The 54537-nt window shown below is 68.6% G+C and carries 63 protein-coding genes; 31 read left to right on the top strand and 32 right to left on the bottom strand.

Annotated features, from left to right (window positions below; translation table 11 throughout):
- Positions 1-157: 157 nt before the first annotated feature.
- On the bottom strand, positions 158-877 hold the full coding sequence (lepB, locus tag SZ60_RS10100) for a signal peptidase I (RefSeq protein ID WP_043595612.1): 720 nt from the start codon (positions 875-877) through the stop codon (positions 158-160).
- Positions 878-1860: 983 nt separating this feature from the next.
- A complete protein-coding gene (locus tag SZ60_RS10095) occupies positions 1861-2775 on the bottom strand; it encodes an SDR family NAD(P)-dependent oxidoreductase (protein WP_043595611.1) in 915 nt (304 codons plus the stop codon).
- A 151-nt stretch (positions 2776-2926) separates the two neighbouring features.
- Here SZ60_RS10095 and SZ60_RS10090 point away from each other — a divergent pair, with 151 nt between their 5' ends.
- The gene (locus SZ60_RS10090; RefSeq protein WP_043595609.1) at positions 2927-3478 is read left to right on the top strand and encodes a TetR family transcriptional regulator; all 552 of its coding nucleotides are present in this window, start codon (positions 2927-2929) and stop codon (positions 3476-3478) included.
- Here the strand turns inward: SZ60_RS10090 and SZ60_RS10085 are convergent.
- Genes SZ60_RS10085 through SZ60_RS10075 form a run of 3 tightly spaced genes read right to left on the bottom strand, consistent with a single transcriptional unit; the run spans position 3465 to position 5336 of the window.
- Entirely contained in the window at positions 3465-4106 is a 642-nt protein-coding gene (locus tag SZ60_RS10085; protein ID WP_255349709.1) for an MFS transporter, read from the bottom strand. The two genes, SZ60_RS10090 and SZ60_RS10085, sit on opposite strands and share 14 nt — an antisense overlap.
- A 34-nt stretch (positions 4107-4140) precedes the next feature.
- Complete coding sequence (locus SZ60_RS10080; protein WP_043595608.1) at positions 4141-4809, bottom strand: GAP family protein; 669 nt, start codon at positions 4807-4809, stop codon at positions 4141-4143.
- Entirely contained in the window at positions 4806-5336 is a 531-nt protein-coding gene (locus SZ60_RS10075; protein ID WP_157485535.1) for a TetR/AcrR family transcriptional regulator, read from the bottom strand. The genes SZ60_RS10080 and SZ60_RS10075 overlap by 4 nt, the downstream gene beginning before the upstream one ends.
- A 133-nt stretch (positions 5337-5469) precedes the next feature.
- On the opposite strand from SZ60_RS10075, the gene SZ60_RS10070 reads away from it, so the two are divergent.
- The gene (locus tag SZ60_RS10070; protein WP_052505308.1) at positions 5470-5877 is read left to right on the top strand and encodes an SRPBCC domain-containing protein; all 408 of its coding nucleotides are present in this window, start codon (positions 5470-5472) and stop codon (positions 5875-5877) included.
- Between the two features lie 8 nt (positions 5878-5885).
- Here SZ60_RS10070 and SZ60_RS10065 read toward each other — a convergent pair whose 3' ends face one another.
- Positions 5886-6239 (bottom strand): helix-turn-helix domain-containing protein, encoded by a 354-nt coding sequence (locus tag SZ60_RS10065; RefSeq protein WP_043595645.1) that lies wholly within the window; start codon positions 6237-6239, stop codon positions 5886-5888.
- Positions 6240-6304: 65 nt separating this feature from the next.
- On the opposite strand from SZ60_RS10065, the gene SZ60_RS10060 reads away from it, so the two are divergent.
- Positions 6305-7153 (top strand): SDR family oxidoreductase, encoded by an 849-nt coding sequence (locus SZ60_RS10060; protein WP_043595604.1) that lies wholly within the window; start codon positions 6305-6307, stop codon positions 7151-7153.
- Positions 7154-7430: 277 nt separating this feature from the next.
- On the opposite strand, the gene SZ60_RS10055 is transcribed toward SZ60_RS10060, so the two are convergent.
- The 10 genes from SZ60_RS10055 to SZ60_RS10010 form a co-directional block, all read right to left on the bottom strand.
- Complete coding sequence (locus SZ60_RS10055; RefSeq protein WP_043595602.1) at positions 7431-7877, bottom strand: hypothetical protein; 447 nt, start codon at positions 7875-7877, stop codon at positions 7431-7433.
- Between the two features lie 101 nt (positions 7878-7978).
- The gene (locus tag SZ60_RS10050; protein WP_043595601.1) at positions 7979-8320 is read right to left on the bottom strand and encodes a hypothetical protein; all 342 of its coding nucleotides are present in this window, start codon (positions 8318-8320) and stop codon (positions 7979-7981) included.
- A gap of 122 nt (positions 8321-8442) precedes the next feature.
- Positions 8443-8841 carry a hypothetical protein gene (locus tag SZ60_RS10045; protein WP_043595600.1) on the bottom strand — a complete coding sequence of 133 codons (399 nt, stop codon included), beginning with the start codon at positions 8839-8841 and terminating at the stop codon, positions 8443-8445.
- Positions 8842-8957: 116 nt separating this feature from the next.
- On the bottom strand, positions 8958-9620 hold the full coding sequence (locus SZ60_RS16925) for a DUF2625 family protein (RefSeq protein WP_162234625.1): 663 nt from the start codon (positions 9618-9620) through the stop codon (positions 8958-8960).
- Between the two features lie 372 nt (positions 9621-9992).
- The gene (locus SZ60_RS10035; protein WP_052505306.1) at positions 9993-10853 is read right to left on the bottom strand and encodes a carbohydrate ABC transporter permease; all 861 of its coding nucleotides are present in this window, start codon (positions 10851-10853) and stop codon (positions 9993-9995) included.
- On the bottom strand, positions 10853-11803 hold the full coding sequence (locus SZ60_RS10030; protein ID WP_197073540.1) for a carbohydrate ABC transporter permease: 951 nt from the start codon (positions 11801-11803) through the stop codon (positions 10853-10855). The genes SZ60_RS10035 and SZ60_RS10030 overlap by 1 nt, the downstream gene beginning before the upstream one ends.
- Positions 11804-11861: 58 nt before the next feature.
- Positions 11862-13130 (bottom strand): ABC transporter substrate-binding protein, encoded by a 1269-nt coding sequence (locus SZ60_RS10025; RefSeq protein ID WP_043595598.1) that lies wholly within the window; start codon positions 13128-13130, stop codon positions 11862-11864.
- Positions 13131-13185: 55 nt separating this feature from the next.
- Positions 13186-15360 carry a glycoside hydrolase family 36 protein gene (locus SZ60_RS10020; protein ID WP_082060033.1) on the bottom strand — a complete coding sequence of 725 codons (2175 nt, stop codon included), beginning with the start codon at positions 15358-15360 and terminating at the stop codon, positions 13186-13188.
- Positions 15361-15470: 110 nt separating this feature from the next.
- Positions 15471-16484 carry a LacI family DNA-binding transcriptional regulator gene (locus tag SZ60_RS10015; protein WP_043595596.1) on the bottom strand — a complete coding sequence of 338 codons (1014 nt, stop codon included), beginning with the start codon at positions 16482-16484 and terminating at the stop codon, positions 15471-15473.
- 79 nt (positions 16485-16563) lie between these two features.
- Positions 16564-17127, bottom strand: a complete 564-nt coding sequence (locus SZ60_RS10010) for a TetR/AcrR family transcriptional regulator (protein ID WP_043595595.1) — start codon at positions 17125-17127, stop codon at positions 16564-16566.
- Between the two features lie 126 nt (positions 17128-17253).
- Here SZ60_RS10010 and SZ60_RS10005 point away from each other — a divergent pair, with 126 nt between their 5' ends.
- Positions 17254-17910, top strand: coding sequence for an SDR family oxidoreductase (locus SZ60_RS10005; protein WP_231567113.1), 657 nt, complete (start codon positions 17254-17256; stop codon positions 17908-17910).
- 50 nt (positions 17911-17960) lie between these two features.
- Here SZ60_RS10005 and SZ60_RS16510 read toward each other — a convergent pair whose 3' ends face one another.
- Positions 17961-18620 carry a TetR/AcrR family transcriptional regulator gene (locus tag SZ60_RS16510; RefSeq protein ID WP_052505303.1) on the bottom strand — a complete coding sequence of 220 codons (660 nt, stop codon included), beginning with the start codon at positions 18618-18620 and terminating at the stop codon, positions 17961-17963.
- A gap of 126 nt (positions 18621-18746) precedes the next feature.
- On the opposite strand from SZ60_RS16510, the gene SZ60_RS09995 reads away from it, so the two are divergent.
- Complete coding sequence (locus SZ60_RS09995) at positions 18747-19862, top strand: hypothetical protein (RefSeq protein ID WP_052505302.1); 1116 nt, start codon at positions 18747-18749, stop codon at positions 19860-19862.
- A gap of 33 nt (positions 19863-19895) precedes the next feature.
- A complete protein-coding gene (locus SZ60_RS09990; protein WP_082060039.1) occupies positions 19896-20951 on the top strand; it encodes an amidohydrolase family protein in 1056 nt (351 codons plus the stop codon).
- A gap of 81 nt (positions 20952-21032) precedes the next feature.
- On the opposite strand, the gene SZ60_RS09985 is transcribed toward SZ60_RS09990, so the two are convergent.
- Positions 21033-21890, bottom strand: coding sequence for a helix-turn-helix transcriptional regulator (locus SZ60_RS09985; protein ID WP_043595591.1), 858 nt, complete (start codon positions 21888-21890; stop codon positions 21033-21035).
- Between the two features lie 85 nt (positions 21891-21975).
- Between SZ60_RS09985 and SZ60_RS09980 the strand changes: the two genes are divergently transcribed.
- Together SZ60_RS09980 and SZ60_RS09975 are read left to right on the top strand one after the other, a co-directional pair.
- A complete protein-coding gene (locus tag SZ60_RS09980) occupies positions 21976-22761 on the top strand; it encodes an SDR family NAD(P)-dependent oxidoreductase (protein ID WP_043595590.1) in 786 nt (261 codons plus the stop codon).
- A gap of 73 nt (positions 22762-22834) precedes the next feature.
- Positions 22835-23086: a hypothetical protein gene (locus SZ60_RS09975; RefSeq protein WP_043595588.1), complete on the top strand. Its 252-nt coding sequence runs from the start codon at positions 22835-22837 to the stop codon at positions 23084-23086.
- A gap of 65 nt (positions 23087-23151) precedes the next feature.
- Here SZ60_RS09975 and SZ60_RS09970 read toward each other — a convergent pair whose 3' ends face one another.
- Positions 23152-24027, bottom strand: coding sequence for a cyclase family protein (locus SZ60_RS09970; protein WP_043595587.1), 876 nt, complete (start codon positions 24025-24027; stop codon positions 23152-23154).
- Between the two features lie 139 nt (positions 24028-24166).
- Between SZ60_RS09970 and SZ60_RS16505 the strand changes: the two genes are divergently transcribed.
- On the top strand, positions 24167-24631 hold the full coding sequence (locus SZ60_RS16505; RefSeq protein WP_056230010.1) for a MarR family winged helix-turn-helix transcriptional regulator: 465 nt from the start codon (positions 24167-24169) through the stop codon (positions 24629-24631).
- Between the two features lie 186 nt (positions 24632-24817).
- On the opposite strand, the gene SZ60_RS09960 is transcribed toward SZ60_RS16505, so the two are convergent.
- Entirely contained in the window at positions 24818-25111 is a 294-nt protein-coding gene (locus tag SZ60_RS09960) for a hypothetical protein (protein ID WP_156155570.1), read from the bottom strand.
- A 99-nt stretch (positions 25112-25210) separates the two neighbouring features.
- Entirely contained in the window at positions 25211-25837 is a 627-nt protein-coding gene (locus SZ60_RS09955; RefSeq protein WP_043595584.1) for a TetR/AcrR family transcriptional regulator, read from the bottom strand.
- Positions 25838-25958: 121 nt separating this feature from the next.
- On the opposite strand from SZ60_RS09955, the gene SZ60_RS09950 reads away from it, so the two are divergent.
- The gene (locus SZ60_RS09950) at positions 25959-26903 is read left to right on the top strand and encodes an alpha/beta fold hydrolase (RefSeq protein WP_043595582.1); all 945 of its coding nucleotides are present in this window, start codon (positions 25959-25961) and stop codon (positions 26901-26903) included.
- 128 nt (positions 26904-27031) lie between these two features.
- Here SZ60_RS09950 and SZ60_RS09945 read toward each other — a convergent pair whose 3' ends face one another.
- Positions 27032-27733 (bottom strand): GH25 family lysozyme, encoded by a 702-nt coding sequence (locus SZ60_RS09945; RefSeq protein ID WP_231567112.1) that lies wholly within the window; start codon positions 27731-27733, stop codon positions 27032-27034.
- Between the two features lie 470 nt (positions 27734-28203).
- A complete protein-coding gene (locus SZ60_RS09940; RefSeq protein WP_231567111.1) occupies positions 28204-28560 on the bottom strand; it encodes a putative quinol monooxygenase in 357 nt (118 codons plus the stop codon).
- A 170-nt stretch (positions 28561-28730) separates the two neighbouring features.
- Here SZ60_RS09940 and SZ60_RS09935 point away from each other — a divergent pair, with 170 nt between their 5' ends.
- The 3 genes from SZ60_RS09935 to SZ60_RS09925 all read left to right on the top strand — a co-directional run bounded on the left by SZ60_RS09935 (position 28731) and on the right by SZ60_RS09925 (position 31376).
- The gene (locus SZ60_RS09935) at positions 28731-29672 is read left to right on the top strand and encodes an AraC family transcriptional regulator (protein ID WP_043595580.1); all 942 of its coding nucleotides are present in this window, start codon (positions 28731-28733) and stop codon (positions 29670-29672) included.
- Between the two features lie 528 nt (positions 29673-30200).
- A complete protein-coding gene (locus SZ60_RS09930; RefSeq protein ID WP_156155569.1) occupies positions 30201-30785 on the top strand; it encodes a hypothetical protein in 585 nt (194 codons plus the stop codon).
- Positions 30786-30818: 33 nt separating this feature from the next.
- On the top strand, positions 30819-31376 hold the full coding sequence (locus tag SZ60_RS09925) for a uridine kinase (RefSeq protein WP_231567110.1): 558 nt from the start codon (positions 30819-30821) through the stop codon (positions 31374-31376).
- A 110-nt stretch (positions 31377-31486) separates the two neighbouring features.
- Here the strand turns inward: SZ60_RS09925 and SZ60_RS17245 are convergent, their stop codons facing one another.
- Positions 31487-31711 carry a hypothetical protein gene (locus tag SZ60_RS17245; protein ID WP_156155568.1) on the bottom strand — a complete coding sequence of 75 codons (225 nt, stop codon included), beginning with the start codon at positions 31709-31711 and terminating at the stop codon, positions 31487-31489.
- Positions 31712-32113: 402 nt separating this feature from the next.
- Between SZ60_RS17245 and SZ60_RS09920 the strand changes: the two genes are divergently transcribed.
- Positions 32114-32935, top strand: coding sequence for an ornithine carbamoyltransferase (locus SZ60_RS09920; RefSeq protein WP_043595577.1), 822 nt, complete (start codon positions 32114-32116; stop codon positions 32933-32935).
- A gap of 47 nt (positions 32936-32982) precedes the next feature.
- On the opposite strand, the gene SZ60_RS09915 is transcribed toward SZ60_RS09920, so the two are convergent.
- Positions 32983-33582, bottom strand: a complete 600-nt coding sequence (locus SZ60_RS09915) for a TetR/AcrR family transcriptional regulator (RefSeq protein ID WP_043595576.1) — start codon at positions 33580-33582, stop codon at positions 32983-32985.
- 127 nt (positions 33583-33709) lie between these two features.
- On the opposite strand from SZ60_RS09915, the gene SZ60_RS09910 reads away from it, so the two are divergent.
- The gene (locus tag SZ60_RS09910; protein ID WP_197073539.1) at positions 33710-34579 is read left to right on the top strand and encodes an NAD-dependent epimerase/dehydratase family protein; all 870 of its coding nucleotides are present in this window, start codon (positions 33710-33712) and stop codon (positions 34577-34579) included.
- Here SZ60_RS09910 and SZ60_RS09905 read toward each other — a convergent pair.
- Positions 34567-35532, bottom strand: a complete 966-nt coding sequence (locus SZ60_RS09905; protein WP_043595573.1) for an arsenic resistance protein — start codon at positions 35530-35532, stop codon at positions 34567-34569. The two genes, SZ60_RS09910 and SZ60_RS09905, sit on opposite strands and share 13 nt — an antisense overlap.
- Before the next feature lie 95 nt (positions 35533-35627).
- Between SZ60_RS09905 and SZ60_RS09900 the strand changes: the two genes are divergently transcribed.
- The 8 genes from SZ60_RS09900 (at position 35628) to SZ60_RS09875 (ending at position 42639) form a co-directional block, all read left to right on the top strand.
- Complete coding sequence (locus SZ60_RS09900) at positions 35628-36050, top strand: MerR family transcriptional regulator (protein WP_043595572.1); 423 nt, start codon at positions 35628-35630, stop codon at positions 36048-36050.
- Positions 36051-36083: 33 nt separating this feature from the next.
- Positions 36084-36710, top strand: a complete 627-nt coding sequence (locus tag SZ60_RS09895; RefSeq protein ID WP_043595571.1) for a DUF1349 domain-containing protein — start codon at positions 36084-36086, stop codon at positions 36708-36710.
- A gap of 208 nt (positions 36711-36918) precedes the next feature.
- Positions 36919-37059: a hypothetical protein gene (locus tag SZ60_RS17240; RefSeq protein ID WP_156155567.1), complete on the top strand. Its 141-nt coding sequence runs from the start codon at positions 36919-36921 to the stop codon at positions 37057-37059.
- Positions 37056-37145 carry a K(+)-transporting ATPase subunit F gene (kdpF, locus tag SZ60_RS17235; RefSeq protein ID WP_071257733.1) on the top strand — a complete coding sequence of 30 codons (90 nt, stop codon included), beginning with the start codon at positions 37056-37058 and terminating at the stop codon, positions 37143-37145. Before SZ60_RS17240 ends, kdpF begins: the two co-directional genes overlap by 4 nt.
- The gene (gene kdpA, locus SZ60_RS09890; protein WP_043595570.1) at positions 37145-38818 is read left to right on the top strand and encodes a potassium-transporting ATPase subunit KdpA; all 1674 of its coding nucleotides are present in this window, start codon (positions 37145-37147) and stop codon (positions 38816-38818) included. Before kdpF ends, kdpA begins: the two co-directional genes overlap by 1 nt.
- Positions 38819-38820: 2 nt before the next feature.
- Positions 38821-40968 (top strand): potassium-transporting ATPase subunit KdpB, encoded by a 2148-nt coding sequence (kdpB, locus tag SZ60_RS09885; RefSeq protein WP_043595635.1) that lies wholly within the window; start codon positions 38821-38823, stop codon positions 40966-40968.
- Between the two features lie 31 nt (positions 40969-40999).
- Positions 41000-41605, top strand: coding sequence for a potassium-transporting ATPase subunit KdpC (kdpC, locus tag SZ60_RS09880; protein WP_043595568.1), 606 nt, complete (start codon positions 41000-41002; stop codon positions 41603-41605).
- Between the two features lie 134 nt (positions 41606-41739).
- The gene (locus SZ60_RS09875; RefSeq protein ID WP_043595567.1) at positions 41740-42639 is read left to right on the top strand and encodes a MerR family transcriptional regulator; all 900 of its coding nucleotides are present in this window, start codon (positions 41740-41742) and stop codon (positions 42637-42639) included.
- A gap of 63 nt (positions 42640-42702) precedes the next feature.
- On the opposite strand, the gene SZ60_RS09870 is transcribed toward SZ60_RS09875, so the two are convergent.
- Together SZ60_RS09870 and SZ60_RS09865 are read right to left on the bottom strand one after the other, a co-directional pair.
- Positions 42703-43131, bottom strand: a complete 429-nt coding sequence (locus SZ60_RS09870) for a hypothetical protein (RefSeq protein ID WP_043595565.1) — start codon at positions 43129-43131, stop codon at positions 42703-42705.
- Positions 43132-43167: 36 nt separating this feature from the next.
- A complete protein-coding gene (locus SZ60_RS09865; protein ID WP_043595633.1) occupies positions 43168-43440 on the bottom strand; it encodes a hypothetical protein in 273 nt (90 codons plus the stop codon).
- 180 nt (positions 43441-43620) lie between these two features.
- Here SZ60_RS09865 and SZ60_RS16500 point away from each other — a divergent pair, with 180 nt between their 5' ends.
- Positions 43621-44439, top strand: coding sequence for a septum formation family protein (locus SZ60_RS16500; protein WP_052505298.1), 819 nt, complete (start codon positions 43621-43623; stop codon positions 44437-44439).
- On the opposite strand, the gene SZ60_RS09855 is transcribed toward SZ60_RS16500, so the two are convergent.
- A complete protein-coding gene (locus tag SZ60_RS09855; protein WP_052505297.1) occupies positions 44436-45236 on the bottom strand; it encodes a GDSL-type esterase/lipase family protein in 801 nt (266 codons plus the stop codon). The genes SZ60_RS16500 and SZ60_RS09855 overlap by 4 nt on opposite strands.
- 356 nt (positions 45237-45592) lie before the next feature.
- On the opposite strand from SZ60_RS09855, the gene SZ60_RS17230 reads away from it, so the two are divergent.
- Both SZ60_RS17230 and SZ60_RS09850 read left to right on the top strand, forming a co-directional pair.
- Positions 45593-45763 (top strand): hypothetical protein, encoded by a 171-nt coding sequence (locus tag SZ60_RS17230; RefSeq protein WP_156155566.1) that lies wholly within the window; start codon positions 45593-45595, stop codon positions 45761-45763.
- 138 nt (positions 45764-45901) lie between these two features.
- The gene (locus SZ60_RS09850; RefSeq protein ID WP_043595564.1) at positions 45902-46327 is read left to right on the top strand and encodes a DUF4307 domain-containing protein; all 426 of its coding nucleotides are present in this window, start codon (positions 45902-45904) and stop codon (positions 46325-46327) included.
- 100 nt (positions 46328-46427) lie between these two features.
- On the opposite strand, the gene SZ60_RS09845 is transcribed toward SZ60_RS09850, so the two are convergent.
- Complete coding sequence (locus SZ60_RS09845; protein ID WP_043595629.1) at positions 46428-47078, bottom strand: NADPH-dependent F420 reductase; 651 nt, start codon at positions 47076-47078, stop codon at positions 46428-46430.
- Positions 47079-47279: 201 nt separating this feature from the next.
- Here SZ60_RS09845 and SZ60_RS16915 point away from each other — a divergent pair, with 201 nt between their 5' ends.
- The 3 genes from SZ60_RS16915 to SZ60_RS09830 are packed head-to-tail and all read left to right on the top strand — an operon-like array spanning position 47280 to position 50720.
- Positions 47280-48731 carry a GAF domain-containing serine/threonine-protein kinase gene (locus SZ60_RS16915; protein WP_043595563.1) on the top strand — a complete coding sequence of 484 codons (1452 nt, stop codon included), beginning with the start codon at positions 47280-47282 and terminating at the stop codon, positions 48729-48731.
- Between the two features lie 19 nt (positions 48732-48750).
- Complete coding sequence (locus SZ60_RS09835) at positions 48751-49878, top strand: DNA adenine methylase (RefSeq protein WP_231567109.1); 1128 nt, start codon at positions 48751-48753, stop codon at positions 49876-49878.
- A 2-nt stretch (positions 49879-49880) separates the two neighbouring features.
- A complete protein-coding gene (locus SZ60_RS09830) occupies positions 49881-50720 on the top strand; it encodes a hypothetical protein (protein WP_231567108.1) in 840 nt (279 codons plus the stop codon).
- 115 nt (positions 50721-50835) lie between these two features.
- Here SZ60_RS09830 and SZ60_RS17225 read toward each other — a convergent pair whose 3' ends face one another.
- Positions 50836-51384 carry a MarR family winged helix-turn-helix transcriptional regulator gene (locus tag SZ60_RS17225; RefSeq protein ID WP_052505296.1) on the bottom strand — a complete coding sequence of 183 codons (549 nt, stop codon included), beginning with the start codon at positions 51382-51384 and terminating at the stop codon, positions 50836-50838.
- A 187-nt stretch (positions 51385-51571) separates the two neighbouring features.
- Between SZ60_RS17225 and SZ60_RS09820 the strand changes: the two genes are divergently transcribed.
- Positions 51572-52261: a hypothetical protein gene (locus tag SZ60_RS09820; protein ID WP_231567107.1), complete on the top strand. Its 690-nt coding sequence runs from the start codon at positions 51572-51574 to the stop codon at positions 52259-52261.
- Between the two features lie 118 nt (positions 52262-52379).
- On the top strand, positions 52380-53867 hold the full coding sequence (locus tag SZ60_RS16485; protein WP_052505295.1) for a signal peptidase I: 1488 nt from the start codon (positions 52380-52382) through the stop codon (positions 53865-53867).
- Between the two features lie 18 nt (positions 53868-53885).
- On the opposite strand, the gene SZ60_RS09810 is transcribed toward SZ60_RS16485, so the two are convergent.
- Positions 53886-54368: a glutathione peroxidase gene (locus tag SZ60_RS09810; RefSeq protein ID WP_043595560.1), complete on the bottom strand. Its 483-nt coding sequence runs from the start codon at positions 54366-54368 to the stop codon at positions 53886-53888.
- Positions 54369-54537 lie beyond the last annotated feature (169 nt).

Raw genomic sequence — 54537 nt, 5'->3', positions numbered from 1 at the left:
CAGATACCGTCATCACCGGATGTGGAGAGCAAGAGCGTGCAGTCGATCGCAGTGGCGTCTGGATCAACCCGCCGCTCGACCTCCTCGGTGCCCGATAGACGATCCCTGGCCGCACCCTCTTTGTGCGCTTCCGTAGAACGTGCGTCGTCGCAATCCTTCAGTTGGTTATGGAGCGGGGATCGGTGCCGGCGAAGACGGTGGGGTAATTGTCGAGCCAGGTCCAGCGGCTCGAGGGCCAGCTGATGACGGCTGCTCGCCCAGCGACGTCGCTCAGGGGAACGAAGCCTTCCCCGGGTTTGTCACGGTTGTAGCGGGAATCTCTCGAGTTGTACCTGTTGTCGCCCATGACCCAGAGGGAGCCATCGGGGACCGTGACGGTGAAGTCATCACGGGAAGCGCGGGTTTCGTCGGGGAGAACGGTGATGTATGGCTCATCGAGGGGGACGCCGTTGACGCTCATGTGCCCGAAATCGTCGCAACAGGTCACGGTGTCTCCGGGCAGGCCAATGACGCGCTTGATGAGATATCCGGTGCCGTCATGGGGTGCCAACCCGATGGTGGAGAGCACTTTGTCAACTGGTCCCGTGGCAGGGGTTGCGGCTTCGAGAGGGCTGAGCCAGCCGCCGGGGTCTGCGAAGACGACGACGTCTCCGCGGTGCAGGGGCACAAGTCCTGGAACGAGTTCGTTGACAATCACGCGGTCGTTAATTTCGAGGGTGTGCTCCATCGACCCCGAGGGGATGTAGAAGGAGCGCACGAGGTAGGTCTTGACCAGGAAAGAGAGGACGAGGGCTGCGAGGAAGATGACGAGCACGTCACGCAGGAACCGCCAGATTGATCGCGGGCGTCGGCCGGCAGTGTTGAGGGCCGTTGGCATGGAGACAACGTACTGGGCGGAGCCCCCTCATTCGGTGCCCGATAGGCGATCGCCAACTTGTCTCGATGTGGCGGCACCGCAGGCCGCACGGCTGTAAGTCGTAGGCGCGCTACCGTGACCCCATGGCACGTCCATCTCGCCCCACTCGGTGGGCGTTAGTTCTCAGTGGCTTGACCGTCGCAGCACTCGTCGTCTGCGCTATCGCAACCGTCAGGGCCGGGTGGTTCACACCGGTCTTTCCCTGGCCAGTGCCTGAGGGGACGGAGATCGTCCAGACGAAGCAGCAGTTCGAGTCGGCGCTCAATGCGCAGCGTGTGGGACGGGTAGCCGCGGTTGCAGCGGTCGTCTCGGCTCTTGGCGTGGCTGTCGTTACGTTCGTTCGTCGAAAAGCCCGGCGCGCCCGATAGCTGATCGTCTGGCGGGCCCAGGGGGCCTCACCCAGAAGCTAAGAGAGGATGTTCCGAACAGACGCCAGGCTTTGTCCGCTCGCAATCGCGATGGCTCCTTCCGAGACTCCCGCGTTTGCCGCCTCGCGGATCAGGGCGACCCAGCTCGGCGGGAAGCTCGCCGCCGGATTCTTCCTGCGGCGTAAATCCTCTGTTGCTGAGGCCAGTCATGCCAAGGCGTCGTCGGCAGCGATATTTACAGCAGGAGCAGTGCCCTCGCCTCCAAAGGTGAAGGACCAGTCGGGTGACGCGGGTAGGTCGTGTGCGTCGATGGTTCGCTCCAATGCCAGAAATTGCGAGACGACTTCCAACCTCGAGTGTGTCAGGCGCGTGTCCCGAGAGGGGATCGCGCACTGAGACGGGGGGTCAGTGAGTAGTGGTGTCGGTCTCGGGAGAGCGGGCTAATCGCCCTATAGGCGGTTAGCTATCGGGCGGCGGTGGTCGATCGTCCACCTGGCTGTGTGCCAGGTGGAGTTCTGCAGGAACGAATGCTTATGGTCGTTGGATAGAGGGCGTCTCTTTTCCGGGGTTGAGTCGTTATGCGGGAAAGGTAACGCCGGTGAGTTCCTCGGACACGGACCACAGGTGGCGCTGTGTCGTCAGGTCGTATGAGGCGGCGCTGGATGTAACCAACTGCGGGTGTCCTCGGGTCTCGCGTATGCGGTCGGGGCCGTAGTACTGGCCGCCGAGCACGCTTGGATCAGTTGCGGCACGCAGTGTGGGGAGTGCGCCTCCAGCAGCGCTTTGGGCAAGCAAAGGCTTGACGGCGGCCGACGCGATCCGCGCGAGAGCAGGCAAGTTCTGGGTCAACTCGGTGGAAGCGTTGCCTGGGTGCGCGGCGACGGCCATAGTGCTGCCGTACGCCGTGAGGCGGCGCTGCAGCTCGTAGGTGAACATCAAGTTGGCCAGCTTGGCCTGGCCATAGGCGGCAACCCGGTCGTAGCTGCGGTCCCACTGCAGGTCGTCGAAGTAGATAGCCGCGCGAATGCGGTGACCGTAGCTGCTCACCGTCACGACTCGAGAGCCCGGCACAGGCAGGAGGTGATCGAGCAGCAGCCCGGTCAGCGCGAAGTGACCGAGGTGGTTCACGCCGAACTGCAGGTCGAAACCGTCGGCTGTCTTCTGCTGAGGCGTGTACATCACGCCGGCGTTGTTGATCAGCAGGTCAATCCGCGGGTGCGCCGACCTGAGATCTGTGGCCGCTGCGCGCACGGATTCCAGTGAACCCAGGTCCAGGTTCTGCACGGAGACTTTGGCATTGGGCACATGGGAGGCGATTCTCGACGCGGCCTCCTTGCCCTTGGTGGTGTCGCGGACAGCGAGCACCACGGCCGCGCCATGATCCGCGAGGGCGAGGGCGGTCTCAAAGCCGAGTCCACTACTGCCTCCGGTGATCACAGCGACGCGCCCGTCCTGGCGTGGGATGTCGTTCAAAGTCCATGGCGTGGTCATGTGGCAGCTCCAATGTTTCGTGGTCAACGTCTGGCAAATGCCACTGTAGGGCACATGTGCCACTGAGTGCCACCTATGCCCGTTGCCTTGTAAGCTGGCACATGTGAGCGAGTCCACTCCTATCCCGGTGCGTGAAAGAGCTCGACGAGCCATGCAAACCGAGTTGGCGATGCTGGCCCAGGATCTGTTCGCGGTTAGGGGATACGAGCAGACAACAATCGATGACCTGGTCTCGGCTGCCGGCATCTCCAGGCGAACGTTCTTTCGCTACTTCACCTCGAAAGAGGACGTCATGCTGGGCAAGTACGACGCGTGGTCGCAGATGCTCGCCCAGGCACTCGGTGCACGGCCCGTCGACGAGCCGGTGTGGGAATCGCTACGGCGGGCATTCGACGTCGTCGTCGAGCACTTCGAGGACGAGACACTCGCTGAACGCGCCCTCGCGATCGAAAAGATCATCCATGACAACCCGGCTCTGAGTGCGGGCGAGCTCGCGCGTATCTCGCGGGTCCAGGGCGATCTCGCCGAAATCGTACGGATGCGCCTGGGCCGTTTAGCGGTCACCGACCCGCGCCCGACGGTGATCGCCGGCGCGGCCCTGACCTGCGTGATCGCCGCGAAGGATGTATGGATCACCACGGACCGTGGCCGATCCTTTGGAAGGCTGCTCGACGAGGCCATGGGCGCAATTAAACCCGTCTGATCTCACCCATACGGGGCAGGACTAGTGAGTTCCCAGCGAGCTGGCTCTCGCGATGAGGGCCGAGATTCGCCGTACCCACGCAATCAAGCGCCACACCAAAACCCTGTCCCGCCCACTCGACTGCGAGCCGAGCGTGTTGGTTTGCCGGTTGCGAGGAACGCCCTTGAATGCCAATTGTCTGCGCGAGGGTTCCACCGATCAGAGGCCCTGCGATGGTGCCGGCCATGATGGCGGAGGAGAGGGTGCCCAGCGCCCAAGCGGAGCGGCCTTTAGGGGTCTGAGCGGCGACGAGGATGGTTGGTCCGGAGGCGTAGCCGCCGAGGAGGCCGACCAGCAGCCGCAGCAGTACGAGTTGAGTGACGTCTTGGGCGACCCCGATGAGCGACATCGCGATCGCCATGACGAGGCTCGCGCGGATCAGCATCGGTTTCCGGCCGAAGTGGTCCCCGAGATAACCCCACAGCGGTGCTGTCAAGGCCGCGGTCAGAAACGTCGCGGCGTAGGCGATGCCGGACCAGAGAGTTACCGCGGCCGGATCCCCAACGCCAAGGTCTCGGACGTAGAGAGGAAGGATCGGCAGAATCAGGGTCATGCCAATGATCGTCGTGAACGAGCCAAGCGCGCACACGAGGAGATTCCGCCGGACCACTGCTCGACGTCGGTCAGCGCAGGAGCCAGAACGGCAGCGACGCGACCAATGCGCCGAGCAGGATCAACACGACCGCGACGAAGGGGGACGCCTTCACCTCGCCGGTACCGAATCGGGCGGTGACACGCATGAGCAGCGCACGCGTCCGACGGCGCGCGAGGCTTCCCACCAAGAGCAATACGAGGCACGGGACGCAGTAGACCACCGCGTACCCGGCGAGGACGAGCAGGCCCTCCGCTGGCGTGACCTGCGCGTCTAGGAGGCGCTCGATCGCAATGAAGTACGGGAACGCATTCGGTAGGTCGGCCCCGGTTAGCAGCGCCCCGAACGGGAGCGCAGTCCAGGGTGTGAACCACGATGGCAACCCGATCGGCTTCCTGGGTCGCGTGTGGAAGCGTCGTATCCCGGAGCGGACCAGGACGACGCCCGCGGCGGCGAAGGCGACGTAGCGGATACCCTGCACAATCCCGTCGACGGCACCAGCTGCCGCGCCCGCGCCGAGGAAGAGCGCGGCGCCGACCGCGAACACGGTGAGTGCCGCCCCAAGCACCGTGACGAGTGCCATCAGCGCGGGACGCCGCGGGGCGGCGAGAAGGATCAAGGTCACCGCGACGATCGTGGCCGGGTTCAGCGAGTCAAGCGCAGCGAGGCCCGCGATCGCCAGCAGCAGCTGCGCGGTCACCGCCCGCCCCTCCCACCCGCGGGCAAGAGAGAACCGAGGAGAGCGTCGAGCTCCGCGGCCGTGGGTGCCGGCTCGATGCCGGCGATGACGTTGGCGAACAAGCCGTCGCCGACAAGCCGGATCACCCGTGCGCGGCCGGCGTCACCCACCTCGTCGCGGATCATCGCCTCCCATCGGGCTATGGCCTCCTGGGATGCAGTCGCCACCGCATCACCCGGCGCCTCGACCGCCCGGTGCGCAATGGCCATCGCTCGGAAGACCGCGACGTCCTCCCCCGTGGGGACCGACATGCGCAACCAGGTCTCCGCCGCACTCCCCTCGCCCGCCGCTGCGGTCATGGCCGTGTCGACCTCCTCGAGCGCTGCCATCGCCAGCCCCTGCACCAGCGCCGCACGCGTCGGGAAGTGGTGCACCAACCCGCCCTTGGATACGCCCGCCGCGGCGGCGGTCTCGTTTAACGACGGAATGACCCCGCGTGCGAGCGCGAGCTCGCGGGCGGCGGCAAGGACGAGTGCGCGGCGATCCATGACCACACCATAACAGGCAAACCGACCGGCCGGTCGGTTTGTGAACAGACAGAACGCGGCAGAAGCGTCTCGATAGCCGATCGCTGGCCGGCACATCGGCGCCGGTGCTGGGCAGACGCACTAGCGTCTGAGCATGTGCGCTGACTCGCTGTCGATCACCGTCGCATCGGTGTCCTCCGCGGAGGGACTGTGGTGCGCGCTTACGGACGAGCGCGACTCCTGGTGGCCTGAGCTGGTGCTGACTCCCGAGGTCGGCTCGGTCGTGCGCGAGACCTGGACCGAGGGCGGCCGCGAGCACTTCGCTGACGGTCGCGTGACGGAAGCAGTACCGCCGAGGCGGCTGGCCTTCGTGTGGCAGCAGCCGGAATGGCCGTCGCCACTTATGGTCCGCTTCGACATCCGTAGTGACGGCGAGCGGAGCACGGTCACGCTGACGGAACGAGGTTTTGGGCAGCTCGTAGATGGCGACGGACTTCGAGCCGCACACGAGGAGGGGTGGAACTACCATCTCGCAAACCTGCTCAGGGCGGCGTCCCGATAGACGATCCTCTACCGAGGAACCACCTCGATCTCTGCGTCGGGTGTCGGCGGGACGGACAGCGCCCAGGCGTTCATCGACTCAAGCACGGGCCGGAGCCCCTGCCCCGTCGGGGTGAGCTCGTAGACGACGCGCGGCGGGATCTCGGAGTACGCCGTCCTGGTGACGAGGCCCGACGTCTCGAACTTCCGGAGGCGGTTGGTGAGGGTGTGCGCACTGATGCCGGGCAGCGCCTCCTTTAGCTCGGTGAAACGAGCCGGGCCCTCGAGGAGCTCTCGCACGATGAGCGTTGCCCAGGGGCCGTCGAGCAGTGTCAGGAACTTCGCGATGCCGCACTCGGGCCAGATCTCCCCACAGAAAGCCATGAACATGGACAGTACGCCATTGGTGCAGTTGACGTAACTGGTGCACCAGATGCATTGATAGCTTCATGACCTATCTCATCCACGGCGCTACTGGCGCCCAGGGCTCCCCCGTCGTCGCATCCCTTCTCGCTTCCGGCGCCGCCGTCACCGCGGCGGTCCGCGACCCGTCCGCCTATGAGGGAGGCGGCGCGCCCGTCGCCGTCGACCTGATGTCGGTCGCGTCCCTCGCGGCGGCCTACGCGGGCGTCGACGGCGTCTTCGTGCACCTTCCGGTCGGCGACGCCGCCCAGCAGCTCGCGCATGCCCGGACGGTCGTCGCAGCCGTCGAGCAGGCACGGCCGGCCCGGGTGGTCGTCTCGACCAGCGGGTACCCGACGGAGGGCGACGGTGCGGCTGAGAGTCCCGTCGGCTTCCTCACTGCCGGTCTGCGGGCGACCGGGGTCTCCGTCGCCGTCGCGGCCCCGCGCCTCTTCCTCGAGAACCTGCTGCTGCCGCCGGTCGCCGCGGGCGTGGAGCAGGAGGGCGTCCTCCGCTACCCGATCCGTGACGACTACGCCGTGTCGTGGAGCTCGCACCTCGACGTGGCCGACGTCGTCGCGCGACTGCTGCAGGACGGCTCCGTGACCGGTGTCGTCGGGGTCGGTGCGCTGCCCGGCCTCGTGGGCTCCGACCTCGCGGCTGGCTTCGCCGCAGCCTCGGGCACGAGCGTGCGGTTCGAGGCGCAGGACGTCGACGACTTCGGCCGCGTCATCGAGCCCCTCTTCGGCTCAGCCGGAGCGGACCCTGTCGTGGCCTCGTACCGGTGGCGGGCCACCCTGCCCTCCGAGCTCATCGACCCTGCCACGAGCGCACAGCAGCAGCTCGGGCTGAGCCCGCGCACGGTCGAGCAGTGGCTCAAGGACCTCCGGGCCTGACCCGTTCGCTGTACGACAGCAAGGGCTGCTCCCCGACCAAGGCGGTCTTCAGTTGGGGAGCGGTTCTGATCTGGCCAGGGCCCGCTCGTGGTGTTCGTCGGCGCTAGTCACAAACGATCGTTTCTGCATGCCCGATAGGGGATCCATGACGGGGAACCCGGGCGAACCCAGGAACCCCGCCATTCACAGCGGGGGTCTGGGCTGCCCTCGCAACGTAGCCGTATGTCGGCCGAGCATCTAGTGCCCGGTGAAGGATCGGTCACAAGGACTAGTTTCTCTACTCGGCCGCCAGGGTGATCGGCAGCTCGGCTACCGCCCCTTCTTCGGTGGTGGATGTCACGGTGAGAATTCCATCTCCGGCGGGGATGTCGTCGGGAAGTGGAAACGTGCCAGCGGCAGTGAAGTGCGGGCCGGCCGCACTTTGGATCGTCCCGAGATGGCGGGACTCAGAACTCTCCATCGGGGTGATCGTGACGTCGATGTCCTCGGCGGGCCGGTTCGTTCCGCCGGTGTCTTCGCATCTCGCGGTCATCCAGTCCACGCTGAGCTGGATCTCGCCGCCAGGTCTCAGGTCTGAGTTGCCGAGGACGATCTCCTTGACGGCGCAGGAGCTTGCGGCGGTGCCTACCGGCACGGGTGCGCAGCCAGTGACGATGACGAGCAGCAGTGTCATCCCGCCCACGGATCGCAGCACGCTCGCCGTGCGGCCCTTCTTATCGCGCATGTCCGCAGCTAAACACGGCCGAGGTGCCGCCCGAAAGGGGATCGGTCAGCGGTCGAGGCCCGAGGGGCCCGTCCCACGGATCGTCCCTCCGGCTCAGGCCCCTAACAGAGAGACGGGCAGGGGAGGCTGGCTGTGAGCAGGAACATGCTCGCGTGGAAGGCCACAGCAGCAGCGCCAGTCAGCCAGAGCGCCGGAACAAGTGCGCGGTGGCCACGTAGCATGCGGCGCCCAGAAAGTGCGGACGCCAGGAGCCACAGCGACAACTGCACGCCTACCAGAATTGGCCTAGCCCACAGGAAGACGTCGCCCATGATGTCGCGCCAGAGAACTGCGACGACGATGACGACCAAGGTCGCTGCGAAGCCGACGATCAGGACCATGATCGCTCCCGCGTCGACCCTGGCTGAGATTCGCGGCGGCGCCAGCGGCTCGGCGGTGCTCATGACCCGAGACTAGACGGCTCGTCAATGTCGCCGACAGCCCCGTAGAGCCTCACAAGAAGGTGCCCGTTAGACGATCGGCTACCGGCCTGCCACCAAGCTGACTCGGCGCAAGCCGCAGCGGTCTACGTAAAAAGCGCCAGCGGAAGCGACACCACGAAACATACGGGCGGCACGATCGCGATGCCACCACAGACGCCGGCCCATCGGCCAGTGCGGCCGCCTAGAGCTCCGGCGATGAGTGCGAGCACGATCGAGGCGACCAGCAGGAATGGCACGGCGAGCCAGACCATCGAGGTCCACTCTGCGGCGGAGAACCAGAGCCAGGAACCCTCGGCGCAGGCCGTGACGAAGCAGACGATGAGGGTCAGCGGGGCGAGCAGCCGAGCCCGACCGGTCGGCTCGGTCTCGGGGGCGGGGCCGTCGCCCAAACGGGGTGACGGGTCGACGAGCGGGTCGCGGTGGGGCAGCGCCGCCACTTCGGCCTCGGCCCGGCGGAGCAATTCGCGGTCGGCCTCGTTCATGCCCTGACCCTAGCGCCGGCGTGGCCACCAACCGCCTTGGCACCCTTTGACCCGCCTCGCACCCTCGACGACTCGAGTCCGGAGCGTGTCCGGTAGGCCATGGCCTGTCGGAACGGTCACGTGGCCGCGGACCATGGGTCGGGGACGCCTTGACCGGATCCGAGCTGGTCCATGAAGGTGTTGTGTACGCCGATGAGTTCCCTCATCGGTACCGTCCCCTTACTGACGGTGGCGACGTCCTTTCCCTCTGTGGTGAAGGGGGGAGGGTAGAGATGCAAGCCGTCGGCCAGGTTCAAGGCGGCGAGGTCGTCTTGCCATCGTGGCCATCGGAGCGTCTCGTAGAACTTCGTGATAGCCCCTGCGAGCATTGTCGTCACGAACTGCGCGTGGCCGATTTCGAGGTCTTCCCAGGTCAGGTTGTCCACTGAGAAGTGGTGGACGGAGCCGTCGCCTTTGCCGAATGCGCCGCCGTCCAGGGCAAATGCTCCGCCGAGTACGTCGTAGGCAACGACGAGGAGTCCTGGTGTGCCGGCGCTGGCTTGATCCAGACCGGGTAGCCCTCCATTTGAGGAGCTGCCGCCGAGGATTCGTAACCAGCCGTGATCGATGAGCAGGCCCGATGTTTCTCGAGCGAGGGCGCCAAGGTATGAGCTCGGCCCAAGTTCCAGCGCTGACGCCGTACGCGCATTTGCGTCCCGTGGCAGAACGGCGACATCAAGGGGTGATGCTGAGATGAGGTCGCTAAGTTCTGCCCACGCATTGTCCCCAGTGTTCCCCATGGCCATAGTTTGAGCCATAGCCAGGGTTTACCGGATGCAGACCCAGAAGATCTGCCCGGTAGGGGATCGCGGGCCGGGCCGGGCCGGGCCGGGCTGTTCGTTGAGCCCTGCTCTCTCGCGAATTGCATGCCCCAGTTGCCAACTCGTCCCGAAACAGCTACGAGGGCGACCGGCGCAGGCGGGGCTCGTCTCAGGGGCGGAGAAGAAAGGGCCCGGACGTGACCAGGATGACCTGGGCTGTTCCGGTGCGAAGCCTGGGAAGTCATCGTCCCGGAAGTCAGATGGGTGTCATGACGTGCCGATGAGTAGACCAAGTGCTCCGGCGCCAATGGTCATCGAGTTACTAGCTGGGGCGCCCTCGCGGGCCGGGCCTCACTTATCTGCTCCTGCGAGGGCGCCCTTGACGAAGTACTTCTGCAGGAAGAGGTAGGCGATGAGGATGGGTGCGAGCCCGATCAGAGCGGCGGCCGCTGCCGCTCCGATGTTCGTCCCTTGGCTCGAGAAGAACACCGCTACTGCCGGTGCGAGTGTTCGCATGGGCGTGCTGCTGCTGATGTAGGAGCTCATCGCGAACTCGTTCCACACGTTCGTCGCCGTGAGGATCGTGACAGTTGCGAGCACGGGCTTCAGGGAGGGCAGGACGATCTGCATGAAGATGCGAAGTGTTCCTGCTCCGTCCATGGCAGCGGCTTCTTCGAGCGAGATGGGGAGACCGCGCATGAACTGGGTGAAGAGGAACACGGCGAGTGGGAGCTGAAGCGTCGTCAGGACGAGGATGAGTCCGCCGAACGTGTTGAGGAGGCCGAGACGCGACAGCATCGTGTACAGCGGCACGAGGATGCTGAGCGGTGGCACGATCAGCATGCCCAAGAGACCTAGTGAGACTGCCCGGTTGAGCCGCGTCAGCCGTCGAGCGAGGGGGTAGGCCGCCATAGCGCCGATGAGGCACACGAGGAACGTGCTCACCGTGGTGACGAGAAGGCTGTTCTCCAGCGCCCAGTCCAGGCGGCCGACGGTGAACGCCGTCGAGAAGTTCGCCAGGGTCGCTCCGGAGAACGGAGGCAGCCAGAGCGAGCTGTCGTCCGTGGCGGGTTTCAGCGCGGTCGTGACGGCGATGTAGAACGGCGTGATCTGCACGAGGGCGACGATCACCAGGAACGCGGTCTTTCCGATCTTCGCTGCGCTGCGGGTGCGACGCCGGGAGCCAGGCGAGGTGGTGGCGTGGGCGGTCATCAGGCGTTCACGTCCGTTCTGCTCATCCGGCGGACTAGGAACACGGAGACGATCGCGATGATCACGAACAGGGCGACGCCCATCGCTGACGCGTATCCGGCTGCTTGCTGACCGAAGTAGGTGCGTCCGATGAGGGTGGAGACGGAGTTCGATGCGTAGCCGGGTCCTCCGCCGGTGAGTACCTGGATGACGTCGAAGAGCTTGAGGCCCCCGATGAGGTTGATGATGACGCTCGAGATGAACGCCGGCTGCAGGAGCGGGATGGTGATGGAGCGGAGCAAGACCCAGCCGGAAGCGCCGTCGAGCGCGGCCGCTTCGTAGACTTCCAGGCTGATTCCTTGCAGGCCGGCGAGATAGATGACCATCGAGATCCCGACGAACTGGAGGGTGTTCACGGCGATGATGATGGCGATGGCACCGGGCCCGCTGCTCAGCCAGGCGACCTGACCGAGGCCGAGGCCTCCGAGGATGTCGTTCAAGGCTCCTCGGTCGTACTGGAACAGCAGGTAGTACATCAAGCCCATCACCACCGGGGAGACGAGAACCGGAAGGTAGACGATCGATCGCGTCACCGTGGACATGCGTCCCCGGCCGTCGAGCGCCACCGCGAGTGCAAGGCCGAGGACCTGCTGTAGCAGCGTGCACCCGAACCCGAAGAGGAGCGTGTTCAGCAGCGCCGTGTGGAAGGTCGCGTCGGTGAAGAGCTGTGCGAAGTTGGCGATCCCGACGAACGCCCTCGTCGGGGAGTAGCCGTCCCAGTTCGTGAAGGCCAGTCCGATGCCCTGGATGAGCGGGACGAAGACGAAGACGACGAGGAGAGCTGCCGCCGGGAGGTACATGAGGTTCATGGCCCACCCGCGCTTCGCGGGACGCTTGGTCCGTTCGCGGACCGCGGGGCTGCCGGCACGTCGGTGCAGTGGTGGTGCCGAGGCTTCGGTGATGTTTTGCACGATGATTCCTGAGGCTCGTGCACGGCGGGGACGGTGTCCGTCCCCGCCGTGCTGGCGATTACTGCTGGCCGTAGAGGGTCTTGTACTGGCGACCCATCTGGGTCGAAGCCGCTTCGACGGTGCTCTGTCCGGTGATGACCGAATCGGTCACGGCGATGAGCGTGTCCCACGCGCCGTTCGGCAGGTACACACGATCGAAGTACGGCTGCACGGGTGTCGTTCCCGGCGTGACGTACGTGTCGAAGCTGTCGGCGACCGTGCCGAAATCGACCTTGACCGATGTCAGACCCGGGGCGGACGCCGTGGCCTCAGCGAGGGCGGCGGCGTTGTCCTGCTTCGCGAGGAAGTCCAGGAACGCGAGGGCCTCTTCCTGGTGGGTGCTGGTCTTGGAGACGCCGAACGAGTCCACTCCTTCTCCGCCGACGAGGTAGGGCTTCTGGTCGCCGGTTGTCGGGAGCGGCATGAAGCCGAGGTTCGCCTCGGGGTTGAGTGTCAGTGCCTGACTCAGGAGGACCGTCTGGAAGAGCTCGAAACCGGTGGTCCCGTCTGCGAGGGCGCGGGCCATGTCATCGGTGGAGGCGGATGAGTAGTCCTTGTTGAACCATCCCGCTTCACGCCACTGCTGCACTCGGTCCAGCATCTGCTCGAACGGGGCCTGGACGAATGTTCCGTCTTTCATCTGCTCGCCTTCAGCTGTGCTGTAGGTCTGCGCGGCGAGGTAGTCGCCCATGTGGCCAGCGGGTCCTTGGTCCTTGCCGCTGGAGTAGATCGCGGTCTTGCCCGTGGCGGTGACCTGCGCTGCGGCGGCATCGAAGGCGTCCCAGGTGGTGAGGGTCTTCGGGTCGATGCCCGCTTCGGTGAGGACGTCCTTGTTGTACAAGATGCCCGCGGTGTCCGTCTCTCCGGGGAAGGCGAAGATCTGACCGTCGCTGTCCCGCATGGCTGAGTCGAGTGCGGGGTTGACGTCCTCGGCCCAAGCCTGGTCGGTGAGGGGCACGAGGAAATCGCTGTACCGCAACAGCGACCAGCCGTGGGTCGAGAAGAGGTCGGGCACGTTGTTCGCCGCGAGCTTGACCTTCATGTCGTTCTCGTAGTTCGTTGACTGGGCTGTGACCTGGATCTTGTCCCCGGTCTGTTCCTCGAAGTCGTCGACGATCTTGGCCATGACCTTGTACTGCGGGGTGTCAGCACCCATGTTGAAGAAGAACTGCATGGTGTCGCTGTCCGTACCGGCGCCGGCACGGCTGCAGCCACTCGCTGCGAGGACGAGGACGACTGCGCCGAGCGACGCGGCGATCGTTCGACGTGTGGAGAGTTGAAGCTTCATTGCTTGCCTTCCTTCGGGTGTGCTTGATCACGTTCGTGATCAGGGTTCTGATGGATCAGTCGGAGGTGACGTCGTAGACCCGTGCAGAGAAACCGGGCATCGGTGGGGTCAGTGCGATCCGATCGTCGTTGGAGCCAGAGACGGCCCAGGCCGCCGCGGACTCGGGGTAGATCTGCCGAAGCGAGGTCGGTGTGACTTCACCGCCCAGGTCGAGCTCGATCGTCTCGGTGGTCGACTCGCTCCGGTGCCAGACGTACAGGAGCGATCGATCAGGAGTTCGCAGCTGCAGCGAGAGCGTCTGAGCGTCCCAATCCGGGTAGCCGCCCGGCCACTCGGGCACGGCTTCGGCGATGTCGGAACGCATCGACTTGAACACCCGGACCGCTTCTTCGACGAGGGCGAACTGTTCCTCGTTCATCTTGTTCAAGAAACCCGACAGGTAGAGACGGCCGGACAGTCCCGTGACCAAGGTGAAGGCGATCTCCTCATCACTCATGGAGGTTTGGGGGTAGGCCCAGCTGGCCGCTTGTTCCGGGAGCATCTGCATCGGGGCGGCGGCCGCGATGGGCGGATAGAGGCGGAAGTCCTGCTGGTCCGATGTGGACTGCACGTCGAAGACCTCCAACATGCCGAAGTCCGAGCGCATGGCACCCGAGCTGCAGTTCTCGAAAACCACGTCCGGGTGCTTGGAGCGGAGCGCCGCGAACCAGCTCAGGTGTGCGCGGTTGTGTGCGAGCAGCCCCGCCCCGACGGAGAATGCGTCGAGGTCCGTTCCCGCGCCGGGCGTGACGTTGTAGTCCAGCTTGAAGAACCCCACACCGAAGTCGGCGATGAGACGATCGAAGGTCTGGTCGAGGTGTTCCCGGGCTGCGGGGTTCCGGAGATCGAGGAAGTAGCGGTCGTGCTCCCGGACACGGATTCCGTGCCGTTGCATGAAGGCCTCTGCGGGGAGAGTCTCGGCGAGGGGACTGCGTACGCCGATGACCTCGGGCTCGACCCAGATCCCGACCTTCATCCCGTGAGATCGGATCGTGTCGGCGACTCGTGCGAGTCCGCCGTCGGGGAACCGTCGTGTCGACGGAAGCCACTCGCCGACGCTCGGCCACCAGTCGCCTTCCTCGCTGTCGTCGTACCAGCCCGCATCGATGCAGAAGCACTCGGCGCCGGCCGCGGCGGCAGCCCTGATAAGCGGAAGCAACCGCTCCGTCGTCGGGTCGCCGAGGATCGTGTTCATGAAGTCGTTGAAGACCAAGAGCGATGAGCTGTCCGCTCGCTGAGCACGCCGGAGCCAGCGACGATGCCGGGTCAATTCGGCAACGGCGCTCTCTGCGCCAGCACTGCCGACGGTGAACGATGCTGGGACTGATTCGAACGACGCGCCGGGCACCAGTTCCTCAGCCCACTGATGGTGGAGATCCGTCGGGCCGAGCAGGACGAGGGCAAGTGCGTCCTCGCCTTCGCGTTGGTTCACGAGCTCCCACCGCCAACCGCCGTTGTGCTCCACCTGCCAGGCGATCGCTCGACCGGAGACGGGGTGTTCGAGCACCCCCGTGGGCAGCGCACGAGCGGTCGTCCAGGTCGATGTCCCTGACGCTGCCGTGTAGCCCCGACCCGGCTGGTGGTTCACCCCGGAGTGGAAGTCGCCGAGGCCAGCCTGTGACCAGGCCTTCGTCACCACCCAGCGGTTCTCGGCGAGCTGCTCGCCGGAGCCTGTGTGCAACAGCGCCTCGTGCGGGTCGTCTCCGTGGCTGACGAGCGCACCGATCGCGATCGTGGACAGCGCCTCGAGCACGACCGGCATCGGCCCGTCGTTCCGGACCGATGTCCTGACGCGGGCTCCCGCGACGTCCGGAGACGCCGTGAAGGTGACCGTCACGACGAGACCCGTCTGAGCATCCCGCTGTTCGATCTCGAGACGCGCAACGCCGTCACTCTCAGTTCGGCGCACATCGGCCAGACGAAGACGAGCTCCGACGCCCGTGTGTGTGAAACGAGTCGTGTTCCGAGCGCGGCCGTCACCCGTGATGATGGCCTCGACCAGTGGCTGCGTCGCCTCAGTGACCACGTTCTGGGCCCCGGCCTCCACGCCGACGATGCGCACCGGGTGCTCCCCAGAACCGAAGGACAGCGTGAGAGCACCTGCCTGCCAGACGAAGACTCGCTCGGTCGGTGTGACCACATCCGCCACCGACGATGGTTCCTGTGTGGCCTGAACGGCTTCCGCACTCACGCGAGGCTCCTTTGCGCTCTCAACTGACTTGTACGTCCCATGAAAGCGTTGATCATGAAAGCGTTGATCATGACCATAAACGTCTCTTACGCATCGTGCAAGTAGACGGATCAGACCAGCGGTGCAGACGTGCTCTCTCGAGGGAGCAGCATGTTCGCCGGTCGGGCGTCGGCAGTCGACGCGACGTCTGCGTCGATCAGGAGCTCGAGAGCTGACCTGCCGGCCCAGCCCCAGTCGAGGCGGTAGGTCGTCAGGCTGGGGACCCAGCTCGCCGCGAGCGGGTGGTCGTCGAGCCCGGCGACGCTGACGTCCTGGGGCACGCGCCGTCCTGCGTCGTGCATGCTGCGCATGACCGAGAAGGCGATCTCGTCGTTCGGGCAGAAGACCGCTGTGACCTCAGCATCCGCGGCGAGGACAGCCCCTGCCATCAGAGCAGAATCCACCGTCCAGTCAGACGCGACGGGACCGGGTGGAACGATTCCGCGCGCGTCGAGTGCCTCGCGCCAACCGAGCTCGCGAGGGTGTGAACGACCGCCGTAGTAGGGGACGGAGACGTAGTGCACCGTGCGGTGACCGAGATCGAGCAGATGGTCCACGACTGCACGAGCTGCCGCACGGTCGTCTACCAGGACGTGAGCGACGTCGGCGTCGGCGTCAGCACCGTTCGTCACCGTCGCGATCGGTATCGCACCGAGCTTCGAGTGCAGCCTGACGGTGTCGTACGAGTTGTAGTCGAGGACCACGACCCCGACGATCGGCTGGGAGAGCAGGACCTCGACTGCAGCTGACACTCCGTCCGCGTCTGCGGGGTCGAGTATGGCGATGGCGACGACGTAGCCGCTCGCTCGGGCCCTGTCCTCTATCTCGGTCAGCATGCGAGAGCGGCCGTACGCGGCGGTATCTGGTGCGATGACGCCCACGATCGGCTGCTGACCGTGCACCAACGCCCGAGCTGCACCGTTGGGTCGGTAGCCCAACTCGTCCATGGCCGCTCTGACCTTCGCCGTCGTCCCGTCGCTCACCGGCGTGGATCCGGTCATGACGCGAGAGACCGTCGGCAAGGAGACGCCGGCTGCCCGGGCTACGTCGGTGATCGTCGGGGGTCGTCGGCGATCTGCGGGCACAGTTGAGAACCGTAGGCGATCGAGCCGAGCCCGGCAATGCGAAGCCCCTGGTCGTCGCTCCAGACGGGGCTGGCCGAAGTCAGGCGACCCAAGCGGCAGAGACGCTGCGGTCCACGATGCGGCGCCAGCCCTCCGGGGCGGCGGGATCACGGCTGGCCGTTCCTGCCATCCAGAGCACGGTCATCAAGTCATCGGGGGTGAATTCGCGGGAGAGAACGCCGTCGGCATGGGCGGCCTCCACGAGTTGCGCCCCCAAGGCCATCGACCGCTCGCACGCGTTGATGAGGAGAACTGCGTCGGGGTACCGCCGCAGCATCGCGTCGTTCATGGCTGGATCACTGAGCTGCAGATCGATCATCCCCGAGATGAAGGTCTCCAACTGGGAGCGAGGAGAGACCTCGTCCAGCACGAGCGCCCTGAGCACTTTGAGCTTCTCGCCAGCGATGTCGTCCACCACGGCGTCGATGAGCTCCTCACGGGACCCCACCCGGTTGTAGAGCGTCCCGATGCTCACGCCCGCTTCTCGGGCGATGTCCTCCAAGGGCGCGGACAGCCCTCGCCTCGAGAACACCGCGACGGCGGCCGCGCGCAGCTTCTCGCGGTTCGCCTGGGCGTCTCGACGCAGGCCTGGCACAGCAGTCACGGCAACTCCACGGGAAATTGAGGGCGGCCTCAATCTAAGCTGATCGCCAGTTGAGGACTATCTCAACTTACCGCTTCAGCACGCGAGGGCCCAGCGGTAGGCCCGAAAGGACGAACCATGCCCCTCATGACCATCATCGGAGCAGGCCCCGGCCTGGGCCTGGAGATCGCTCGCGCCTTCGGCCGGAAAGGGTTCGACGTGGCCCTCGTTGCGCGCGATCAGACCCGGCTCGATGCACTCGCCCAGACCCTGGCCGCTGAGGGCATCACCGCGCGGGGCTTCACCGCCGACGTCGGTCAGCCCGCCACGATCACGAGCGCTCTCCGCTCGATCCGTGAGTCACTCGGGCCGATCGACATCCTTGAGTTCTCGCCGGCCGATCCGACGTTGGAGTCCGTCGATGCCCTGGAGGTGACGATGGAGAACCTCCAGCCGCAGATCGACTTCTATCTCGGTGGCGCGATCACCGCCGTCGGCGCCGTCCTGCCCGACATGATCGCCGCCGGCGCCGGGACCATCCTGGTCACCACCGGCGGCGGCCCGATGGCCCCGACACCTGCGCGCGGCAACATCAACATCGCCGCTGCGGGCCTTCGGAACTGGACCTTGAACCTGCACAGCGCCCTCGAGGGCACGGGGGTCTACATCGCCCACGTAGCGATCACAGCGCTCATCGGAGGTGGCCGTCCCGACGCGGAGCCGGACGTCATCGCCCAGTCCTACGTCAAGCTCCACGACGAACGACGGGACGATCAACTGCACTACGTCGCATACGACCACTGACGCCAGCCCGTCCCGTCCGGAGTGAACACTCCGGACGGGACGCGGGGCGTCTAGGAGGGTCGCACCGTGACCTCGGCTGCGGCAGCGCTGGTCGCGAACGCCCGGAGCGTGACGACCTGCTGGGCCGTGCTCGGCGGAGCATCGGCCATCTGCCAACGAGAGACCAGCGCCACCATCCCCCCTATGGCGAAGGCCCGCGCCTCGCCTGTTAGAGAGATCCCCGGGCGGCTTGCGTCGCCGTCCGAGTCCGTCAGCCACGTGGTGACAGCGGCAGCGAGGACCTCGGTGACTCGCTCACCTCGGGGAATCGCCCGCAATTTGTCGAAGAACTCACGATCGGCTCGCCCTGCGGCGAGCAGCGGTTCGATGCCGGCCTCCCGAACGGCGTCGGTCAGGGCCTGGGGAAGGTTCGCGGCACCCTCGTCGAGAGACAGGCGGGTGCCGTCCAGCAATCGGCTGATCCACACATCCGTGGCGAGGTCGCCGATGTTGCCGTAGTGGTTGTGCAGCGCCTGCCGGCTGAGACCTGCTCGCTGCGCGACCGAGCTCATCGAGATCGTCTCGCCCTTCGGCGATTCAGCGACCAGGGCGGTCAACGCCCTGACGAGAGCTGCGCGAGTCCTGGTGACGCGCGGATCCACCCGCTGCACCACGGCCGCCTGCGCGCTCGTTGCTTCGGACATGTATCCATCTTGCCAGAACTCGATCACTGATGTACGTTCGTCATCTACTAGACAACTGTAAAGGAAATGATGACGCACGCGACAGGATCGACGCCACGGCACGGAGACGCTCCGCAGCATCCCGAATTCGAAGCGGCGGTCGCCGGAGGTTCCTTGACGTCGGAGGGACCGGGTTCCGCGCACCGCTACCGCAACCTGATCCTCGGAGCAGTGGCGATCCTCCTGCTCGCGATGGCGATGCTGACGAGCTACTCGAGCGCCTTCGGCCACCCGCGACCCAACGACGTCGAACTCGCCGTCACTGGCGACGCGACCACGATCGTCGCGCTCGAGCAGCAGGACGCCTTGGAGCTCACCGTCGTGGGATCCCCAGAGGAGGCCCGGGCGGCGGTCCGTGATCGAGACGTCGACGGCGCAGTCGTTCTTCCCTCCCCGGCTGAGTCCTCCGCCGTCACGACGTACATCGCCAGCGGTGGGGGCCGAGCAGTCGGTCAGGCCGTATCCGGCATCGGAGACTCGATCGCGGCGAACATCGGCACCACCAACGAGACCACTGATCTCGCCCCCTTGCCGGGCAACGATCCCGTCGGATCGATCGAGTTCTACGCGATCCTGTTCGCCGGGCTGGGCGCAGCGCTCGGTGCGACGATCTTCGGACGCATCCTCGGCACCGTCGACACGTCGTCCAAGTTTGTCGAACGCAGCGTCGTCCTCGTCGTCTACACGGCCGCGCTGGCGGGACTGATCACCCTGTGGATCGACGCCGGCCTCGAAGCCGTCACCGTGAACCCGGGGGCTGTGTTCGCAGTCCTGTGGCTGACAGGAGCGGCCATCGGAGGAGCCGTGACCGGCGTCGCAGCTCTGGGCGGAACGATCGCAGCACTGGCCATGACACTGGCCCTGGTTATCCTCGGCAACACCTCCTCCGGTGGCCCCCTCGGTATCCACGTCCTCAACGACTTCTTCCAGACGCTCTACTACGTGTTCCCCCAAGGCGACGCTCTCGACCTCCTGCGTTCCCTCCAGTACTTCGACGGCGCTGCCATGTCGGCCCCGATCATGCGGCTGGGCATCTGGGCCGTCGGCGGCATCTTGCTCACGTTGATCGCGATGCTGATCCGGAACCGGCGAGAGGCTGCGGCCCGACAACAGGGTGGCCCTCGTCCGGGCTCCGGCGCTGCCACTGCGACCGCCCCGTCGAGTTCTGGCCCCGAGCTCACCGCAGTCACCGCGAGCCCGACACCTCACGCGACGACCTCGGCACCCTGAACGGCAGTGATGAAGCAATCGGAAGGAAGCGACATGCCAGGCAAGATCGATGTCCACCAGCACCTGCTCCCGTCCCGCTACTTCGAGGCGTTGGCCTCAGCGGGACACCGGGCGATGGCAAGCGGCGCAGGGGCAGGTACGCAGGCGAGTCCGCCGGCTGTCGCCGGTGGGACGGCGCAGTGGGACCCGTGGGCACCAAGCGCGGGAACCGCCGCTCGGCACGGTTCGCGGACAGTCGGCGGGTGGCTCATGCCGGACTGGGACCCGGAGGCGGCGATCGCGATGATGGACGACGCGGGCATCGAGACAGGCATGCTGTCGATCAGCGCACCGGGCGTGCACTTCGGTGACGACGCCGCGGCCCGCGACCTCGCCCGCGAACTGAACGACTACCAGGCCGAACTCGTCAGAGAACGACCAGACCGCTTCGGACACTTTGCCGTACTCCCGCTCCCGGACTTCGACGGCGCCGTCACCGAAGCTGTCCGAGCACTCGACGAACTCCACGCCGACGGCGTCCTGCTGATGTCGAACGCGCACGGCCGCTACCTCGGCGATCCCGCCTACGAACCACTCTGGGTCGAACTCGCTGCACGCTCAGCCGTTGTCTTCGTGCACCCCACCGCACCCCTGATGGCAGAACTGCCAGGCATGCCCACAGCGCTCCTGGACTTCCCCTTCGACACCACCCGAACCGCCGTCGACCTCGTCGCACACGGGGTCTTCGACCGGCACCCAGAACTCCGTGTGATCCTCTCGCACGCCGGAGGATTCCTGCCCTACGCCGCCGACCGATTCAGCGCCGCCGCCATGTTCAACCCCGGAATCACCCCCGAGAGCATCCAAGCGGGCCTCCGCAAGTTCTACTTCGACACGGCCTTGTCTGCGACACCCACCTCGCTACCGTCGCTCCTGGCGTTCGCGGAGCCGGGGCACGTGCTCTACGGCAGCGATTTCCCCTACGCCCACCCGGAATGGCGAGCCCGCTTCGACCACAGCCTGGCCACCTACGATGGCCCCGATGCGGAACGACTGGGCGAAGTGCACCGATCCGCCGCCGAAGTACTCTTCCCCCGTCTGGCTCGATGAGGCGTCCCACTAGACGATCGGCCACCGAGACTCGGCCGCGATGTTGGTCGATCTCTCGGAGCCAAAGCTTGGATGGGCCGTTCAGGTGCCCCGCGGTCCGATGAGGGGTTCGGAGCCGATCACTTGCAATAGGGCGAGGTTCTCAGCGTCTCGGGAGCCCGCTGGTGCGGTGTAGAGCACGAGGTGTTGGTCCCGCTCGGTGATGGCTAGGGAGTCGCAGTTGACGGTGATCGGTCCGGCCGGTGTGTGGCGGAAGGTCTTCTGCAGGGGCGGTGGTGTCTGGACGTCGTGTCGCTCCCAGAGCTGTGCGAACTCGGCGCTGCCGGAACGGAGGTCGTCGATGAGATCGCGGACGCTCGGGTCAGATGGGTAGACAGCCTGGGCGCTACGGAGTTGGGTCACGACACCTTCCCGGAATGCGGCCTCGTCGGAGATCCCGTAGATCGCCTCTGACTGCTGCCCACCGTTGAGGAAGGTCTTCCTCGCGAGGTTGCGATCGCGGGGAACGAGCAGGGAGAAGTCCTCCATGAGAGCTGCCGCCAGGTCGTTCCAGGCGAGCACTTCGAAGGTGGCCGAGAGGACGATTCCGGCGGTGTGGGGGAGTCGTTCGAGCAGGGTAAGGATGCTCGGCCGTACATCGCGACTGTGCAGTCCCGTCGGAGTGGGGGCGGTGCCGGCCAGCCGGTGCAGGTGATCGGACTCTTCGGGGGTGAGACGCAGTGCGCCCGCGATGCCTGCGAGTACGACGTCTGAGGGCCGAGGCGCGCGGCCCTGTTCGAGTCGGGCGTAGTACTCGGCCGAGAGGTGAGCGAGGACGGCGACCTCCTCTCGCCGAAGACCTGGAGTCCTTCGCCGAGACCCAGACGAGAGGCCGACGTCTTCGGGGTGGAGACGCTCGCGGCGACTCCGGAGAAAAGCTGCGAGCTCACCTTTGTCCATGCCGCCATTCTCCGCCCGGTCAGGCCGCGGACCCTCGTACCGTTTGTGCCTGGATGCGAGTTCCCGGGGCGAAGACGCTCATCACATGACGAACAACAACGAGAACATGCCGGTCGGCCTTCTGACCGGGAAGGTCATCTTCATCACCGGAGCCAGCCGCGGTATCGGCGCCGCAGCGGGCCGTCTCTTCGCGAGAGAGGGAGCATCTGTCGTGCTGGCAGCCCGCAGCATCGGGGCGCTCGACGCCCTCGTCCGCGAGATCCGCACCCAGGGTGGCACGGCTGACACCGTCGTGATGGACCTCGCCGACCGAGCCAGCGTCCGCGCGGCCATCGATCGCGTCGAGGAGCTCCACGGGCGCCTCGACGGGGCATTCAACAACGGCGGCGTGAACCAGCAAGAGACGGGTCCGCTCGACACCACGTCTGACGCCGACATCGACGAGCAATTCGCCGTCAACTTCCGCGCACACTGGGTCGCGATGGTCGCCGAGGCGGCCCTCATGCGGAAGTCAGGCGGCGGCGCGATCGTGAACACCTCGAGCATCGGCAGTCGACGTGCTGTGCCGCCGTTGCCGGCGTACGGGGCAATGAAGCGGGCACTGAACAGCATCACGGAGACCGCGGCGGTCACCTGGGCTGCCGAAGGAATTCGGGTGAACGGCCTGATGCCCGGTGGAACGGCGACCGAGATGATGGACGAATGGGAGAGGAAAAGCCCAGGGATCATCGAGGCGAACAACGCAGCCAGCCCCATCGGCCGCATGGCAACCGCTCTCGAAGTCGCCGAGGTCGCGGGGTTCTTCCTCAGCGATCGCGCCTCGGCGGTGACAGGTGCCATCGTGCCCGTCGACGGCGGCGCCGGCGCCTGAGACGGGGACGCGCACCCGTCCTGCGGCCGCACCTATGTGGACCTGTGGCCGTTCTCGCGGACAGGATGAGGCGATGACAGAGCTGCAGGGCGCCGCCGTGGTCTTTGCGCCCCTGTTCGCGATCTTCGGGGTCTGCTTCATCGTGTTCCACCAGCACATCTCCGATGCCGCTCGCAGGGCCTACAAGGATCAGGGGCGCCGGATCGGCCCGCAGACCCAGTCGCCAGGGCTGATGATCGTCGGCGGGATCGGCATGCTGATCATCTCGACGGTCATCGTGCTCTACGCCTTCACCAACGTTTTTCCGCCGCCTCCTCCGCAGTAGCTCTCGACGGGAGCGCTGCCCGATAGCCGATCGGTCATTGCGGCGCGCACGGCCGTGGTGTCGGTCTAGAAGATGGCTTGGGGGTTCACGGGCACGCCGGTGAGGCCGTGGAGGCGGGGTGGGGCGATGCTGAGCAGGAAGGCGTGTCGGCCGACTTCGGCGCAGGTCGCGGCGAGGTCGTCGGTGGCGACGCTGTCGATCAGGGGCATGCCCAGGCGGGCCAGCCCGACCATGTGCATCGGCATGGGCATCTCCGGGTCGCTCGGCGGGAAGGAGTCGCTGATGTCGCCGGCGTAGAGCGAGACGCCACGGTGTTTCATCCACGTGACCGCATCGACGGTCATGCCCGGCGCCTGGGTCTCGGCGTCCCAGCTGAAGCCCCAGCCGCTGCGGACCACCACGGCGTCGCCGGGCAGCACCTCGACCCCCGCTCGCGCCTCGGCAGCGTCGAGGTCCGCCGAGGTGATGGGGTGCGCGGACGGCAGCCGTCCCTCCGGTGCCAGGTCGAGCAGGATTCCTCGCGTCGTGACCCCGGCGGCGAAGGCGGTCGTGGAACCGTGAGCGACGCCTCCGGCCGTGACGGTCTCCTCGAGTGGCCGGCCCGGGTACACGGTGCCGTTGACGGGCATGTGGGCGAAAGCGTCGATGTGCGTCAGCGCCGGGTGATGCGGTGTCACGACGAGGACCTCGGACATCCCCATGGGCGGCGTGCCCGTGTAGAGCAGCGCCTGCTGAACGGGGGGCGACGGCGGTGCTGGGGGAGCGAACGGTCCGCCGAGCATCGAGGCGGGTTCGACCGGGTACGCGAGCGACACGCTCCGGCCGATCCGCACCTCCTCAGCGGCGCGGGCCCTGGCGGCGTCGTCGATCAGGTTCAGCGTGCCGAGTTCGTCGTCGGCGCCCCAGCGGCCTCGGTCGTCTGGGAGTGCGGGTGTTGTCATGGTGGCTGTCCTGTCATGTCGGTTCGGTCTCGCGCGGGTGGGTGGTGCACACTGCAAGGAGGTCCCTGAAGCAGGTTCCTGCACCATAGCCTCAAAAACAGGTTCCTGTTTTATCGAGGTGAGCGACGAGGAGGCACGCATGAGTGACGACGGAGGTCGCGGGCTCGAGTCCGTGCTGGGCTGGAACGCGGTGAAGGTCGCCCGCATCATCGGCTCCCAGATCACCGCGGGGATGGCGGAGCACGACGTGAGCCTCGTGCAGTTCGGCGTGCTGTCGTGCCTGGCGGACGGTGCTGAGCTCACGTCGGCGGAGATCGCTCGGGCCGTCTTCGTTCGCCCGCAGAGCATGTCGGACGTGCTCGACGGGATGGAACGTCGCGGTCTCGTCCGCCGGGTGGGCATCCGCGCCCGCGGCCGGAGGAACCCCGCCGCGAGCACGCCAGCCGGCCAGGCCGTGCTCGACGCGGTGCAGCAGGTGGCCCTGGCGACGAACGACCTCAGCATGTTCGGGCTGGACGCGTCGCGGAGCGCACAGCTCAACGCACTGCTGCTCGCTGTCATCGAGGGCGCGGAGAAATCACCGGGCATCGGCGACGCTTACTGATACACGCCGGATAGGGGATCGATCATCGGACTGGATCTTCTGCCAGAGGCTGCGTCGGGTAGAGGTGACGATCGCCACTACCCGCCGTGAGCTCATCCGTCGCGGGGGTGTTGAGTGCCTGTCGGGTCGGTGCCGTGGATCCTGGAAGGGGCGCGATTGTTGAGCTCGCTGCGAAGGAGGGGCTGCCTAGTTGAGACCATTGATCGCCGATGGAATGAACCGGATGATCGAGCTGAGCGTCAGGCCGTACGCAAGTGTCAGGCCCACCGAGGCCAGGGCGATGTCGCGGGATCTCGTTCGCTTGATGTCCTGCAATGCCAGGTGTCCCAGCCCGGCACCAAATGCGGTCACAAGGGTTGGCGCACCAAACGCCCAGAGCAAGACCAGCGCCAGGACACCTACAGCGACGAATGCCACCGCATAACGGCTGAGGCGGTCGGAAGTTTCTTGGGGCAAACCACTCACCTCTTCGATAGGCAACGCATGTCGTCGAGTCTCACAGCCTATTCAGTTTCGTTCCAGGGCAGGTTGCGAAATGTGGGTCTGTCGCCACGGCCGGGCGTCGCACTAGTGGATGGGTTACCGGGGGCCTTCGAGCCGTGATGACTCTGGGGTGAGTGCGCCGGATATCAGGGCTTGGACGAGCCGATCGGCGTCGTAGTCAGAGTCGCTCGCGGCGCCGATGCAGAGGTTGCCGACGCCCTTCAGGAGGCTGTACCCGTCCAGGGCCGCCTCGTCGTCCGTGGGGCCGAGATCGGCGCGGGCCGCGGCGAGGAGTGACCCGCAGACCGGTACGAGGCGGCCCACGAAGTACGCGTGGAGTGCGTGGGAGCCAGCGGCGTCACCGTGGAGGGCGGTGGCGAGGCCGTGCTTCGTCACGAGGAAGTCCACGAAGAGCGCCACCCACGTACGCAGGGCTCCTTCAGGGGTCGCGCTCTCGGCGAGCAGTCGCGGCCCGGCCTCGGCGCAGGCCTCGACCTGGTGTCGGTAGACCGCGACGACCAGCTCAGGCCGGGTCGGGAAATGCCGGTAGACGGTGCCGACCCCCACGCCGGCCTTCGTCGCGATCTCGCGGACGGGAGCGTCGACGCCGGACTCCACGAACACCGCCGCAGCCGCGTCCAGGAGAGCCTGCTGGCTCCTGCGGGGTCGGCCCACCGGCCGTGGCTGTGCGGCTGGGGCGTCACCGTCCTGCGTGTCGGGCATGGCGCCTCCTCGATCGGGTCGAACCGGTGCTTGCTTAACGGAGCGACGTTCCGTAATGTTGCGGAGCGGCGCTCCGATAAGCAGTATCGCAGAGCGTGACTCCCGACGAAAGGCACCCTCCATGTCCTCATCACTCGTCACCGCACTGGACGAGATCGGCGGCGGCGGCGGCCCGGTCGTCTCCGTCGCGCCGGTCACCTTGTCGGCCCCGGGGCGCGCCGTCCCGCTCGAGGTCCGCGTGTCGGCACCCGCCACGGGAGGCGACCTGCCGGTCGTCGTGTTCTCGCACGGCAACGGCTGGAACCTCGACGGGTACGCGCCCCTGGCCGCGTTCTGGGCCTCGCGCGGCTTCGTCGTCGTCCAGCCCACGCACCTCGACTCGAGGCGGAACGGGTTCGGGTTCGACCACCCGGTCTTCCCGACGATCTGGACCGAACGCATCGCCGACCTGACCCGCGTCCTCGACCAGCTCGACACCGTCGAAGGGGCCGTCCCGGGTCTCGCCGGCCGCGTCGACCGCGACCGGATCGCCGCGACAGGTCACTCCTGGGGCGGCCAGACAGCGCAGACACTCCTCGGTGCACGCATCGTCGACGAGGAGGGCCACGTCGGAGACGACATGTCCGACAGCCGCGTCACCGCGGGCATCCTCTTCGCCGCCACCGGTCTCGGCGGCGACGACCTGCACCCCTTCGCGCAGGCGAACTTCCCCTTCATGCGCCCGTCGTTCCGTGAGCTCACCACCCCGACCCTCGTCGTCGCCGGCGACCACGACCAATCCACGATGTCCAGCCGCGGACCGGACTGGTTCACCGACGCCTACACGCACAGCCCCGGCGCCACCGACCTCCTCGCCCTGCACGGCGGAGAACATTCCCTGGGCGGGATCGTCGGCTACGAAGTGGCCGAGACCGCCGACGAGAACCCCGAACTGGTCGCCGTCATCCAGCGCATGAGCACCGCCTACCTCCGCACCGCTCTCCGCGTCGACGGGGGCGCCTGGCCCGCGGCCCGGGACGCTCTCCGCCGAGCCGGCGACCCGATCGGGCACGTCGACACCCAGTAGCGTCACGGTCTCTCGCGATCATGGCCGCTGTCCCCGTGGTTGCAAGGGACCTCATGCGTCGCAGGCCCCGGCGCTGTCTCGGTAGGGGATGCTGCTGCGGGCATCAGCGCGGCCGCGACGGCGGGGCATCAAGGCAGCAGCAACGACTCCAGGTCTTCTCGGGTGCCTCGAAAGGCGTTCATGTCGATGAACTCTTCGTCCCCGTCGTACCCGTCGAGCTGCTCGCGCGCGGACCACTGCCAGAAAGTCCAGTCGCGATCATCGGTGAGACGCGGGGAGGTGGCGACCGAGCGGAACCAGATGGGGTTGGCGGGGTAGCTCCCGGCGAGGTATCGCTCGTACCAGTCGCGGGTCGCGTAGAGCACAGCTGGTCGGCCGTAATGCTGTTCGATCGCGAGGAGGAGCGGGTCCAGCACCGCCCGGACCGTGGCTGCCGAGGGAGGGGCATCGCAGTACTCGGCGTAGCACTCGACGTCGACCACGACGGGCAGGTCGCCCCTGTTCCGGGAGACGGTGGCGATGACGTTGGCTGCTTGGTCCGTCCCCGGGCTGTCGACACTGAGGAAGTGGTAGGCGCCGACGAATAGGTCGGTGTCGTGTGCGTCGGCCCAGTTGTCCTCGAACCGGGGATCTCGGTAGCTCGAGCCTTCCGTCGCCTTGATCCACGCGAAGTCGATGTCCTCCTCCGCCAGGACGCCCCAGTCGATCGTGCCCTGGTAGGCGGATACGTCGACGCCCTGCACCGGGTACCTGAGGGCCGCCGTGCGGGTGGGCCAGAGCGTTCCCGTGAAGAGCAACGCGGCGACGGCGAGCGATGCGAGGGCGACCACGGCGGCCGAAAGGACGATGCGGCGCCGCCGCCGTCCTCGAGGGACCGCGCCTGTTCGGGCCGAGGCGTCGTCTCTGTCCTCGTCATGTCCGTTCGCCTCAGGCCCCATGGGACGAAAGGCTACGGGGCCGTGCGAACGAGCACATTCTCCGATCTGCCACCAGCCCCGCTAGACGATGGTCTTCTGCGGCTCCGCTGCTGCGCGCGCGATGACTACTTCGGGCTGATGTGCCGGTCGATCAGTCGCGAGATGATCGCGTGTGAACTCTTCCCGCTCTGAGAGCGGCCGCTACTGGCTTCAGGGTTGTCTTCTTGTCCACGGTAGAAGAGTTCCACGGTCTGCCCGATGACTGATCATGGTCCGGTTTTCGCTACTCTCGAGCGCCTCTGGCTGAAGAACGGGTGGACAATCGCTCCGGATGCCCAGCGCCGCGAGTCGGCGGGGGCGACTCGCGGTGCGGACTCGCCGGGTCAGTCGCTCAGGGGTCGGAGCCACTCGGCTTCGAGGTCGCCTTCGACCAGGTCGCCGAGCTTGCCGAAGTAGTCCTGCATATGGGGCTGCTGAACGTGGCGGGCGATGTCCTTGCCGGATGACCAGCGCTCGTAGAACGCGAACGCGCCCGGCGCCTCCTCAGTGGTGTGGACTGCGTACTGCTCGTAGCCCTGCTCGGCTCGGACCGCCGGGATGATCGCCCGGATCGCCTCCTCGAGCTCACGCTCCTTGCCGGCCTTCGCGCGGGCGAAGCCGTAGACGGCGACCGGAGTGGTCGAGGCCAGGACGTCGGCGGGCATCAGGCCGTCGGGGACGGTGTCTTCAGTGGTGCTCATGGTGACTTCTTCTCTCGTGTCTTCTCGCCCCGGCATTCGCTCGGGGATGGCATTCACGCTAGGAGCGGCTGGCGGTGCGCTCAATGCGCGGAAGGTCCACGGTGATGTCCGAAAGGACCAACCGCGCTCCGGTCGTGGGTTCTTCGCACGATCAGCCGTAGGTTGAGGGGGTGGACGTTCTCTCCGAGGTGCTCGACGTGTCCGGGGTGCGGGGGAGCGCCGGTGCGCGGATCGCGGCAGGTGGTGAGTGGGGTGTCGAGTGGCTCCGTGACCGGGACGCCGTCGTCTACGCGGTCACCGCCGGCATCGCCTGGTTGACCCTCGACGGGGAGGCCCCGCGCCTGCTGATGACCGGCGACGTCGTGATCCTCGCTACGGGCGCGGCCCATTCCCTCTCGAGCGAGCCCGGAGCCGACATCCACTCGTGCGACGTGGCCGCCGCCGCCGACGCCCGCCGCGAGGGCGGCGACCTGCGCCTGGGGAACGGTGACGTGCAGACCCAGGTGCTCGGCGCCTCCTACTCCCACGACCCTGCCGGGAGCACACCCGTCTTCGCGCTCCTCCCGCCGGTGGTCCACCTGGGTGCCCCGCAGCTCGAGGCCACACTGACCGACGTCGTCCGGCTCCTGGGCAGGGAGATCGCCCGCCCGGGTCTCGCCACGGACCTCCTCCTGGACCGCCTGGTCGACGTGCTGCTGATCGAGGTCCTCCGCACCTGGCTGGCCTCCGCCCCGCCCGTCGACGCATCGTGGTGGGGCGTCCTCCGCGACCCGCTCCTCCTGCGCGCCGTGACGCTGATCCACGAGGCCCCGGGGCGCCCGTGGACGACGGAGGCCCTCGCGCGCGAGGTCGCGACGTCCAAGCAGACTCTCGTCCGCCGCTTCGCGACCTTCGCCGGGACCACGCCCGGCGCGTACCTGACCCGCTGGCGGATGGACCTCGCCGCACATCGCCTCCGGGACACCGAGGACACGCTCGACGAGATCGCCGCCGACGTCGGCTACACGTCCGTTTACGCGTTCAGTCGAGCATTCAGCCGCGAACGCTCTCTCCCACCGGGGCGGTACCGGACAGCCTCGCGCGTCGGGGGCTCTGAGACCGACCGCGACTGATGACGGGCTGGTTCCGCTCGAGGTGACCGGCGCGCTCGACTCGAGCAGAGCCTGGTGCCCCAGAGAAGCTCACGCGCGGCGTGGAGAGCCGGCCATCGGGCTGCCGTGCCCATTCCGGCCGTTGTGACCGTCGTCGCGGCCGCGGCAGGAGCCGTCGTCTTCGCCATCACGTGGGGCAAAGGGTCTGACGTGACGAACACGGCCGGCCTGTGGGGCATCGGCATCGCCCCGAGCTCGAACAGCTCTGGACGATGTTCCGCCACGAGATGTCCGCCTTCACCGGCACGCTTCCCGACGAACGTGGCCGCTTTCGACAGGAGTTGCCGGCCGACTCCTGGGTTCGATTCATCGTCTGACGGAAGATCGTCCAGCGGGCTCGGTCAGCGCGCGCACGTCCGAGGCGAACCGTCCTGGTGTCCGGGCCCGCGCCTCCTCGGCTGCGACGACGAGGCCGAGCACGGGCCGGCGCCGAGGACGAGAGGGGTTTCGCTTCGGCTGATTTGGCTCGGGCCGGCCTGCCGGGGATGCTTGCAGGACGACCGAGGGAGTTTCATGATGGCGCGTTTCCGTACTCTGCCTTTGCCGGCTCTTCTCGTGGTCTTGTTCGTGGTCACAGGAGCCTTGTGGTTCGGGATCGGTGTGATCGTGATGCCCGATGACCAGCCTGTTCTCGTGCGACTGATCGGGACGGTCTTCTACGCGGGAGCGATGACCGCGGTCTTCGGTTTCATGATCGCTCGAGCAAGGCGTCTCGCCGGCGGAGTCACCGACCTGGCCGAGATGCGGGCAGCCTTCAAGGCCGGCAGCATCCCTCCCGGGGTCGAGCCGGGCAGGTGGGTTCCGACCTTCGAGAAGTGGGAGCGTCAGTACCGGTTGAATAGGTGGTTCGGGCCCGTCACGTTCGTCGCCTTCGCGGCGCTGACTGCTTGGTTGGCCCTCTCCGAGGGGCCCGTCTGGTGGCTCTTCACGGTGTTCTTCGTCGTCGCCATGATCTGGTCGACGGTCGATTCCTGGAGAGGGTCGGCGAAGGCGACCGTGATGCTCGATGAGCTTCGTCGCCGGCCGCCCCTCCCTCCACGGACGGATGTGCCCGTCTCGCCTGAGACGAAGTAGCTGATGGGGGGTCGTTGCATGGACCAGAGCGAGGTGGTCGAGCACATCGCGCTGCGGTCTCGATCGGCCGGCCATCCCATCGTGGTGGGCATCTCCGGCTTCTGCGGCTCGGGGAAATCCACACTCGCGCACAGCATGGTCGCAGCTCTGCCGGGGTCGGTGAGGATGCGTGGTGACGATTTCCTCGATCCCGAGCGCTCCCACCTTCGCTCCGCGGACTGGGACGGGGTGGACCGGTCACGTCTCGTCTCGAGCGTCCTGTCCCCGTTCCGTGGCGGGCGAGAGGGCGAGTTCCGACGGTACGACTGGTCGGCCGGGGCACTCGGTGCCCTGGAGCCCCTTCCTCTTGCCCCTGTCCTCGTCGTCGATCTGATCGGCCTCTTCCACCCTGAGGCCATGCCCGCTCTCGACGTGACGATCTGGTGCGACGTCGAGCTCGACGTCGCTGTTCGGCGTGGCATGGCCCGCGACAGGGAACTCGGACGGAGCCACGAAAAGCTGTGGGCCGAGGTCTGGGGCCCGAACGAACGCGATTTCGCCGACCAGTTCAGGCCGCGAGAGCGCGCAGACGTGCTGTATTCATCGCCCTGATGGACCAGTGCCAAGAAAGACGTGGTCCGTGCCGCCGCGAGGACGACGAGCCCTGGGGGCGAACACCAGGGTGCTCCGTCGCGTGGGAGGAAGTTCCGGCGGCGTGACGGTCAGTCGTCGCTCTTCATGCTCCGAGAAGGTGCCGAATTGATCCACAGGCCGCGGAACACGAAGAGGGAGCTGGCGATGCCTCCCGCGCCGAGTGCCATGCTCACCCACGTCGACGAGTAGTCGAGCACTGGAGCGCCGAGAGCGACGAGGCCCACGAGGGCCCAGACGCACAGGGCGCCTTGGAACCACCTCTGGTGCAGCGCTCGTCGAAAGTTGTCCACCACATGGCGAACCTACTGCCTGCGTCAGCGTCTCGATGAGCGTCGTTGACCGCGACCCATCCCACTGGGATGCTTCTCGCAACCGACGGAGGTCGTCATGTTCGAAGAACGCGGGTGGTTCGCCGAGGCTGACGCGAGAGCGCTCAGGCCGACCGACTCGGTGAACGACGTGGATCATCGTGGTGATGCTCCCCGGGCCGAGCACCGGCCTGAACCCGTCCGCCTCCGTCCGCTCGATCGCCTCCTGCGTGGCTTCCCGTGGCATGACCGAAGTCAGCGACCGCACCGTTGGTTCGCAACCCGCGTCCGCCCGGCAAGGGATACCCAGCGGGCCGACCGGCGGTAGCTCGCGGCACTCGTGAGTGGCCTGCCCGAACGGTCCCGCTCGTCTTCTACGGTGGCAGGGTGCCTTCCCTGATCAGACTCGACGACCTGGCCCCCTCCGACATCGAGCGGGTGTTCGCGCTCGCCGACGCCTTCCGCGACGGATGTGGCCCGGTGACAGCGGGCTGTGCCGTCATGTTCTTCCCGCCGGCCAGCCTGCGCACCCGGGTGACGTTCGAACGCGGTGCCGCCCTGATGGGGCTCCAGCCGGTCGTGCTCCCGGACACGACGCTCGACAAGTCCGAGGCCCTCGAGGACGTCGTCGAGTACCTCGGCGCCTGGGCCGACGTCATCGTCGCCCGACACCGGGATCTCGCCGTCCTGGAGGGGCTGGCTGCAGTCGACACGGTCCCGGTCGTCAATGCGATGACCGACCGGAACCACCCGTGCGAGGTGCTCTCCGACCTCTGGTCCCTCCGGCAGCAGAGCCAGCTGGGGTCCCTGCGGTTCCTGTTCGTCGGGGCCGACGGCAACATCGCGGGCGCCTGGCAGGAGGCGGCCCGTGTGCTGCAGCTCGATCTCGTCCAGTGCTGCCCCGCGGGGCTCCGGAGTCCCGGCGCCAGGTGGACCGACGACCTTGAGACGGCGATCCGATCCGCCGACGTGATCCTCACCGACGGTCCGGGCGAGCACGAGGAACTCCTCGCGCCGTACCGCATCACCTCGGCTCTGCTCGACACGGCGCCGACGGGCGCACGGCTGAACCCGTGTCCGCCGTTCCTCCGCGGCGTCGAGGTGAGTGCCGACGCCATCGCGCACCCCGCCTTCGTCGGCCACGCCTTCAAGGCATCCCTCCTGCCGGTCCAGCAAGCGGTCATGGCGTTCTGCCTCGATCTGCGATGACCTTCGCTCGTCCTGATGGCCGAAGCACCAGCGGGCGGGTGGCACGGTCAGGAAGGACGGACCTGCCCGGGGTCGTCGTGCAGTCGACGTGACGCCGATTCGTAGGCGGCGAGTTCTTCGGTGACGCTGTCCGTCAAGGTGCCCGAGCCGTCGCCGAGCATCCAGGCGGCATAACCCTCGTAGTAAGCCCGCACGCCTGTGTCGGCGAGGAGGCCGGCCTGGCGGACATCGCCGAGTCGGGTCACGAGAGCCCCGGTCAACGCCTCGGTGATGGCTGATCGCTTGAAGGTGGCGCGCTCGCGGAGTTCGGGGGTCGCGGCCAGGAGCGGGTCGAGCAGTCGACCCACGTCTCGGAGGTCGTCGGAGTGCGCGGCACACAGTGACGCGATCCCGGCCCGCACGAGTTCTCCCGGGGTCGCGTCGGCGGGCGCCCCGACGACCCCGGCGACGGCCCCGGCGATGAGCGCGTCCTGCCCCTGGAACAGGATCTCGCGCTTGTCGGCGAAATGCCGGAACAAGGTCGTCTTCGTCAACCCGGCGTGGGCCGCGATCTGTGCGGCGGTCGTGGCGTCGTAGCCGTGCTCGGAGAACAACTCGATCGTGGCCCGCAACAGCCGGCCGCGCGCGTCCGGTTCCCAACGACTCATGTCCCGAATCCTACTGATGCGACTCGGTCACATCGCGTATACGGTGATGTTACCAAGTCACATCACTCGACGAGGCCGGGCTCTCGGGCACCGCCTCCGAGAACGGAGGAACACCATGCACGTCTTCATGACCGGAGCATCCGGGTGGATCGGATCGGCCCTGACCGCCGAGCTCATCGCCGCGGGACACTGCGTCACGGGTCTGGCTCGATCCGAGGCGTCCGCCGAGAAGATCGTCGCCGCGGGCGGAACCGCGGTCCGCGGCGACATGCGGGACCACGACCTCATCGTCTCCGAAGCCACGAAGGCGGATGCCGTCGCGCACCTCGCGTTCACCCTCGACTTCGCTGAATTCGACGAGGCCGTGGACAACGAGGTGGAGCTGATCGCCGAGATCGGAACCGCGCTCGAGGGAACGGGCAAGGCCTTCGTCGCCGCCTCGGGCACCCCGATCCTCCTCGGCCGGGTCGCCACCGAGGCGGACGTGCTCGACCCGGCGGGCCCCGCCGGGCCCCGTGCTCGCACGGCGTCCGCGGTGCTGGCCCTGTCGGCTAGGGGCATCCGTTCCGCACTGGTCCGCATGCCGCGTTCGGTGCACGGCGAGGGCGACGCGAACGGACTGATCGCGGCGCTCGTCGGCTTGGACCGTCAGCTGGGTGTCGCGGCGTACGTCGGAGACGGGCAGAACCGCTGGCCGGCCGTCCACCTCTCGGACGCCGCTCGCCTCTTCTTCCTGGCTCTCGAGGGCGCACCCGCAGGGTCGGTCCTGCACGCCGTCGGCGAGGAGGGCGTTCCCCTGCGTCAGGTCGCCGACGTCATCGCCGCCCGGACGGGCCTTCCCGCAGCGGCGGTCGACGTCGAGCAGCTCGGCGTGTTCGGAGCCCTCCTCAGTGGTGACCAGCCCGCGTCCGCCCTCACCACCCGACAGCTCGTGTCGTGGGAACCGTCGGGCCCGACGCTGCTCCGGGACCTCGAAGCTGGCTACTACACCGACTGACCCCGGACGAGGCGGGGGACGACCCGGACGAAGACGATCATGCCGACGAGTTCGACGAGGGTCTGGGTCACGACGACGACCGGCGCGAGCGAGAGCGACGCCGGCAAGGCCAGCGCCAGCGGCAGGACCACGAGCGAGTTGCGCGTGGCTCCGCTGAACATCAGAGCCCGCGTGGCCGGAACGTCCAACCGGGCGACGCGGCCGACGCCGAGGCCGAGTGCCGCCATGACGACGAGGAATCCGGCGTAGAGCGGCACCAGCACGAGAAGCTGCGCCAGGGACTCTCCGACGGCCCCGGCCTGCGAGGCCACGACCGTGAACAGCGTCGCCATCATCAACGGGACCATGAGGCCCAGCATCGTGCGCTCCACCAGGGCACCGGCGCGGTGTCGCCGGCCGAGGGCCCGCACGAGTCCGGCCGCGGCGAGAGGGACGACGATGAGCAGCAGGAACGCTCGGGCGAAGGGCCCGACCTCGACCACGGCCACACCCTCGGGGCCGATGAACAGCAGCAGGTAGAGCGGCAGGAGGAGGATCTGCGCCAGCATGAGCAGCGGCGCTGCGGCGAGGAGTCTTTCCGACGCACCGCCGGCGAGGCCGGCGAACACGATCACGTAGTCGATGCACGGGGTCAGCAGCACCAGCAGCACCCCGAACAGCAGGGCCGGCTCGTCCGCGACGAACCGCGACAGCCCGAACACGACGAGCGGGACGACGACGAAGTTCAGCACTCCGACCGCGGCGAGGAACCGTCCGTCTCGGAGGGACCGCCCGATCGCGGCGAACGGCACGCCGAGGAACGTCGCGAACAACAGCAGCCCGAGGACGGGCTCGATCGCTCCCTCGAGGTGGTGCGCTCCCGGCACGGTGAGGCCGATCACGCCGGCAGCCGCGATCGCCACCAGGTAGAGGCCGATCTGCCGGCGTTCGAGCCAGGAAACGACCGCGTTCACGGCTGGACCGGTGTCGAGGAGGAAGGCACGTCAGTGACGGTAGAGGTTCGAGCCGCTCGAAGGTCAAGCGGCAGCGGCGGCTCTAGGGTCGCGGTGTGCGAATCTCCGAGGTCAGCAAGCGCAGCGGCGTCTCCGCGACAGCGCTCCGGTACTACGAGTCCATCGGGCTGTTGACCCCTGCCAGAGCTCAGAACGGGTACCGGGATTACACCCCGGACGTGCTCAACCGGCTCGACCTGATCGAGGCGAGCAAGGAACTCGGCCTGCCTCTCGATCAGATCGGCGCGCACCTCAGCACCATGGAGTCGACGTCCTGCACCGATGTCCGAGAGGCGCTGCGGCCGCTCCTGGCCGAGCAGATGCGTCAGATCGAGGAGAAACAGGCCCGCCTCGACCGACTCCGGTCGCGCCTTGCTCGTGCCGAGCACGACCTGGCCGAGTGCCCTGACCGGTCTGAGCGGTGCTCGACCGAGTGCGTCTTCCGTGCCAGCGCAGAGGTGGTTGCCCGCGTCGGCTGAAGGCGCGTGCTCGACCGTCGTTAGCGTGAGCGCATGACGATCCAGATCCCGAGCATCGAGTCTCCGTTCCGACCGTTCCCCGGCGACGGGTGGTCGGTGGACGCTGCCTCAGGCAGCATCAGCGTGTCCAGCATCCCGGGCACCGACATCTTCACCGACCCGGGCGGTGACGACGGCGGCCAGGTCACGTCATCGACGCTGCACAACGCTGCAACGCTCCTCACCGATGCTCCCGCCGGCGACTTCCAGCTCAGCGCACGCGTCCGCGTCCGCTTCGCCGGCACGTTCGATGCCGGTGTGCTCTTCCTGCGCCACGACCGTGAGATGTGGGCGAAGCTCTGCTTCGAGTTCTCGCCACGCGGGGAGGGCATGATCGTCAGTGTCGTCAACAACCTCGTGTCCGACGACGCCAACGCCTTCACCGTCGCCGGTGACCACGTGCACCTGCGTGTCTCTCGCAAGGGGAAGGTCTTCGCCTTCCACGCGTCCGTGGACGGCGAACGGTGGACGCTGATCCGTGCGTTCTCCCTTCCCCACAGCGACAAGCCGCTGGAGGTCGGGTTCGAGGCCCAGTCACCCCAGAGTGACGGCTGTGACGTCGTCTTCGACGAAGCACGCCTCGTCGAGCGGTCGATCACCGACTTCCGTGACGAGTCGTGAACCACCGTTCTTCTCGCTGCTGATCACCGACGACGCATCGAATCGCATCCGTACCGATCCGAGGGCATCGCAGGATCGACCCGTCCGGCGGCCGAGCAGCCCTTCGGCCCCGGTGGGCGTGTGGTGTCCGTGAGGAAGACGCCGTTCGGCGTAGGGAACTCGTAAGGGCCCGCGATCGGCGCTGCGGCGAGGTGTCTACTGACTCGCTGTGCCCACGACGGGCACCGGGCCGTCCGGCCCGTCGATCGTCCTCCTTGGAGTCGTTGTGCTCGACATCGTGTACGTGCTCGCCGTCATCGCTGTGTTCGCAGTGGTGTCCCTCGTCGCGAAGGGGGTCGAGAAGCTGTGATCGTCTTCAGCATCGGGGCCGCCGTCCTCGCCGTGGCCGCCCTGGCGTACCTCGTGTACGCCCTCGTGAAGCCCGAGCGCTTCTGATGGACGCGCTGTTCGGCATCCTCCAGATCCTCACGGTCGTCGTCGTCCTCGTCGTCGTGTACCGCCCCCTGGGTGACTACATGGCGCGGATCTTCACGACGGCGAAGGACGCCCGCGTCGAGCGTGGCTTCTACCGCCTCATCGGCGTCGACTCCGCGGCGGAACAGACCTGGCCCGCCTACCTGCGCGGGGTCCTCAGCTTCTCCGTCGTCGGCGTGCTGTTCGTCTACGCGATCCAGCGCCTCCAGGCGTTCCTGCCCTACTCGCTCGGCTTCCCCGCCGTCCCCGAGGGGCTGTCGTTCAACACGGCGGCCTCCTTCGTCACGAACACCAACTGGCAGTCGTACTCGCCCGACGTGACCCTCGGGTACGCGGTGCAGCTCGGCGGACTCGCCGTCCAGAACTTCGTCTCCGCGGCCGTCGGGATCGTGGTCGCCGTGGCCGTCATCCGCGGGCTCGCCCGCGCGAAGAGCGGCACGCTGGGCAACTTCTGGGTCGACCTGACCCGCACGCTCGTCCGCCTCCTCCTTCCCCTTGCCGTCGTCGCGGCCCTCGTGCTCGTCGCGGGCGGGGTCGTCCAGAACGTCGCCGGGTTCACCGACGTCACGACCCTCACCGGAGGGACCGCGACGATCCCCGGCGGGCCCGTCGCCTCGCAGGAGGCGATCAAGATGCTCGGCACCAACGGTGGCGGTTTCTTCAACGCCAACAGCTCCCACCCCTTCGAGAACCCCACGCCGTGGACGAGCCTGTTCGAGATCCTCATGATGCTCGTCATCCCGTTCTCGCTGCCGCGCACCTTCGGCCGCATGGTCGGCTCGACCAAGCAGGGCGTCGCGATCGCCGCCGTCATGACGACGATCTTCGCCGTCTCGCTGACCGCCATGACCTGGTTCGAGCTCCGCGGTGCCGGCACCGCCACCCAGCTCGCCGGAGGCGCGATGGAAGGCAAGGAGGCGCGGTTCGGCATCTGGGGATCGACCCTGTTCGGTTCCACCTCGACCCTGACGTCGACGGGTGCGGTGAACTCGATGCACGACTCGTACACCGCCCTCGGCGGCATGATGCCGATGATCAACATGATGCTCGGCGAGATCGCCCCCGGCGGTGTGGGCTCGGGTCTCTACGGCATGCTCGTCCTCGCCGTGATCACGGTGTTCATCGCCGGCCTGCTCGTCGGCCGCACCCCGGAGTACCTCGGCAAGAAGATCGGGCCGCGCGAGATCAAGCTCGCCAGCCTCTACATCCTGCTCACGCCGACCATCGTGCTCGCCTTCACGGCGCTGAGCTTCGCGATCCCCGCGGTGCGTGCCGACGTCGAGGGCACGTCGATCTGGAACCCGGGCCTGCACGGCTTCAGCGAGGTGCTCTACGCCTTCACCTCCGCCGCGAACAACAACGGCTCCGCTTTCGCCGGCCTCACGGCGAACACGCCCTGGTTCAACACCACCCTCGGTGTCGCGATGCTGCTCGGGCGGTTCCTCCCGATCGTCCTCGTGCTCGCCCTCGCCGGCTCCTTCGCCGCTCAGGACAAGGTCCCCGCCACCGCCGGGACCCTGCCCACCCACCGCCCGCAGTTCGTGGGCCTCCTCACCGGCGTCTCGGTGATCATCACCGCGCTGACCTACTTCCCCGTCCTCGCACTGGGACCGCTCGCCGAAGGGCTGAAGTGACCATGTCCATCACCACCGACACACCCACCACCGACCACGACCAGGCCCCGACGAAGCGAGGAGGCGCGTTCGGCGCCGCCCCGCTCGTCGCGGCCCTGCCCGGTGCCTTCCGCAAACTCGACCCGCGCGAGATGTGGCACAACCCCGTCATGTTCATCGTCGAGGTCGGTGCCGCCTACACGACGATCCTCGCGATCGCCGGCCTCTTCACCGGTCCCGAGACCTCGGGCGGCTCGCCCGTCCCCGGCTCGTTCACCTGGGCCATCGCCGTCTGGCTCTGGCTCACCGTCGTCTTCGCCAACCTCGCCGAGTCCGTCGCCGAGGGCCGCGGCAAGGCACAGGCCGAGACCTTGAAGGCGACCCGCACCAGCACCACCGCCCAGCGCGTGGTCTCGTACGACGCGACCTCCGACGCCGGTGCCGAGCGTGCCTCCTCGGAGTCCGTGTCCTCAGCTGACCTCACGCTCGGCGACACGGTCGTCGTGACCGCCGGCGAGCTGATCCCCGGTGACGGCGACATCGTCTGGGGCATCGCCAGCGTCGACGAGTCGGCCATCACGGGCGAGTCCGCCCCGGTGATCCGCGAGTCGGGCGGCGACCGCAGCGCCGTCACCGGCGGCACCCGCGTGCTGTCCGACCGGGTGGTCGTACGGATCACGAGCAAGCCCGGCGAGACCTTCGTCGACCGCATGATCCGCCTCGTCGAGGGCGCCTCGCGTCAGAAGACCCCGAACGAGATCGCGCTGAACATCCTGCTCGCGAGCCTGTCGATCGTCTTCGTCGTCGTGACGCTGACGCTGAACCCCATCGCGGCCTACAGCGACGCGTCGGTGAGCATCCCCGTGCTCATCGCCCTGCTGGTCTGCCTCATCCCCACGACGATCGGTGCGCTCCTCAGCGCCATCGGCATCGCGGGCATGGACCGCCTGGTGCAGCGCAACGTGCTCGCCATGTCGGGCCGCGCGGTCGAGGCCGCGGGTGACGTCACCACGCTGCTGCTCGACAAGACCGGCACCATCACCTACGGCAACCGGCAGGCGGCCGAGTTCACGCCGCTCGACGGCATCGCCCGGGCCGAACTCGTCGATGCCGCCGCCCGGTCGTCGCTCAGCGACCCGACCCCCGAGGGCAAGTCGATCGTCGACCTCGCCCTGACGACGGGGTGGCACGACGCCGACGGTCGACCGGGCGAGATCGTGCCCTTCACCGCCCAGACCCGCATGTCCGGCCTCGACCTGCCCGACGGCACGCAGATCCGCAAGGGTGCCGGCGCCTCCGTCATCGCCTGGGTCGAGGAAGGCCGCCGTCTCACCGGCACCGAGCACGACGAACTGCAGACCCGCATCGACGAGATCTCGAACGCCGGAGGCACCCCACTGGTCGTCGCGATCAAGACCGCGGCCTCGGACGCTCGCGTCCTCGGCGTCGTGTACCTCAAGGACGTCGTCAAGACCGGCCTGCGCGAACGCTTCGCCGAACTGCGCAGCATGGGCATCCGCACGGTCATGATCACCGGCGACAACCCCCTCACCGCCAAGGCGATCGCGGCCGAGGCCGGCGTCGACGACTACCTCGCCGAGGCCACGCCCGAGGACAAGCTCGCCCTCATCCGAAGGGAGCAAGAAGGAGGCGCGCTCGTCGCGATGACCGGCGACGGCACCAACGACGCCCCCGCGTTGGCACAGGCCGACGTCGGTGTCGCGATGAACACCGGCACCTCGGCCGCGAAGGAGGCCGGCAACATGGTCGACCTCGACAGCGACCCGACGAAGCTGATCGACATCGTCCGCATCGGCAAGCAGCTGCTCATCACCCGTGGCGCGCTCACCACGTTCTCGATCGCCAACGACATCGCGAAGTACTTCGCGATCATCCCGGCCATGTTCGCCGGGGTGTTCCCGGGGCTCGGGCTGCTGAACGTCATGCAGCTGTCGTCGCCGGCCTCGGCGATCCTCTCGGCGATCGTCTTCAACGCGCTCGTGATCGTCGTGCTCATCCCCTTGGCCCTGAAGGGCGTGACGTACCGCGCCGCGTCGGCGTCGTCGATCCTGTCGCGCAACCTCCTCGTCTACGGACTCGGCGGCGTCGTCGCCCCGTTCGTCGGCATCAAGATCATCGACCTGATCGTCAGCCTGCTCCCCGGCTTCTGAGCCGACGCAGACGACGAACGAGAGAGAGACCATGAACACCCGCACCCTGCTCCGCCAGTACGGTGTCGCCCTCCGCGCGATGCTCGTCTTCACCGTCGTCCTCGGCGTGGCCTACACGGCCGTCGTCACCGGGGTCGGCCAACTCGTCCTCGGCGGCACGGCGGACGGTTCCGCCGTCCGCGTCGACGGTGAGACCGTCGGCTCGTCACTCATCGGGCAGTCGTTCACCGACGCCGACGGCGCCGCCCTGCCCGAGTGGTTCCAGTCGCGGCCCTCGGCTGCCGGTGACGGCTACGACGCCTCCGCCTCGAGCGGCAGCAACTACGGGCCCGAGAACCCGGACCTCGTCGCCGCCGTCGAGGAGCGACGGGCGGCGATCGCCGAGAGCGACGGCGTCGCCCCGGAGGACGTCCCCGTCGACGCGCTCACCGCCTCCGCGTCCGGGCTCGACCCGCACATCAGCCCCGAGTACGCGCGCATCCAGGTCGAGCGGGTCGCCGCGGCGCGCGACCTGCCGGTCGCGGACGTCGAGGCGCTCGTGGAGGAGCACACCCAGGGCCGCGACCTCGGCTACCTGGGCGAGCCCACCGTGAACGTGCTCGAGCTCAACGCGGCCCTGGCCGGGACGGGACGCTGAGACCGTGAGACGGGGGCGGCTCCGGAAGAGGCTCGAAGCGGTCCCGACTCAGCCTCGACCGGGTTGCACCTGCCGCTACGTCATGTGGTCTGCTCGACGTACCGCCTGCCCCGTCCCGCCTCGAGAGGTCCGCCATGCATCCGTTCCCGACCCCGCCCCGTCAGGTCCTGATCGGCGACGCCGCGGCGTTCGTCGGCACCACTCCGCGGGCGATCCGGCACTACCACCAGGTCGGCCTGCTCCCGGAGCGTGAGCGAGGCGGCGACGGCCGCCGCCGCTACGGCTACGCGGAGATCATCCGGCTGCTCTGGATCCGACGCATGGCCGACGCCGGGATCGCCCTCGACGACATCCGCGACGCGTTCACCGACACCGCACCGGGTGGTGCCGGCGACGAGGACGAGGTCGCCGACGTCCTCGCGCGCCTGGACGACACCCTTGCCGCGCAGGAGGCCGAGCTGCGGAGGAAGCGTGCCTCGGTGCAGCGCATGCGGACCCTCGGCAGCCGCCTGGGACTGCTCGACGACATCGTCTCCGGCCGCCTCGAGGCCGCACCCGGGGGCTCGCTGCGTCAGGACGACCTGGACACCCTCCTGGTCACCGAGCGCATCTTCGGTCCGCTCGGCGCCGTCCTGCAGGCGAGCCGCTTCCTCGTCCTGGCCCTCCACCCCGAGCTGCGGGCCGAGTCCGACCGCGTCGACGCCGCCGAGGAGGCGCTCGACGACACGGTCGCCGTCGACGATCCCCGGGTGGCGCAGGTCGCCGCCGAGCGGCATGCCTTCGAGACCGAGCTCATGCGCGTCATCGAGGTGTCCGGTCAGCTCGAGGAGGACGACGCGATCTTCGACACCTGGGACGAGTTCCATCCGATCGCAGGCGCCGACGCGGAGAACGGTCCCGACCCGGCCGTGGCCACCCAGGCCAGGAGCGCCGCGGACGTCATCAGGAGCATGCCCTACGAGTTCTCCCCGGCCCAGCTGCGGTGCATGGAGCTGACGCTGCAGCTCGGGGCGCCGGCGGCGCCGACGTCCTGAACGAGGCCGTTCGACAGGGCAGCGATGCGCTCCGACGCCTACCGGCAGATCGACGACCGGCCGTCACTCGGCCGGCGGCAACCGGAGCGCCGCGGTGTAGTCGGCCCCGTGCCTCGGGTGGGAGGCGAAGCGGCGCAGGTCCGAGTGATCACCACGGCAGATGGCCGCCGCCATGCGATGGGCGCGGGCGGCGTTGCGGACGGGAGAGTACGGATCCGCATCCGGTCGCACGGCGGTGAGATCGGCTGCGAGGCGATCGTGGTGCGAGGCCGCGACCTCGAGGCCCCCGCCGCAGTCCCGTGTGATCGTCGCTGCGAGCCGCAGCTGCGACTCGAGGGTCTGCACTCCGACGTCGGTGGGCTCGTCCGTCCTCAGGACGCGGACCAGCTCGCCGAGGGCGAGCGTCCGGGCCCAGGCGGTGAGGTGAGACGACTCGCTCACCGGTGACCTGGCCATGTAGCGCTCGATGCGTTCGAGCAGGGGGTCCGTCATGACGTCATCCTCGCAGTCGCTCGTCGTCGTCCCGGCTCAGTCGTAGACGCGGCCGAGCACCCAGCCGCCGTCGGCGCCGAGGACGACCTCGAACATGTGGGTGGTGCCGTCGTCGTCCGTGGCCTGGAAGCGCCAGCCGACGAAGCGCCGGGGCGGGTGCGTGATGAAGGCGGGCGTGACCGCCGGCTCGACCCGTAGCTCGGTCGGGGTGTCGCTCACCCGCCACCGTCGGCACGACCAGACCAGCCGCGCCGGCAGGTCGCGCTCGAACCACAGCGCGACGGGCTCGTGGGTGGTCTGGGTGCTCATGTCGTCCTCCTGCACGTTCGAACGTGTGTTCGAACGGATCGAGTGTAGGTCAGGCCGAGAGGGCGGGCAACCAGATCACGACCGTCTTCCCGGACAGGGGGTCGAGCGGGATGCCCGGCGCTGGATATGATCCGGCGTGACCCGGTGATCCGACGGCCTGGTCGACGAAGGGGAACGACCGTGAGCACACCGATCGAGCCGGGCGTGCCCGACCAGCAGCCCCGACCGCAGGGGTGGCAGCAGCCCGAGCCGCAGCCCGGGCAGCAGCCGCAGTCGCAGGGCTGGCCGCAGCCCGAGCAGCAGCCGTCCGGTTGGCCGTCCCAGTCGCAGCCCCAGGCCCAGGCGCCCTGGCAGCCGTGGCCGACGCAGGACCCCTACGCCGCGCCTCCTGCCTTCCTCCCCGCCTTGCCGGTGCAGCCCTCGAAGACCCCGTGGGTCCTCGCGATCGTCGGCGCGGCCGTCGTCGCCCTGATCGTCGGCGGCGGGGCCGGCCTGCTCGGCGGGATGTCGCTCGCCGGCGGGTCGGCGGGCTACGGCTACGACGACGGCTCGTCGTACGCCGACGAGGACCCCACCACGTACTTCGGCTCGGACGCGGTCTACGGCGACTACCTCTACCCCCTCGACTTCTCGGGGGTGACGAGCGTGGACGGCCTCGACGTCGGCACCTGCTTCACCGTCGGCGACCTCGGCCGCGAGGGCACGGGCGACGTCGAGACGGCCTCCTGCGACGAGGCCCACGACGAGGAGGCCTACCTGGTGGACGAGCTGGACGGCGGCGCGTTCCCCGGCGGCTATGAGGTCCTCGACGAGGCGGCCGCCCTCTGCGACGCGGCCTTCGGCGACTACGTCGGGGCCTCGTACGACGAGTCCCTCGCCGACTACGGCGTGCTCGCCCCGACGGAGAAGGGGTGGGACGACGGCGAGCGCTCGGTCGTCTGCTACGCGTACACCTACGGCACGACCCGCGTCGGCAGCCTGGCGGACTCGGGCGTCTAGGCCGGGACGCCGGACCCGGCGCCGCTCTCGCAGGGCGTGTCGGCGGCTTCGGCGCCGACCAGCGACGTCACCACGGTCGGCGCGATCGCCTGCCCCCACCGCCGGTGCATGGTGCCCCACGACAGGAGCTCCTGGTGGTACTGCCCCTCCGAGCGCCACTCGGGGAACGGCACCCACGAGGCGCCGGGCGTGGTGAGCGCGACCCGGGCCGTCAGGGCGTTGAGCCGCTCGATCTGCCGCGTCAGCAGACGCTTCGCGACCGGCGGGATCGGTCGGAACTCCGCCATCGGCGGGATGCCGACGTAGACGATGCGGCAGTCCGGGCCGGCCGTCTCGCGCACCCGGACGGCGAGGCGACGGAGCGAGGCCTCCCACGACGAGCCGCTCGTGGCGAGCAGGACGTCGCAGATGCCGAGCAGCACCACGGCCGCGTCGGCGCGTCCGGCCGGCAGCTCGACCCGGGCGGCCTCGGCGGCCGTCAGCACGGGTGCCGAGACCTCGCGCCACGTGACGCCACGGCCCCGCGCCGAGCCGACCAGGCGCGCGGTCTGGCTGGCGCAGGTCAGGTCGTGGGCGAGCACGCCGAACCCCTCGACGGCGATGCTGCCGACGAAGAGCAGGCGGTCGGGGTCGGGGCCGTCCACGGTCATGCGGCGGGCGTCGCGGGGGTAGGGCGCCCGGGCCACCTCGCGCCGGTAGAGCGCGAGGTGCAGGTGGAAGAGAGGCGCGGTGGCCCGGACCACCGCCGCGATCAGGCGGCCGTGTCGGCGGGGGGTCGGGGTCTCGACCAGGGGCATGTGTGTTCGCAATCCGTGCAGTGCAGGAGGCTCGGCCTCCGTCGGCCTCGTCCTGAGGCCCGGGACAGTCTGCCGGTCCCCCCAAAGGAGGACAGGCCCCCGTTGGGGGAGGGGCCGGTGCGAACCGGCTGGATTCCGGGCCGGGAGGGGCTACCGAGGTGTGACCGAGGGGCTGCGGGAGGCACGCACTGTCCGCAATGCGAACAGCCTCGCCGAGTAGCTAGATGGACTAACTAACCCATGGTTTCATTCGTGTGTACCGACTTCACGGGCGGTGCGGGCCGCGACCGAGTCGCGGCCGACTCAGGACCAGCATCACGGGCAGGCAGCACAGGGCTGCCGAGAACGGACACACCATGACACTCCTCACGCCGTCGCGTCGCCGCACCGACACGGGCAGCAGCCCCTTCTCCGAGGTCCGCGAGACCGAACGCCAGGCGACCCTCTTCGTCATCGCCACGGCGGCCGTCGGTGCCAGCGCCAGCCTCGTCGCCGCCCTCTTCCTCAGCAATGGGCTCTTCCTGTGAACGACGACCTGACGTACGTCGAACTCGCCCCCACCGAACCCATCGACCTGTCGATGCTCTTCGAGGCCGACGCGGCCTGACCCCGCAGGGACGCGACGTCCATACGGTTCCGAGCCGGCGCCTCCTACCCTTGACGCCATGCAGACCCTCGACCCGGCCCGCGCCGATCCGGCCTCACGGCTCGACAGTCGGTACGGTCGGCGGCCGGGCCGGACCCGTCGATCGCGACTGATCGCCCTCGTCGCGGGCGCCGCCGTGGCCGTCGTGGTCGCGGCCTGGGTCGTGCTCGTCGCCTTCGACGGCGACTCGGCCGAGCTCGAGGTGAGCCACTACGGGTTCACCGTCGCGGGTGACGACGCGGTCCGGGTGCAGTACACGATCAACGTCGCGGGCGGCACGGACGTCGCCTGCGCCGTGCAGGCGCTGAACGAGAACCGCGCGGTGGTCGGGTGGAAGGTCGTCGACCTGCCCGCCGTCGACACGTTCACCCAGACCTACACGACCTCGCTCGTGACGAGCGAGCGTGCCGTGACCGGCTCCGCTTACCGCTGCTGGGTGCCCTGACCGGTCGCGAGGCCGCCGACACCTCCACGAACGACGCGACCCGCGCCTCCTGCAGGAGGCGCGGGTCGCGTTCGTCGGGCGGCGTCACCGCCCGGCCGGGTCAGGAGGCCTGCGGCACCCGGTTCGCCTTCGCGAGGTTGGCGACGAGCTCGTCCTTCGTCTGGCGCACGACGTAGGCCGGACGGTCGCGCTCGACGCGCCAGCTCTCGGACAGCGGGCTGACGTCGACGGTGTCGAAGCCGAGCTCGTCGTAGAGGTCGGTCATCAGGGCGACGGCCTCGGGCGAGTCGCTCGACGTGGCCAGGGCGCGGCGGTCGGGGGTGCCGGCCGGGGCGGTGTCGGTCGTGATGTCGGCGGCCGGGATGTGGTTGAAGCCCTTGACGACCGTGCTGGTCGGCAGGTGGCGCTGCAGCATCTCGGCGGTCGTGTCGGTGCCCTCGTCGAGCGCGGTGATGTGACCGTCGCGCTCGAAGTAGTAGTTGTTCGTGTCGATCACGGTCTTGCCGGCGAGCGGCTCGACCGGCACCTGGTCGACGTTCTTGAGGGGGACGGTGACGACGACCACGTCGCCTGCCGTACCGGCCTCGGTCGCCGTGGCGGCCCGGGCCTTCGGGCCGAGGTCGGCCACGAGGTCGGCGAGGGTCTCGGGCCCGCGCGAGTTGCTGATCACGACGTCGTGCCCGTGGGCGATGACCGCCCGGGCGACCTGGCTGCCGATGTTGCCTGCTCCGATGATTCCGTAGGTTGTCATGCGCAACGCAACCGATGGCCCGCCCGATGCCTTCCCGACGACGGCGTTCTCCCAGGGCATCGCAAGGTCCGGTCCGCTCGCGCCTGGGTCCCCGGGCGGTGGGCGTGACCTCGTCGTGATGCGATCGTCATCCGCCGGACCGTCACGAGATCGCCCCGCATGCGACAGGATGGACCCCACACCAGTCACGAGGGGGAGGCGATGGCCGCGCCACAGCAGGACGACGCGCTCGATCGCGTCCTCGCCGAGCGCTACCGCCTGCAGTCCGTCGTGGGCCGGGGTGGCATGGCGACCGTCTACAAGGCCGTCGACGAGAGCCTCAACCGCACCGTCGCGATCAAGGTCTTCCACAGTGCGATGGTCGACCCGGCCCGACAAGAAGCCGAGCTCGGCGTGCTGTCGAGCCTCGAGCACCACGGCCTCGTCGGTCTCTTCGACGCGGGGGTCGAGCAGGGGCCGAACGGTCCCCAGCGATTCCTCGTGATGCCGCTGATCGCCGGGCTCAACCTCGAAGACCGTCTGCGGCACGGAGCGCTCGCCGCGCGACACATCGCCGAGATCGGCTACGACATGGCCGAGGCGCTCGACTACATCCACGGCCACTCGGTCGTGCACCGTGACATCAAGCCGTCGAACATCCTGCTCGTCGACTACGGCGACCACGAGGCCGCCCGTGCCCGGGCCAAGCTCGCCGACTTCGGCATCGCCCTCACCGAGGACGTCGAACGACTCACCGCCGAGGGGGTCACCACCGGCACCGCCGCGTACCTCAGCCCCGAGCAGGCCGTGGGTGGCGAGGTCGGCCCCCCGAGCGACGTCTACAGCCTCGGCCTCGTGCTGCTGCAGTGCTTCACCCGCCGGCGCGAGTTCCCGGGATCGCTCGTCGAGTCCGCCGTCGCCCGGCTGTCGCGCGACCCGGTGCTGCCCGAGCCCCTGCCCGAGCACTGGCGGCACGCCCTGCGCGCCATGACCAGCCGCGATCCCGCGCAACGGCCGACGCGGGCCGAGCTCGTCGCGATGATGCGCGACGTGGTCATCACCGAGACGACCGAGCACCGCGACGCCGTGGGCGACCTGTCGACCGGCGACGGCTCGATGCGCGGGGGCGACACCGAGCCGTTCGACCACAGCGAGGTGCTCGACACCCTGCCCAACGAGGCGCTCGACCGCGTCACCGCCATGGCGGCCCGCCTGTTCTCGGCGCCCATCGCCCTGGCGACCGTCATCGACGACGACCGCACGTGGTTCACGACCCACTACGACCCGGCCGTGGGCGACATCGCCCGGCACATCGACCTCTCGCTCGGGGCCGTCCACTCGTCCGAACCGCTGGTCATCGAAGATGCCGCCACCGACCGTCGTGTGGCATCGAGCCCGCTGGTCACCGGTCCGCTCGGCATGCGGTTCTACGTCAGCGTGCCCCTCACCCGGCGCGACGGCCACACGATCGGCACCCTCTCGGTGATCGGTCGCGAGCCGGGCACGGCCAGCGACGAGCAGGTCGCCAACCTCGCCGACCTCGCGGCGCTGGTCGTCGCCCAGCTCGAGCTGCGACAAGAGAGCCTGCGGATCGCCGGCACGACCACCGGCAGCGTCCCGCACGCCGAGCGCGTCGACCTCGACTCCCGCACCCGGAGCCCGTCCGACCGCTGACGTGCGGCAGACTTGCCCGGTGACCGTCGAGCTCGTGCCCTCCGTCGCGAGCGAGGCCGCCGCCCCCGTGGCTGCCTCCGTGCCCGCCCGCGTCGCGGCCTTCCCCCGCCTGCGCTACATGGGCTCGAAGTACGCGCTTCTGCCCGTGCTGCACGACGTCTTCTCGAGCGTCGCGCCCGTGTCGGCCGACGACCCCGAAGGCGAAGGAGGCGCGGTGCGGCCCGCGACCGCGATCGACGCCTTCAGCGGGTCGGGCGTCGTCTCGTACCTGATGAAGGCGGAGGGTCGCCGGGTCGTGAGCAACGACTTCCTGGCGTTCCCCGCGGTCATCGCCCGCGCCTCCGTCGTCAACGGGTCGACGACGCTGTCGGACGACCTCGTCGACGAGATCTGCGGCCCGCCCGCCGACGACCGCGACGTCGTGCGCCGCACCTTCGACGGCGTGTTCTTCTCGGCCGACGACCGGGCGTTCCTCGACTCGGCCTGGTCGCACGTCGACCGGCTCGACGGCGCCGAGCGCGACCTGGCGATCGCCGGCCTCGTGCTCGCCGCGGCGCGCAAGCAGCCCCGGGGCGTCTTCACCTTCACGGGCGCGCGGTACGACGACGGGCGCCGCGACCTGCGGATGACCATGGCCGAGCAGTTCCGGGCGGCCGTCCGGGCCTACGGCGCGACCGTGTTCGACGACGGCCTCGCGCACGAGGCCGTCGAGGGCGACGTGGCCGATCTGAGGCGACCGCCCGCCGACCTGGTGTACCTCGATCCGCCCTACGCGCCTCCTCGGGACGACGCCGACTACATGAAGCGGTACCACTTCCTGCAGGGGCTCGCCGTGTACTGGCGGGGGCAGACGATCATGACCGAGACCAAGACCAAGAAGATCGCCAAGCTGTTCACGCCGTTCGCCTACCCGCGGACGGTCGACGACGCCCTCGTGCGCACCTTCGAGCAGTTCTCCGACGCGGGGGCGCTCGTGCTGTCGTACTCGTCGAACGCCGTGCCGAGCCGCGAGCGCATCGAGCAGCTGATGCGCACGGTCAAGCCGCACGTCGAGGTGCGCGTGGTCGACCACACCTACAGCTTCGGCACGCACCGCACGGCGACCCGCACGGCGGCCACCGAGTACGTGTTCGTCGGGAGGGACTGACCGTGACGATCCCCACCTTCGACGAGTACGTGGCGTCGCTCGGCCGCATGACCCCGCACGTCGACCCCACGGCCCCCTCGGCGGCGGCGACCGACCTCGGCCGGGCCGCGGCGAGCCTCGGCGAGCTGCCCGTCGTCGACCGCGACCACCTGGCCGAGTGGACCCGGCAGCACCCGGCGTGGGTGCCCGCCCTCGGCCTGGCCGTCGGGCTGTCGCAGGAAAAGCTGCGCAACTCGCTGCGGCACGCCTTCGACACCCCGAGCTGGCTGACGCTCGCGCGGGGGCGAGCCGACGAGCTGGTCGCCCACCTCGACGACGAGTTCGAGCTCGTGCGCCTCGTCGCGTCGCAGCGGCACCGCACGTACGACTTCGGCGACCTGCTGTCGGCCCGGGCCGGCACGCGGGCGTCGGCGATCCGGGCCGGGGTGTCGGGGCGGAGGCTCGAGGACGAGATCGAGGCCATCGCCCGCGACCTCGGACTCGCCTGCGGCACGCGGACGAGGTTCACCGGTCGGGCGAACCGCACGGCGCCGTGCGACCTCGTGATCCCCTCGGCGGAGGAGCCCGCGATCGTGGTCGCCGCGAAGGGGTTCGACTCGACCGGCTCGAAGCTGACCGACGCCGTGCGCGAGATCGAGGAGATGGCCGACGTCCGGCTGCCGCGACAGACCGTCATGGCCGTGATCGACGGCATCGGCTGGAAGAGCCGCCAGGCCGACCTCAAGCGCATCCACCAGCTCTGGGTCGACCAGCAGATCGACGGGCTCTACACGCTGTCGACGCTCGACCGCTTCCGGGCCGACCTGGCCGACGCCGCACGCCTGCGCCGCCTCATCCCGTAGGCCGCGGCCGCGACCTGTGGCCAGGGCGGGCGAGTTCGTCGTCGACGGGCCGTCGCGCTCGCCCGTCCGTCACGGACTCGCCCGTTCTGGCGCCCGGCGCCGCGGCCGAGGCCGGTCAGGCGGCGGCGTGGGGAGCGTCGACGGCGCCGACGCCGTGGCGGTCGAACGCCCGGCCGAGGTCGAGCAGCGTGTCGGCGAGGGCGCCGTGTCCCGACGCCGGCACGACCTCGGCGAACGCGGCGGCGTAGGCGCTCGCGATGGCGGTGGTGACCTCCACGCCGCGCGGCGTGCGGCTGACGATGACGCTGCGGCGGTCGTCGGGGTTGCGCCGCCGGTCGAGGTGCCCGGCGTCGACGAGACGGTCGACGAGGTTGGTCATCGCACCCGACGACAGGTCGAGGTGCTCGGCCGCGCGCTTGGGGGTGACCAGGTCGCCGGTGGCCCACACGTAGAAGAGGAACCGGATGTCGGTGTCGCCCAGGCCGAAGAGGTCGCCCTGGTGGTCGAGCACGCGCGAGTGGTTCAGCATCAGCAGGCGGAACGAGTCGAGCAGGCGGCCGAGGTCGCCGGGGGCGAGGCCGGGGTCGGGGGTGAGGCCGGGGCTGGGCGCGAGGCCGGGCTCGGGGGTGAGGCCGGGGTCGGCCCGGGGTGGGGAGACGAACAAGAGGGTCCTCCGTGACGCGTGTGGGCGTGCCGTCCATGGCACCGGCTCAGTCAACAAGAATCTCGACGATCGTGACACCCCCACCACTGGGGACATGGTTCGCCTTGCGTGCCTCTCAAGTTCCAAGTAATTTGACTGTCGTACCACTTGAGAACAACGACCACTCGAAACCAGAACGGTTCGGGAGGTGAGCTTCTCACCGGCGAAGCCCCTGAACCACCTCGCCGGGGTGGCCCCCGACATCCCCCTCTTCCACCCTCTCGCCCTGGAGCACACCATGTCCCGTCCCACGCCCCGCATCGCCCGCATCGCCGCCTGGATCGCCATCCCCGCCGCCCTCGTCGCCTCGGGCATCGTCGTCTCGACGGCGTCGTACTCGGCCTTCTCGTCGACCACGGTCAACCCCACCAGCAACTGGACCGCCGGCACCGTCGCCCTCGCCGACGACGACAGCAACACCGCGCTCTTCACGGCCACCAACCTCAAGCCCGGCCAGACCGGCAGCAACTGCATCGCCGTCACCAGCACCGGCTCGCTCGCCTCGGCCGTCAAGCTCTACGGCACGGGCGCCGCCACGACCAACAACCTCGCGTCCAACATCACGCTGAGCGTCGTGCAGGGCACCGGCGGCGGCTTCGGCTCGTGCACCGGCTTCACCCCGCTCTCGTCGGGCTCGAGCCTCTACAGCGGCACGCTGGCCGCCTTCGGCACCAGCTACACCAACTACTCCAACGGCGTCGGCACCTGGGCCCCCACCGGCACCGCGTCCGAGACCCGCACCTACCAGGTGACCTACACCGTCTCGAACACCGCCCCCAACACGACCCAGGGCGGCACCGCGAGCCTCGGCCTCACCTGGGAGGCCCAGAACAGCTGAGGCCCGTCCCGCGGCTGACCCCCGCGTCACGGCGACACCGCAGCAGCATCGCACCACCGCACCACCGCATCAGGCGGCCCGACACCGCATCATCCGCATCCCCCGAGCAGAGGCACCCATGAGCACGATCGACCTGAAGCTACGGCCCGCCGCCGCAGCCGCGGCCTCGATCACCGTGCCCCTGGGTGCCTCTCGTTCGTGGCTCGACTGGACGCGCCTGGCCCTCGGCACCGCGTCACGCGTCGTGTTGTACTCGCTGCTCGGCCTGATGGTCTACGCGGCCGCCCCCGCCGCCCTCGGCTGGAGCCCGACCACCGTGATGACCGGCTCGATGGAGCCCCGCATCCACCCCGGCGACGTCGTCGTCGCGAAGCCCGTGGCGGCGTCCGACGTGCACCGCGGTCAGGTCCTCCTCTTCGACGACCCCGACCAGGCCGGGCACCTGCGGCTGCACCGTTACCACGACAACGGCCAGGCCGGGCAGATCGTCACCAAGGGCGACGCCAACCCGAGCGTCGACTCGACGCCGATCGACCGCAGCGCCGTCATCGGCGTCGGCTTCCTGCGCGTTCCCTACGTCGGAACACCCTTCGTCTGGGCCGCGGGCCACCAGTACGGCCACCTGCTGGTCACCGGCGGACTGCTGATCCTCGTCGTCCTGCTCAGCCGCAACGACCGGTACCTGCTGCGTGACGACCGTGACGAACGCCCCGCGTCGCCGCGGGTGAGCGTCCCCGCCGGCCGCCGCGTGCAGCGCCGACGCGAGCGGCGCCTCCGTCGCCTCCGGACCGCAGGAGGCGCGATCGGCCTGGCAGCGATCGGTGGCGGCCTCGCACTCACCCTCGTCGTCTCGGGCGGCGCGCACGCGGCGTTCGCCGCGCCCACGGCGAACCCGACGTCGAGCTTCGGTGCCGGGAACTACGACTGCCTGCAGGACACCTACAACTCGCAGACCTCGTACGGCTTCCCGTACAACGAGACGTCGGGCACGACCACGGCCGACGGCAGCTCGTTCGCCCGTGTGGGCACCCTGAGCGGCGGGGCGACGTTCGTCGCCGGTTCGTGCGCCACCAACCAGAGCCCCTACCTGCAGCTCGACGGCACCGGCCAGGTCACGACGGCGGTCAACCTCACCGGTCAGGCCGCCTTCACGATCGAGACCTGGTTCCGGACGACCAGCGCCGCCGGAGGGACCCTGGCCGCGTTCACCGCCGCACAGACCGGCACGAACACGACCGCCGACCGTGCGCTCTACCTGACCACGGCGGGCAAGATCGCCCTCGGCGTGCGCCCCACCTCGAGCACGACCAAGGCCACGACGACCCCGGCCTCGTACAACGACGGCGCCTGGCACCACGTGGTCGCCACCCTCTCGGGCACGAGCACGGTCGTCTACGTCGACGGTGTCGCGGTCGTGACCGACACCACGAACAAGACCGTGCAGACGGCCGCCGGTTACTGGCGCGTGGGCTACGCCCCGCTCGGCGGCCTGCCCTCGGCTCCCACGAACGGCTTCTTCGTCGGCTCGGTCGACGGCACGACGATCTACAACAACTCGGCCCAGACCGCCTCGGCCGTCCAGGCCCGGTACGCGGCCGGCCGCTGACCGACGGCGGCCGCCCGGTCAGCCGGCCAGCGCCTCCTCGATGACCGCGACGACCTCGGGGGCGTCGGGCTCGGTCGTCGGACGGAACCTGTGCACGGCGCCGCCGGGCGTGATCACGAACTTCTCGAAGTTCCACTTGACGCGGCCGGCCTTGCCGTCGGCGTCGGCGGCTTTCTTGAGCTCGGTGTAGAGCGGGTGCTCACCGCGACCGTTGACCTTGACCTTCTCCATCATCGGGAAGGTCACGCCCCAGGTCGCCGAGCAGTACTCCTCGATGGCCTCGCCGCTCGAGAGCTCCTGGAAGAACTGGTTGCTGGGAAACCCCAGCACCGTGAAGCCCTGCTCGCCGTACTGCTTCTGCAGCGCCTCGAGCTTCTCGTACTGAGGGGCGAGGCCGCAGCGTGAGGCCACGTTCACGACCATCACGACCTTGTCGGCGTAGGCGCCGAACGTGGTGGACTCGCCGCGGATCGTGGTCAGGGTGATGTCGTCGAGGGTCATGCGTCCGACGGTAGGCCCGCCCGCTGCGAGTCCGCTCGCCGGCGCGAGCCTGCCCGGTCGCGCCGCCGTTCCCTCCAGCCCCGTCCCGCCGCGAGCTCTGTGCGGCGGCCACCTGTCCCATCCCCACGGTCGCCCCCTCGCCCCCTCGCCCCCTCGCCCCCTCGCCCCC

Source organism: Frigoribacterium sp. MEB024 (genome assembly GCF_000878135.1).
Classification (GTDB): Bacteria; Actinomycetota; Actinomycetes; order Actinomycetales; family Microbacteriaceae; genus Frigoribacterium.
This window is presented reverse-complemented; position numbering and strand designations above follow the sequence as displayed.

Bases quoted from the DNA above. Each gene is read 5' to 3' on its own strand.
- lepB (WP_043595612.1), bottom strand. From the start codon at position 877: ATGCCAACGGCCCTCAACACTGCCGGCCGACGCCCGCGATCAATCTGG.
- SZ60_RS10095 (WP_043595611.1), bottom strand. From the start codon at position 2,775: ATGACCACGCCATGGACTTTGAACGACATCCCACGCCAGGACGGGCGC.
- SZ60_RS10090 (WP_043595609.1), top strand. From the start codon at position 2,927: ATGCAAACCGAGTTGGCGATGCTGGCCCAGGATCTGTTCGCGGTTAGG.
- SZ60_RS10075 (WP_157485535.1), bottom strand. From the start codon at position 5,336: ATGGATCGCCGCGCACTCGTCCTTGCCGCCGCCCGCGAGCTCGCGCTC.
- SZ60_RS10070 (WP_052505308.1), top strand. From the start codon at position 5,470: ATGTGCGCTGACTCGCTGTCGATCACCGTCGCATCGGTGTCCTCCGCG.
- SZ60_RS10065 (WP_043595645.1), bottom strand. From the start codon at position 6,239: ATGGCTTTCTGTGGGGAGATCTGGCCCGAGTGCGGCATCGCGAAGTTC.
- SZ60_RS10060 (WP_043595604.1), top strand. From the start codon at position 6,305: ATGACCTATCTCATCCACGGCGCTACTGGCGCCCAGGGCTCCCCCGTC.
- SZ60_RS10055 (WP_043595602.1), bottom strand. From the start codon at position 7,877: ATGCGCGATAAGAAGGGCCGCACGGCGAGCGTGCTGCGATCCGTGGGC.
- SZ60_RS10050 (WP_043595601.1), bottom strand. From the start codon at position 8,320: ATGAGCACCGCCGAGCCGCTGGCGCCGCCGCGAATCTCAGCCAGGGTC.
- SZ60_RS10045 (WP_043595600.1), bottom strand. From the start codon at position 8,841: ATGAACGAGGCCGACCGCGAATTGCTCCGCCGGGCCGAGGCCGAAGTG.
- SZ60_RS16925 (WP_162234625.1), bottom strand. From the start codon at position 9,620: ATGGGGAACACTGGGGACAATGCGTGGGCAGAACTTAGCGACCTCATC.
- SZ60_RS10035 (WP_052505306.1), bottom strand. From the start codon at position 10,853: ATGACCGCCCACGCCACCACCTCGCCTGGCTCCCGGCGTCGCACCCGC.
- SZ60_RS10025 (WP_043595598.1), bottom strand. From the start codon at position 13,130: ATGAAGCTTCAACTCTCCACACGTCGAACGATCGCCGCGTCGCTCGGC.
- SZ60_RS10005 (WP_231567113.1), top strand. From the start codon at position 17,254: ATGACCATCATCGGAGCAGGCCCCGGCCTGGGCCTGGAGATCGCTCGC.
- SZ60_RS09990 (WP_082060039.1), top strand. From the start codon at position 19,896: ATGCCAGGCAAGATCGATGTCCACCAGCACCTGCTCCCGTCCCGCTAC.
- SZ60_RS09985 (WP_043595591.1), bottom strand. From the start codon at position 21,890: ATGGACAAAGGTGAGCTCGCAGCTTTTCTCCGGAGTCGCCGCGAGCGT.
- SZ60_RS09980 (WP_043595590.1), top strand. From the start codon at position 21,976: ATGACGAACAACAACGAGAACATGCCGGTCGGCCTTCTGACCGGGAAG.
- SZ60_RS09975 (WP_043595588.1), top strand. From the start codon at position 22,835: ATGACAGAGCTGCAGGGCGCCGCCGTGGTCTTTGCGCCCCTGTTCGCG.
- SZ60_RS09970 (WP_043595587.1), bottom strand. From the start codon at position 24,027: ATGACAACACCCGCACTCCCAGACGACCGAGGCCGCTGGGGCGCCGAC.
- SZ60_RS16505 (WP_056230010.1), top strand. From the start codon at position 24,167: ATGAGTGACGACGGAGGTCGCGGGCTCGAGTCCGTGCTGGGCTGGAAC.
- SZ60_RS09955 (WP_043595584.1), bottom strand. From the start codon at position 25,837: ATGCCCGACACGCAGGACGGTGACGCCCCAGCCGCACAGCCACGGCCG.
- SZ60_RS09950 (WP_043595582.1), top strand. From the start codon at position 25,959: ATGTCCTCATCACTCGTCACCGCACTGGACGAGATCGGCGGCGGCGGC.
- SZ60_RS09940 (WP_231567111.1), bottom strand. From the start codon at position 28,560: ATGAGCACCACTGAAGACACCGTCCCCGACGGCCTGATGCCCGCCGAC.
- SZ60_RS09915 (WP_043595576.1), bottom strand. From the start codon at position 33,582: ATGAGTCGTTGGGAACCGGACGCGCGCGGCCGGCTGTTGCGGGCCACG.
- SZ60_RS09910 (WP_197073539.1), top strand. From the start codon at position 33,710: ATGACCGGAGCATCCGGGTGGATCGGATCGGCCCTGACCGCCGAGCTC.
- SZ60_RS09895 (WP_043595571.1), top strand. From the start codon at position 36,084: ATGACGATCCAGATCCCGAGCATCGAGTCTCCGTTCCGACCGTTCCCC.
- kdpA (WP_043595570.1), top strand. From the start codon at position 37,145: ATGGACGCGCTGTTCGGCATCCTCCAGATCCTCACGGTCGTCGTCGTC.
- kdpB (WP_043595635.1), top strand. From the start codon at position 38,821: ATGTCCATCACCACCGACACACCCACCACCGACCACGACCAGGCCCCG.
- kdpC (WP_043595568.1), top strand. From the start codon at position 41,000: ATGAACACCCGCACCCTGCTCCGCCAGTACGGTGTCGCCCTCCGCGCG.
- SZ60_RS09875 (WP_043595567.1), top strand. From the start codon at position 41,740: ATGCATCCGTTCCCGACCCCGCCCCGTCAGGTCCTGATCGGCGACGCC.
- SZ60_RS09870 (WP_043595565.1), bottom strand. From the start codon at position 43,131: ATGACGGACCCCCTGCTCGAACGCATCGAGCGCTACATGGCCAGGTCA.
- SZ60_RS09865 (WP_043595633.1), bottom strand. From the start codon at position 43,440: ATGAGCACCCAGACCACCCACGAGCCCGTCGCGCTGTGGTTCGAGCGC.
- SZ60_RS09855 (WP_052505297.1), bottom strand. From the start codon at position 45,236: ATGCCCCTGGTCGAGACCCCGACCCCCCGCCGACACGGCCGCCTGATC.
- SZ60_RS17230 (WP_156155566.1), top strand. From the start codon at position 45,593: ATGACACTCCTCACGCCGTCGCGTCGCCGCACCGACACGGGCAGCAGC.
- SZ60_RS09850 (WP_043595564.1), top strand. From the start codon at position 45,902: ATGCAGACCCTCGACCCGGCCCGCGCCGATCCGGCCTCACGGCTCGAC.
- SZ60_RS09845 (WP_043595629.1), bottom strand. From the start codon at position 47,078: ATGACAACCTACGGAATCATCGGAGCAGGCAACATCGGCAGCCAGGTC.
- SZ60_RS16915 (WP_043595563.1), top strand. From the start codon at position 47,280: ATGGCCGCGCCACAGCAGGACGACGCGCTCGATCGCGTCCTCGCCGAG.
- SZ60_RS16485 (WP_052505295.1), top strand. From the start codon at position 52,380: ATGAGCACGATCGACCTGAAGCTACGGCCCGCCGCCGCAGCCGCGGCC.
- SZ60_RS09810 (WP_043595560.1), bottom strand. From the start codon at position 54,368: ATGACCCTCGACGACATCACCCTGACCACGATCCGCGGCGAGTCCACC.